At 58.3% G+C, this 45,738-nt stretch carries 37 protein-coding genes, 2 pseudogenes and 1 CRISPR repeat array; of the genes and pseudogenes, 24 read left to right on the top strand and 15 right to left on the bottom strand.

Annotated features, from left to right (window positions below; genetic code table 11):
* Positions 1 to 204 precede the first annotated feature (204 nt).
* Positions 205 to 639, top strand: a pseudogene (gene tnpA / locus NW842_RS06330) (IS200/IS605 family transposase).
* Positions 640 to 699: 60 nt separating this feature from the next.
* Here tnpA and NW842_RS06325 read toward each other — a convergent pair.
* The gene (locus NW842_RS06325) at positions 700 to 984 is read right to left on the bottom strand and encodes a YggT family protein (RefSeq protein ID WP_414355918.1); all 285 of its coding nucleotides are present in this window, start codon (positions 982 to 984) and stop codon (positions 700 to 702) included.
* 243 nt (positions 985 to 1,227) lie between these two features.
* Here NW842_RS06325 and NW842_RS06320 point away from each other — a divergent pair, with 243 nt between their 5' ends.
* The 6 genes from NW842_RS06320 (at position 1,228) to NW842_RS06295 (ending at position 12,142) form a co-directional block, all read left to right on the top strand.
* Complete coding sequence (locus NW842_RS06320; protein WP_414375292.1) at positions 1,228 to 2,370, top strand: response regulator; 1,143 nt, start codon at positions 1,228 to 1,230, stop codon at positions 2,368 to 2,370.
* A gap of 188 nt (positions 2,371 to 2,558) precedes the next feature.
* Positions 2,559 to 2,936: a response regulator gene (locus tag NW842_RS06315; protein WP_414375291.1), complete on the top strand. Its 378-nt coding sequence runs from the start codon at positions 2,559 to 2,561 to the stop codon at positions 2,934 to 2,936.
* Positions 2,933 to 3,298 carry a response regulator transcription factor gene (locus tag NW842_RS06310; protein WP_414375290.1) on the top strand — a complete coding sequence of 122 codons (366 nt, stop codon included), beginning with the start codon at positions 2,933 to 2,935 and terminating at the stop codon, positions 3,296 to 3,298. Before NW842_RS06315 ends, NW842_RS06310 begins: the two co-directional genes overlap by 4 nt.
* Before the next feature lie 136 nt (positions 3,299 to 3,434).
* Positions 3,435 to 3,929, top strand: coding sequence for a CheW domain-containing protein (locus NW842_RS06305; RefSeq protein ID WP_414355916.1), 495 nt, complete (start codon positions 3,435 to 3,437; stop codon positions 3,927 to 3,929).
* Between the two features lie 291 nt (positions 3,930 to 4,220).
* Positions 4,221 to 6,713: a methyl-accepting chemotaxis protein gene (locus tag NW842_RS06300; protein WP_414417693.1), complete on the top strand. Its 2,493-nt coding sequence runs from the start codon at positions 4,221 to 4,223 to the stop codon at positions 6,711 to 6,713.
* 188 nt (positions 6,714 to 6,901) lie between these two features.
* On the top strand, positions 6,902 to 12,142 hold the full coding sequence (locus NW842_RS06295; RefSeq protein WP_414417692.1) for a response regulator: 5,241 nt from the start codon (positions 6,902 to 6,904) through the stop codon (positions 12,140 to 12,142).
* Between the two features lie 72 nt (positions 12,143 to 12,214).
* On the opposite strand, the gene upp is transcribed toward NW842_RS06295, so the two are convergent.
* A complete protein-coding gene (upp, locus tag NW842_RS06290) occupies positions 12,215 to 12,850 on the bottom strand; it encodes a uracil phosphoribosyltransferase (RefSeq protein ID WP_414329961.1) in 636 nt (211 codons plus the stop codon).
* 114 nt (positions 12,851 to 12,964) lie between these two features.
* Here upp and NW842_RS06285 point away from each other — a divergent pair.
* Positions 12,965 to 13,618: pseudogene (locus tag NW842_RS06285) on the top strand (metallophosphoesterase family protein); the annotation flags it as partial.
* A 440-nt stretch (positions 13,619 to 14,058) separates the two neighbouring features.
* Positions 14,059 to 15,319: direct repeats of the CRISPR family, unit length 36 nt; unit sequence GTTTCCAATTTCTAGGGATCCCCCCGAAGGGGGAAC.
* Between the two features lie 271 nt (positions 15,320 to 15,590).
* On the opposite strand, the gene NW842_RS06280 reads toward NW842_RS06285, so the two are convergent.
* Entirely contained in the window at positions 15,591 to 16,496 is a 906-nt protein-coding gene (locus NW842_RS06280) for a cation diffusion facilitator family transporter (protein ID WP_414417691.1), read from the bottom strand.
* 135 nt (positions 16,497 to 16,631) lie between these two features.
* Here NW842_RS06280 and NW842_RS06275 point away from each other — a divergent pair, with 135 nt between their 5' ends.
* Together NW842_RS06275 and NW842_RS06270 are read left to right on the top strand one after the other, a co-directional pair.
* Complete coding sequence (locus tag NW842_RS06275; protein WP_414417690.1) at positions 16,632 to 18,038, top strand: UDP-glucose dehydrogenase family protein; 1,407 nt, start codon at positions 16,632 to 16,634, stop codon at positions 18,036 to 18,038.
* A 24-nt stretch (positions 18,039 to 18,062) separates the two neighbouring features.
* The gene (locus NW842_RS06270) at positions 18,063 to 19,010 is read left to right on the top strand and encodes a UDP-glucuronic acid decarboxylase family protein (protein WP_414417689.1); all 948 of its coding nucleotides are present in this window, start codon (positions 18,063 to 18,065) and stop codon (positions 19,008 to 19,010) included.
* 49 nt (positions 19,011 to 19,059) lie between these two features.
* Here NW842_RS06270 and NW842_RS06265 read toward each other — a convergent pair whose 3' ends face one another.
* Entirely contained in the window at positions 19,060 to 19,440 is a 381-nt protein-coding gene (locus tag NW842_RS06265) for an ArsR/SmtB family transcription factor (protein WP_414373502.1), read from the bottom strand.
* Positions 19,441 to 19,569: 129 nt separating this feature from the next.
* Between NW842_RS06265 and NW842_RS06260 the strand changes: the two genes are divergently transcribed.
* From NW842_RS06260 to NW842_RS06245, 4 genes are all read left to right on the top strand, one after another.
* Positions 19,570 to 20,286, top strand: coding sequence for an MBL fold metallo-hydrolase (locus NW842_RS06260; RefSeq protein ID WP_414373504.1), 717 nt, complete (start codon positions 19,570 to 19,572; stop codon positions 20,284 to 20,286).
* Positions 20,287 to 20,402: 116 nt separating this feature from the next.
* Positions 20,403 to 20,885, top strand: coding sequence for a DUF29 domain-containing protein (locus tag NW842_RS06255; protein WP_414417688.1), 483 nt, complete (start codon positions 20,403 to 20,405; stop codon positions 20,883 to 20,885).
* A gap of 56 nt (positions 20,886 to 20,941) precedes the next feature.
* Complete coding sequence (locus NW842_RS06250) at positions 20,942 to 21,523, top strand: rhodanese-like domain-containing protein (RefSeq protein WP_414344471.1); 582 nt, start codon at positions 20,942 to 20,944, stop codon at positions 21,521 to 21,523.
* A complete protein-coding gene (locus NW842_RS06245; protein ID WP_414417687.1) occupies positions 21,520 to 23,334 on the top strand; it encodes a SulP family inorganic anion transporter in 1,815 nt (604 codons plus the stop codon). Before NW842_RS06250 ends, NW842_RS06245 begins: the two co-directional genes overlap by 4 nt.
* Here the strand turns inward: NW842_RS06245 and NW842_RS06240 are convergent.
* Positions 23,312 to 24,571 carry a hypothetical protein gene (locus NW842_RS06240; protein ID WP_414417686.1) on the bottom strand — a complete coding sequence of 420 codons (1,260 nt, stop codon included), beginning with the start codon at positions 24,569 to 24,571 and terminating at the stop codon, positions 23,312 to 23,314. The genes NW842_RS06245 and NW842_RS06240 overlap by 23 nt on opposite strands.
* A gap of 236 nt (positions 24,572 to 24,807) precedes the next feature.
* Between NW842_RS06240 and trxA the strand changes: the two genes are divergently transcribed.
* Positions 24,808 to 25,128: a thioredoxin gene (gene trxA / locus NW842_RS06235; protein WP_011433516.1), complete on the top strand. Its 321-nt coding sequence runs from the start codon at positions 24,808 to 24,810 to the stop codon at positions 25,126 to 25,128.
* 34 nt (positions 25,129 to 25,162) lie between these two features.
* Positions 25,163 to 25,897: a lipoyl(octanoyl) transferase LipB gene (gene lipB / locus NW842_RS06230; RefSeq protein WP_414417685.1), complete on the top strand. Its 735-nt coding sequence runs from the start codon at positions 25,163 to 25,165 to the stop codon at positions 25,895 to 25,897.
* Here the strand turns inward: lipB and NW842_RS06225 are convergent.
* Both NW842_RS06225 and NW842_RS06220 read right to left on the bottom strand, forming a co-directional pair.
* On the bottom strand, positions 25,894 to 26,343 hold the full coding sequence (locus NW842_RS06225) for a tetratricopeptide repeat protein (RefSeq protein ID WP_414417684.1): 450 nt from the start codon (positions 26,341 to 26,343) through the stop codon (positions 25,894 to 25,896). The genes lipB and NW842_RS06225 overlap by 4 nt on opposite strands.
* Before the next feature lie 291 nt (positions 26,344 to 26,634).
* A complete protein-coding gene (locus tag NW842_RS06220) occupies positions 26,635 to 27,216 on the bottom strand; it encodes a Uma2 family endonuclease (protein WP_011430559.1) in 582 nt (193 codons plus the stop codon).
* A 133-nt stretch (positions 27,217 to 27,349) separates the two neighbouring features.
* On the opposite strand from NW842_RS06220, the gene purB reads away from it, so the two are divergent.
* From purB to NW842_RS06185, 7 genes are all read left to right on the top strand, one after another.
* Positions 27,350 to 28,645: an adenylosuccinate lyase gene (gene purB / locus NW842_RS06215; protein ID WP_414417683.1), complete on the top strand. Its 1,296-nt coding sequence runs from the start codon at positions 27,350 to 27,352 to the stop codon at positions 28,643 to 28,645.
* A 9-nt stretch (positions 28,646 to 28,654) separates the two neighbouring features.
* Entirely contained in the window at positions 28,655 to 29,635 is a 981-nt protein-coding gene (locus tag NW842_RS06210; RefSeq protein ID WP_414417682.1) for an aspartate carbamoyltransferase catalytic subunit, read from the top strand.
* A 510-nt stretch (positions 29,636 to 30,145) separates the two neighbouring features.
* A complete protein-coding gene (pstS, locus tag NW842_RS06205; RefSeq protein ID WP_414373524.1) occupies positions 30,146 to 31,207 on the top strand; it encodes a phosphate ABC transporter substrate-binding protein PstS in 1,062 nt (353 codons plus the stop codon).
* Between the two features lie 148 nt (positions 31,208 to 31,355).
* A complete protein-coding gene (gene pstC, locus NW842_RS06200; RefSeq protein ID WP_414373526.1) occupies positions 31,356 to 32,339 on the top strand; it encodes a phosphate ABC transporter permease subunit PstC in 984 nt (327 codons plus the stop codon).
* A gap of 38 nt (positions 32,340 to 32,377) precedes the next feature.
* A complete protein-coding gene (gene pstA / locus NW842_RS06195; RefSeq protein WP_414417681.1) occupies positions 32,378 to 33,271 on the top strand; it encodes a phosphate ABC transporter permease PstA in 894 nt (297 codons plus the stop codon).
* A gap of 70 nt (positions 33,272 to 33,341) precedes the next feature.
* Positions 33,342 to 34,139: a phosphate ABC transporter ATP-binding protein PstB gene (gene pstB / locus NW842_RS06190; RefSeq protein ID WP_099883872.1), complete on the top strand. Its 798-nt coding sequence runs from the start codon at positions 33,342 to 33,344 to the stop codon at positions 34,137 to 34,139.
* A gap of 112 nt (positions 34,140 to 34,251) precedes the next feature.
* Positions 34,252 to 35,619 carry an FAD-binding oxidoreductase gene (locus tag NW842_RS06185; protein ID WP_414417680.1) on the top strand — a complete coding sequence of 456 codons (1,368 nt, stop codon included), beginning with the start codon at positions 34,252 to 34,254 and terminating at the stop codon, positions 35,617 to 35,619.
* A gap of 158 nt (positions 35,620 to 35,777) precedes the next feature.
* On the opposite strand, the gene NW842_RS06180 is transcribed toward NW842_RS06185, so the two are convergent.
* From NW842_RS06180 to NW842_RS06170, 3 genes are all read right to left on the bottom strand, one after another.
* Positions 35,778 to 36,212, bottom strand: a complete 435-nt coding sequence (locus NW842_RS06180) for a DUF29 domain-containing protein (RefSeq protein ID WP_011433505.1) — start codon at positions 36,210 to 36,212, stop codon at positions 35,778 to 35,780.
* Between the two features lie 331 nt (positions 36,213 to 36,543).
* A complete protein-coding gene (locus NW842_RS06175) occupies positions 36,544 to 37,611 on the bottom strand; it encodes a permease (protein ID WP_414341727.1) in 1,068 nt (355 codons plus the stop codon).
* Positions 37,612 to 37,678: 67 nt separating this feature from the next.
* Positions 37,679 to 38,815, bottom strand: coding sequence for a citrate synthase (locus NW842_RS06170; RefSeq protein WP_414330694.1), 1,137 nt, complete (start codon positions 38,813 to 38,815; stop codon positions 37,679 to 37,681).
* A 335-nt stretch (positions 38,816 to 39,150) separates the two neighbouring features.
* Between NW842_RS06170 and NW842_RS06165 the strand changes: the two genes are divergently transcribed.
* A complete protein-coding gene (locus tag NW842_RS06165) occupies positions 39,151 to 39,642 on the top strand; it encodes a hypothetical protein (protein ID WP_414355894.1) in 492 nt (163 codons plus the stop codon).
* Between the two features lie 338 nt (positions 39,643 to 39,980).
* Here the strand turns inward: NW842_RS06165 and sppA are convergent, their stop codons facing one another.
* From sppA to NW842_RS06140, 5 genes are all read right to left on the bottom strand, one after another.
* Positions 39,981 to 40,793, bottom strand: coding sequence for a signal peptide peptidase SppA (gene sppA, locus NW842_RS06160; protein ID WP_414355892.1), 813 nt, complete (start codon positions 40,791 to 40,793; stop codon positions 39,981 to 39,983).
* A gap of 74 nt (positions 40,794 to 40,867) precedes the next feature.
* Entirely contained in the window at positions 40,868 to 41,572 is a 705-nt protein-coding gene (gene fabG / locus NW842_RS06155) for a 3-oxoacyl-ACP reductase FabG (protein ID WP_414373529.1), read from the bottom strand.
* A 105-nt stretch (positions 41,573 to 41,677) separates the two neighbouring features.
* Positions 41,678 to 42,574 (bottom strand): 16S rRNA (adenine(1518)-N(6)/adenine(1519)-N(6))-dimethyltransferase RsmA, encoded by an 897-nt coding sequence (rsmA, locus tag NW842_RS06150; protein ID WP_414373532.1) that lies wholly within the window; start codon positions 42,572 to 42,574, stop codon positions 41,678 to 41,680.
* Positions 42,571 to 44,310: a sensor histidine kinase gene (locus NW842_RS06145; RefSeq protein WP_414373533.1), complete on the bottom strand. Its 1,740-nt coding sequence runs from the start codon at positions 44,308 to 44,310 to the stop codon at positions 42,571 to 42,573. Before NW842_RS06145 ends, rsmA begins: the two co-directional genes overlap by 4 nt.
* Before the next feature lie 44 nt (positions 44,311 to 44,354).
* Complete coding sequence (locus tag NW842_RS06140) at positions 44,355 to 45,488, bottom strand: PIN/TRAM domain-containing protein (RefSeq protein ID WP_414373535.1); 1,134 nt, start codon at positions 45,486 to 45,488, stop codon at positions 44,355 to 44,357.
* Positions 45,489 to 45,738 lie beyond the last annotated feature (250 nt).

Genomic DNA, 45,738 nt, shown 5'->3' with positions numbered 1-45,738 from the left:
TGGCCAGGAACTTCTTGAGTTTTCTCTATCTCGTCAGTGCTCTCTTTTGGCTCAAATGAAAGATCAACACAACCTAGGACTCCGTCCCGCTGGCGCGAATAGTCTCCACCTCCGTTTTAGAGTCGGGCGCTCGCCTTGGCGGCGCGGAGCGCTTTGCCCCATCCCGACTTGCTCGATATTTTCAGAAGCCACCTCATCCCGGTCATGGACTGCTCCACAACCATCGCAGACCACCACCCGAGTGGCAAAGACCGCAACAGCGTTTCCAGCTTGCAAGCGCACTTGGTGTTTGTCACCCAATACAAACGCAGGATACTAAGGTTTGGACTTAATTGCGGCAGCATTTAAGAGCGTTGCCCAATCGATGGATTTTGGGATTTTAGAGTTTAACGGTGGAGCAGACCATGTTCATCTTTTGATTTTCTACCCACCTAAGTGGTCTTTTTCCAGATGGTTAACGCCCTCAAGGGAGTCTCCAGCCGCAGGTACGGGCAGGCTAAGTTTCCCAAGCCCTACGGCAAAACCGCCTTGTGGAGTCCTAGCTACTTTGCATCAGGTGTGGGTGGTGCTCCCCTGCAAGTCTTAGTTGCCTACATCCAAAACCAAGAAGAGCCGCCCTGTCGCGTCAGCGGGCCCTAGGCCTTAAGGGCGGGGTTTTAGACCCAGTTTTCTGATAAAAGACTGTTAACACAAACGCTCTCAGTGCAGAGCCATCGTCAGCAGCCCCTGCTGCCCCAGCAACACCTCCCGCAACAGGGTAACCAGGCCCACCCAAACCACAGGGGCCATGTCCACACCTCCCAGCGGCGGGATCAGGCGGCGGGTCGGGCGTAACAGAAACTCCGTCAGGCCGACCACCAGCGAGTAGGGCAACCGGGAAGTATCCAGTTGTGGATACCACGACAGAAAGATGCGCAGCACAAACAAGATGGTGTAAAGCGCCAGCAGCGGGCCAAGCACCCAGGCAGTGAATATCGGCAGCATAGATTTTGCAGCAACCAGGCTTTAGGGAATACTCTGGATCCATTCTGCTCTGGCTGGGAGCAACCTGTCGGGATCCCGAAGATGCTCTGGGGAATGCAGACGCTCGGCCCGAGTCAACCCACAACTTTTTTGGACTTTAACTGCGTTCCCGAATATTCCCGAAAATAGCCTTGCCGCAGGGCGGCAACCGTGAAGACTAGCGTCATAATAGTCGTATCTTGCTGGACTTCGGGCAGGGATCCCATGCAGGGAAAACTACAAGAGATCGATATCCGCAGCATCCTTCAGCTCATCGAGCTGGGCCAGCGCACCGGTGAGCTTTTCGTAGAGGCCAGCCCCTCTGCCTACTGGTTTGTCTTTTTCCTGAATGGACGAATCATCTACGCCTCTGAAGCAGAAGGGAACATCGCCCGCCTCAAAGACTACTTGCGCCGGTTCAAGGTGGAAGCTGCCCTTGAGGAAATTCAAATTCCCCACAAAGCTGCAGTCAACGCTCCCGAATACAACCGCCTCTGGTCTTTGCTGGAAAACCACAAGCTCAACCCCAACCAAGGCAAGCAAATCCTGCTGGGCATGGTGCGGGAAGTCCTCTTCGACCTGCTTAGCCTCCACCACGGCTCCTTCATTTTCGAGGCTGGATCCCCCCTGGCCCCCCAGTTGACCACCTTCCCCGTCACCCCCCTGCTCACCGAGATCGTAGCCCAAGTGCAGGAGTGGAAAAAACTGCACCCCTACATCCAAGCTCCCAACCAAGCTCCCACCATTCTCAACCCCATTCCTCTGCAGCAACACTTGCCAGCCCCCGTCTTCAAGGCCCTAAGCGAATGGTCGGATGGCAAAACCAGCATTCGCCAGATGAGCCGCTACTTGGGCCGAGATACCCTCACAGTGGCCAAGGCCATCTATCCCTACGTCCGCCAAGGGGTCATTCAACTGTCCGAGCCCGTCTTGATCGTGGAGCCCAAGCCCAGCCGTCCCCTCAAACCCAGCGATAAGCCCAGCCACATCCTTTGCATCGACGATTCTATGGCCATCCAAAAAACCGTAGAGTTCATCCTGCAAAACGAGGGCTACCAGGTCACCACCATCGGCAATCCTCTCAAAGCCTTGGGACAGGTGTTTCTCCTCAACCCAGATATGATCCTCTGTGATGTGGCCATGCCCAAATTGGATGGGTATGAGCTGTGCGCCATGTTGCGCAAGTCCAGCCAGTTTCGCGAAACCCCCATGATCATGCTGACCGGCAAGGATGGCTTCACCGATCGGATTAAGGCCCGCATGGCCGGAGCCAACGAGTTTTTGAGCAAACCCTTTGCGGAAAAGGAGTTGTTGACCATTGTTGAATCCTACGTAGGCCCTCCCCCCAAACGGGGCGGTGGCGAATAGGCGTTGGGGCAGCCAAAATGTTGGCACAGAGGACTGTGGGCGGGGTACTGGACAGAAGAGTGGCCTCACCGAAACAATAGGGGTAGCATGGCCGACTTGGAGCCATGGAGCCGGGTGAGGTTAGAAGGCGAAATCTCAGTCAAAGCAGCCCGACGGTTGCGCGGGAGTGCAAAAGGAGCAAGACGGCGATGAGCAAAGTGCTGGTGGTGGATGACAACCGTACCTACCTGGAGACCATTTCCAGCTTGCTTTCCGAGAACGGTTTGGAAGTCTCCACAGCAACAGACGGCGTAGAGGCGATGGAGCTCATTCGTCAGCAAAAGCCTGATGTGGTGGTGCTGGATATTGTCATGCCGCGCATGAACGGCTATGAGGTGTGCCGGGAAGTGAAGGGGGATGAGAGCACCAAGCACATTCGCATCGTCGTGTGTTCCACCAAAGACCAGACCTTTGATATCGAGTGGGCCAGGCGCAATCAGGCGGATGCCTATGTAACCAAGCCCTTCAAGCCCCAAGAGCTCCTGGCGACCATCAAACATCAATTGCGGGAGATGAATCGGAAATGAGTCGCGTTTTGGTGGTGGAAGACAGCCAATCCCAGCGGGAGATGATCAGCAAGCTGCTGCAGGAGAACGGCTTGGAGGTGACGGTGGTGGGGGATGGCGTGGAAGCCATCGAAGCCGTGAAGCAGAGCAAACCCGATCTGATCGTGCTGGATATTGTCATGCCGCGCATGAATGGGTATGAGGTGTGCCGCCTTCTGAAAGCCGATCCCCTCACCCAGAAAACCCCGATCGTCATGTGTTCCTCCAAGGGCGAAGAATTTGACCGCTACTGGGGGATCCGCCAGGGGGCGGATGCCTACATTGCCAAACCTTTCCAGCCCCAGGAGCTGGTGGGTACGATTAAACAATTGCTGAGAGGTTGAGAACCGCTTTTCTGCCTCGAGACTTCTGGGAAAGTTGGGGGGCTTTGTATTTTGGCAGGGGGCGTGGGCGGAGACGAACTCTCCACAAAGCTGTTACAGGCGGGGGCGCATCATGCTGGGGGATCTGGATTTATTGATGGGGGATGAAACCCAGGAACTGCGGGAGATGGAGGCTCCCGAAGGTGAGCTATTCCTAAAGTTCAAGATTGCCACCGGGGAGGAATTCGCGCTGCCAGCGGTATCGGTTGTGGAGGTGATGAGCATTGGCCCAGAGAAAATCACCCCCATGCCCAATGTCGCTCCGGTTTTGCTGGGCACGCTGAATTTGCGGGGCGAGATCGTCTGGGTTGCGGATCTGGGGCAGTTTTTGGGGATCAGCCCGCCCCTGAATATCGACCGAGCTGAGATCCCTGTGGTGGCCGTGATGGATCAACAGGATTTGCTCATGGGCTTGGCTGTGGATTTAATTGTAGGCATGGAGTGGCTGAAGACTGAATTGGTGCGGCCTGCCCTCACGGCTCCTGAGTCCATGGCTCCTTTTTTGCGAGGGGAATGGGTGGTGCCCGGAACGGGATCGCGCTTGCCATTGCTGGATCAGTCGGCCATCCTGCGATCCAATCGTTGGGGTTGACAAGCGGCCCCCTGGGAGCTCAGCGGGAGGAAAGTGTATAGTTCCTATCAAAGATCCAAGCTAACTCCATCCACAATGGGGAAAGTTGGACCAAATCTATCCCCTACCGATGCGTGTCGAGGCTGTTGAGGGTAAGCCCTGAGACGGCGGCAGAAAGGCCCACTCTTGCTTGACTGAATGTGGAAAAGGGGGGATAGCCTGCATCCATGGGGTTTTGAGGTGTTGGGGGCGTTCCGTTTGCATCTGTGTTGACGCGTGAACAGAGGTAGGCAAGCAGTGAAGGGAGGATCCATGGTTCCGAGCGCGAACAGTCAGAGAGACTACACCGATGCGATGGCCGCCTTTTGGCAGGGAGACTACGTCCGGGCGGTGCGGTTGTTCAACCAAGTGGCCGCTGCTGAACCGCAAGATACTGCTGTCAAGCTGCTGCTGGCTTTGGCACAAAAACAAGCTGGGCAGTTGTTGGAAGCTCGCCAAACCTACAACACCATTTTACAAACAGCCAGTGATCCCGATGAGCTGGAGTCGGCCCGGAAGGGTCTAGAAGAGCTGTTGCAAATGGCACCGGAGCTGGCGGATCTTCCCGATTCCCCAGAAGCGGACGAGTTTCGCTCTCCAGATGAGTTTGCCCGTGGGTCGGATGCCTTTTCGGAAGAGGCTTTCTCTGCTCCCGATCCCTTCTTGCAGTTCGAGGAGATGGGGGAAGAGGAGGCGGATCCCTTTGCTCAGAATCCCTTTCCACTGGAGGCAGACAGCCTTGGCAGCGATTTCATGGGGGAAGAGAGATTCAGGGATCCCTTGGAGACCGGGCTGCAAATGCCGGAGGCTGATCCGCTGGGTTTATCTCACCCGATGCCGACCCATTCTTGGGTAACACCACCGGCCACCTCGCGACGGGCAGGCTTGGAAGAGGGCGGGCCTCAAACCGATCCGGTGGTCGAAGATGACTTTGCCTTCCTCAACGAGTTCGATCGAGAGCATCTGGAAGCCCTAGAAGGCGACTCCGACTCCATTACGCAGTTGGCCGGCGATGCCGATTTTCCCGATGAGATGGGCTTCTCCCTGCCTGGTTTTGAGGAAGAGGAAGGGGGATCCCTGGAAGAAGGCCTGCCGACCGAATTGGCTGCCCCCATGAGTGAGCCGATCCCTGCCCCCGATGAAGATACTGCCAGTCCCGGCTCTGCCCTCTTCGAGCTTGACGAGCTAGACAGCCTGGATCGCGAACTTGCCGGCATGGATGGCGGCGAGCCGGTGGGGGCCTTCCACCCAAACGAGGGGGCGATTGGGGGGATGAGCCCAATGGCGGAGACCGGCAGCGGAGCGGCCCAAGTTCTGCTGCCCACGGCCTCCCTCCCTATTCCCAGTGCAGGCGAACAAGGGGCAAGAACCTCTGCCGGGATCGCCAACCGACCGATTGCGGATCGGCAATTGGCCATAGCGCTTATCCAAGGAGCGGTGAGCTTGGCTGCCGGGCTGGCGATTGGCCTTGGGATCCCGGCCAACGGGGGAGCTCGCTTGATTGCCGGGGTGATCGGAGGTGGGGTGATCGGCACAGGAGCAGGGGTTATCCTTGGAGCCGGCAGTGCCAAACAAGTTCGCTCCACCGCCCAAGAGCTGGCCAGTCATTTTGCCGCCTTGGCTCAGGGGAATTATTCAGTACGAGCCACAGTCAACACCCACGATGAGCTGGGGCGCTTGGCCGACAGCTTTAACCAGATGGCGGCTGCCATCGAAGCCAACTTCACCGAACTGAACCAGCGGGCTGCCGAGCAAGGGCAAGCTAAGGAAGACCTACAGCGCCAGGTGATTCGCCTGCTGGACGACGTGGAAGGAGCTGCCCGTGGAGACCTGACCGTGCGGGCAGAGGTGACTGCCGACGTGCTAGGGGCTGTGGCCGACTCCTTTAACCTGACCATTCGCAGTCTGCGAGACATTGTCAGCCAGGTGAAGCGGGCTGCTGCCGCCGTGAACGATGCCGCCTTGCAGAACGAGGACTTTGCCCGCAGCCTCTCTGCCGATGCTTTGCGCCAGGCGGAGGAGATCTCCAACTCCCTCAACTCCATTCAGGAGATGACGGACTCCATTCAACAGGTGGCCAGCAACGCCCGCGAAGCGGCCAACGTGACCGCCCAGGCCACAGAAGCAGCCTCTCGAGGCGGAGAAGCTGTGGATCGCACGGTGAGTGGCATCCTGGAGATCCGCGAAACCGTGGCAGAAACCACCCGCAAAGTGAAGCGATTGGCGGAATCCTCGCAGGAAATTTCCAAAATCGTGGCTTTGATCTCTCAAATTGCCTCTCGCACCAACCTGCTTGCCCTGAACGCCAGTATCGAGGCGGCCCGAGCCGGGGAATCGGGACGGGGTTTTGCCATTGTGGCCGACGAAGTGCGACAACTGGCCGACCGAGCCGCCAAAGCCTCGAAGGAGATCGAGCAGATTGTGTTGCAGATTCAATCGGAAACCAGCAACGTGATGACGGCCATGGAAGAGGGCACCCAACTGGTGATCGAGGGGACGCGGCGGGCCGAGCAGGCCAAGAACAGCCTGGACGAGATCATCGAGGTCAGTCGCCGGATCGACGAGCTGGTGCGGGCGATCTCTCAGGCCACTGTGCAACAGACGGAAACCTCTCGCTCTGTGGCGCAGGTGATGCAATCGGTGGAGTTGACCGCCAACGAGACTTCTAAAGAGGCGCAGAAGGTGGCAACTTCGCTACAACAGTTGGTGAGCATTGCCCGTGAGCTGCAAACTTCTGTCGGTCGGTTCCGGGTTGGGGATGAATGAGCAAATTTGCTGTTTTGAGGGCATTCTAGGGGCAAGGATCCCCATGAAGGAGAAGTCCCCGCTCTTCAATGGCAGTGGGATCCCCCTGTTGCAACTGTTGGCCGGACTTTTCGCCCAGGCGAGCCTCACCCTGTCCGGTCTGTTATTACTGAATGAAAACTTGTGGGCTGTAGGAAGGGCCTCCTGCCATGAATGAAGAAGCACAGAAGCGGATCCTCAGTTATTTCATCGAAGAAGCCCGCGACCACTTGGCAACGATTGAACAAGTGCTCCTCAGCCTGCGGGACAGCATGAGCGATCCCGAGCTGATCAACGAGCTGTTCCGAGCTGCTCACTCCATCAAGGGGGGAGCTGCCATGCTGGGTCTCACCAGTATCCAACGGACGGCCCACCGCATGGAAGATTTTTTTAATATCTTTCGCTCTCGCCCAGGCGGAGTGCCCGTCGATCAGCACCTGGAAACCCTGCTGCTGCGGGCCTTTGATGGGCTTTCGATGTTGTTGGAGGAGCTGCAGAGCCCCCGCGGCCTCACCCAGGAAGTCAGCAACACCACCCTGGCGGAATTGGAGCCGGTTTTTCAAGAGACCGAAAGGCACATTCAAAATCTTCTCGGCGAGGGCCCTGTCTCAGCTCCCGTCTCGCCGCCGGCGGTTCGCACCCTGCAGCAGGACATGGCGGAGGTGGTGCCGCAGCAGTTGCGCCAGATGCTGGAGCTGTTTAAACAACGGGATCAGGCAGATGTCCGAGAGCGTTTGGTGGCGGCGAACGCCGTTCTCAAGGAGATCGGGCAAGTCCATCATCTGGCGGGCTGGCAACAGTTGACGGAAACCTTCGAGCAAGCCCTGGGCAACCCCGATGCCGACCTGCGAACTTTGGCTTTGGTTGCCTTGCGGGATTTGAAGCAAGGGCAGCAGCTTATCTTGGCCGGCAAGCCTGAGCAGGTTGCCCCTTCTTCAGAATTGCAACAATTGGCTCGCCCTGCCGCCCCTCCTGCCCCGCCGGATCCCCTTGAGGTGGTGGTGCATCAGCAGATCCCGGCCTTGTTGCGCCAGATGTTGGAACTCTTCAAACGTCCCGACGACCCAGCCACTCGACCGGCCCTGCAAGCGTTGGCGCAATCTTTGCAGGATTTGGGGCAATCCTCGGCTCTGGAACTGGGGGGCTGGACAGATTTGACCCGCTTGATCGGCGAGATTTTGGCGGATCCCGGCCAGGATTTGCGACAACTGGCCCTGCCGGTGCTGCGAGATCTGAAGCAAGCGCACCAAGCTCTGGCCGGCGGAGCGGCAAACACCATCCGACCCTCGGCTGAGTTGCTGGCTTTCCGCCCTGTTCCGGCAGCCCCTGAAGAGCCAGAAGTCCCTGAGCCCTTCGACCTTGGCCTTGCTTGGGGGTCTGAGGCAGAGCCGTCATTCCCAGAACCTGGGGGTGCCCCAGAGGATTGGGCTGCGGCTGCTGGGATCCCTGCGGAGGAAAGCGCTGCCCCCGATCTGAGCTGGGAAGCTGAGCCGGTGCCAGAGGCGGTAACCCTCGCCGAGACCTCTTTTGATGGAGATGAGCTCGGAGCCGACCGGTTGCCGGAGCAGGAGAGCGCAGAGACAAGCTGGGATCTGGTGGCAGAGCAGACCTCATCCCTTGGGGAAGCGGGCACCAGCGGAGCGGAGCTCTATGCCACCCCCTTGGATCTGGAGGAAGAAGCCACCTCGGCCTTTGACGAGCTGTTCGCCAACGCAGAAGCGCTGTCTGATATTGAAGAGTTCCCAACAGAGCTGATCCCTCCTTCTCCTGAGCCCCTCTCCCAGACCTTTGAGGATCTGAGCCCAAGGTTGGACGAGGAGAGAGCCGAGGCAGATCTAGCGGAGCTGTTTGCCGAAGTGGTGAGTGAAGAGACAGAGGGGTTTGTCTCTGCTGAGCTCGCCTGGGATGCTGGACAGGAGCCGACTGACCGGAGCGCTGCTGCGGACATGAGCGAGGGATCCGGCTTTGTCCCAGACGCAGCCGCAAGTGCTGGGGTAGAGGCGCTATTCGAGATTGAGGAACTTCCCGTAGAGAGCGCCTCCCGGCAAGAAGGGTCTCAGCTTCCTGACGTTGAGGCCGTTCCCGCTGGTGAGCCGGAGGCCGATCTTTGGGCGGCTGAGCCGTCTCCACCCCTTCAAGAGACCCTTGAGGATGGGGAAATCGCAGCAGATCTTTGGGCTGAATTTCCCGCAGACATCCAGCCGGAGGATTTTTCCATCCCAGCAGATTATCTGGCAGAGTCGGGATCCGACGAGGTGGGATCCTCAGAGTCCGCTGACTCTGCTGCCTTCGATACTGCCGAAGACAGCCTGGAGAGCTTTTTTTCCACCCCTGCGGCAGAAGCCGATCCGGCTTGGTCGATGCCCGAAGTCGGTGAACCTTCCGTATTTTCTTTGGACATTGCCGAGGCTGAGCAACTGGGGGATCTCGCTGTTGGCGAACCCTTCCCCACGTTGGACGAGCTTGCCTCTCTACCCGACATGGCCAACGAGCCGACGGAATCGGAAATTCCAGACTTCAGGGCTGAGCTGAGCCTTGGGGATCTCTTTGCCGGTGAGACCCTCGAAGAGGACTCCATCCCGCTAACCCAATCAGAAGCCGGGGACACAGCAGAAGCCCAAGAGTGGGCGCTTCTGGAGAATCTGTTCCCGGTGCAGGAGGAGTCTTTCGCGGAGCTGCAACCCACGGCTGAGGAGACAGCCACCCCTTCCCCGGAGATCTCCTTCGACCGCCTCGATGCTCTGTTTAGCCAGGAATCCGACGCAGAAGGACTGAGCCTGGCAGCCGGCGGATCCCTCTCGGCCATGGATGCCGATGGCGGTCGCGCTAGCGGAGCGGAGCTCTACGACCAGGTGGATCTGGATGAGTTGAGCCGGTTCTTGGCAGAAGGGGAAGCGCTCCAGGAAGAGACCCCCTTGGATTTTGCCACCTTCCTGGGCGACACAGAGGCTTTGCAAGCGAGCAGCCTGGCCGAAGCGCCCGTGTCCGAGCCAGAGCCGCTTGATGCTGCAGTGGAGGAGGACAGTGCCCCCCAACCTGCAGAGGACGACCTGGAAAGCCAGTTGGCCAGCCTGTTTGCAGAGGATGAATCCTTGGCTGTTCCTGTTGGCCAGGCTGAGACCCCAGAGGAAGAAGCGCTGGAAGCTGCTCCGGCTCCCCGTTTGGACGATTTGGCAGCTCTTTTCGATGCTGCTGAACCGGCGGCGGCTTTTGAGGAGACATTTGCTCCCACCCTAGAGCCTGCTGCTGCAGTGCCGGGCGAGGCTGGAAGCGATTTTGAAGCCCAACTGGAGTCTCTCCTGGGGGATCTCGATCGCGTCAGCGGTGCGGAGCCCTTTGTAGCTCCCAAAGCGCCTGCCGCTGCTCCTACACCTTCACCATCTGTTGCTGCTCCCGCTCCGGCGGTGACTGGGCCAACCTCACGGCGAGCTGCTGCCCTCAGCAACCCCGTGATGCGGGTGGAAGTACGTCACCTCGACTCCATCAACAACCTGGTGGGAGAGTTGGTGGTCATCCGCAACAGCATGGAGCAAAACCAAACCCGTCTGCGCCAGTTTCTGGATGGCCTACTGGGCCGTGTGCAACAGCTAGGGGATCTGGGCCAGCGCATGCGGGATCAGTATGACCGCTCTCTGTTGGAATCGGCTTTGTTCTCCAGCCGCAGCGGCTCAGCCTATGGCGGCACGGTGACGGTGGGCTTCGGTCGAAATGGCGAGGGATCCAGCCGAGGAAGGCGGAGTCATTCCTCCGGCCAAGAGTTCGACAAGCTGGAGATGGATCAGTTTACGGCCTTCCACGCTCTGGCCCAGGAGATCATTGAGCTCATCGTGCGGGTGCGCGAGTCCTCCTCCGACATCGAGTTTGCCGTGGATGAGGCCGAGCAGATCACCCGCCAATTCCGGCAGGTAACCACCCAACTGCAAGAGGGCCTGAACCGGGCGCGCATGGTGCCCTTCTCGCAAGTTGCCGATCGGTTGCCCCGCGCCATTCGGGATCTCTCCATCAAAACGGGCAAGCAGGCCAGCCTGGTGGTGGAAGGCCGTGACACGCTCATCGACAAGGCCATCCTGGAGGAGCTCTATGACCCGATGACCCACCTGGTGAACAACGCCCTGGTACACGGGATCGAGACCCCTGAGGAGCGGCGGCGGGCGGGCAAGCCCCCTGAGGGCAAGATCACCGTCAAGGCCTTCTATCAGGGCAACCAAACCATCATCATCGTCTCGGACGATGGCGCCGGGATCCCGGTGGAGAAGGTCAAGGCCAAGGCCCAAAGGCTGGGGCTGCTGTCGGAGCAAGCCGACGAAGACGAAGTGTTCAACGTTCTCTTCCACCCCGGCTTCAGCGTTCGCGAGGCCAGCGAAGTGGACGATCTGGCCGGGCGGGGGGTTGGCTTGGATGTGGTGCGCCGCAACATCACCGATCTGCGCGGCAGTATCCAAGTGGATTCTGTGCGGGGCAAAGGAACCACCTTTACCATCCGCCTCCCCCTCACCCTGAGCATCTCCAAGGCCATGGTGTGTGTCAGCGACAAAGCCCTGATCGCCTTCCCCCTGGATGGCGTGGAGGAGATGCTGGATGTTCCTGCCGACGAAGTTCAGCCGGATGAGCAGGGGCGGCCCTCGATTCTCTGGCGGGATCAGCGCCTTCCCTTCCAGCCCCTCTCGAATCTGCTGGCCTACAGCCGCAGCCACAGCCGCAGCCGTTCTGAGGTGTACAGCATCACCCAGGATGAGGGCATTATTCCCATTGTCATCCTGCAAAGTGCCGGTCAGTATGTTGCCCTGCAGGTGGACAGCTTTGTGGAAGAGCAGGAAATCGTGATCAAGCAACTGCGCGGGCCTGTGCCCAAGCCACTGGGCATTTCTGGGGCAACGGTGTTGGGGAACGGGCGGGTCCTGCCGATTGCCGACATCATCGAGCTGGTGGACATAGCCCACGGTCGCCGTCGGGATCTCAACCGCTTCTGGCTGGATCACCGGGATGAGGAGCCGACCCCGGAAGAGGTGCGCCAGACCACCGTGTTGATCGTGGACGACTCGATCACCGTTCGGGAGCTGCTCTCAATGTCTTTCCAGAAGGTGGGCTACCGGGTGGAACAGGCGCGGGATGGCCAGGATGCCTGGGAAAAGCTGCGCGGCGGCCTGCCCTGCGACCTCATCTTCTGCGACATCGAGATGCCGCGGATGGACGGCCTAGAACTGCTCACCCGCCTGCGGGAAGACAGCAACTTCAAGCATCTCCCGGTTGCCATGCTCACCTCGCGGGGGGCAGAACGGCACCGGCAAACAGCACGGGAGCTGGGAGCAACTGCCTACTTCACCAAGCCCTATCTGGAAGAGGAGCTGCTCAGCGCTGCTGCCCGCATGTTGAGGGGGGAACAGTTGTTGGCGCCCAACCCAACTTCCTAATTGCGACAGCGGTGCGGTTCCCGTTCAGTGTGGCGCAGCAACATAGGGTGCTGTAGGCATGGCACTCTCCCATCAGCGGGTGCCGAACAGGCGATCCCCTGCATCTCCTAGGCCGGGGAGGATGTAGCCGTGCTCGTCTAGGCCATCGTCTACAGCAGCGGTATAGATTGGCACATCTGGGTTCTGTTCGTGGAAATACCGGATCCCTTCTGGGGCGGCCACCAGGCAGATGAAGCGGATCGACTGGGGTCGGGTTTGGCGTAGGCGCGCTACAGCCGCTGCTGCCGAATGGCCGGTGGCCAACATTGGATCCACCACCAGCACCTCACGATCTTCGATATCGGTGGGCACCTTGAAGTAGTACTCGATGGGGATCAGGGTATGGGGATCCCGATATAGGCCGATATGCCCCACCCGTGCTGATGGGATCAGCTCCAGCATGCCGTCGAGGAGCCCTTGGCCGGCCCGCAGGATGGAGACAAGCACCAACTTTTTCTCTGCCGCCAACATCGGCGCCAACATTGGGGCCATCGGGGTTTGAATGGGCTGTAGCTTGAGGGGCAGATCGCGGGTTACCTCGTAGGCCATCAAGAGGCTGATCTCCCGCATCAGCGCTCGGAAGTCGGCGGTTGTAGTTTCAACACGGCGCATGAGGCTGAGCTTGTGCTGCACCAGAGGGTGATCGATGGTAATCACCTGGGCCACCATGCTGTGCTCCTGAGATAATCGGGATCCCGTGATGGATGCCAGAATAGCAGAAGCGCTTGTCCCCCCGGTGGGCCGAAGGCTCTATCTGCTTGCTGTTGTCAAGGGGAGTAATCCGTGCAGATCCGCTTTGCTGTGGTGAGCGATCCCCACGTCACCCTCCCTTCCACCCTTTGGGATCACCCCAGCCGATTTCACCTGGTAGAGGTGAGCATCCCGGCTCTGGAACAGGTTTTGCAGCATCTGGTGCAGTTGCCTCTGGATTTTCTGCTGTTGCCGGGGGATCTGACCCAGCATGGGGAGCCGGAAAACCATGCATGGCTGGCAGAGCGGCTGGCTCGACTGCCCTTTCCGGCTTTTGTGGTGCCCGGCAACCACGATGTGCCCCAGCCCAAGGCCAGCGGGCGCTCTATTGGTTTGGCGGATTTTCCCCGCTACTACCGAGCTTTTGGCTACGAGGATGGGCAGTCTTTGGATTACAGCCGGGTTCTGCGGCCAGGGATCCGTTTGATCGGCCTCAATTCCAACCATTTTGATGCTCAGGGTCAATTGGTGGGGTGTCTAACCCCAGAACAACTGACCTGGCTGGAGAAAGAATTGGCGGCAGCCGAGGAAGAGCTGGTGCTGCTGATGGTGCACCATAATGTGGTCGAGCATCTGCGCGGCCAGTCTCTCCATCCCTGGGGGCGTCGCTACATGCTGGAGAATGCCTCTCAGTTGCGGCGGCTGCTGCAAGCTTATGGGGTGCAACTGGTGTTCACCGGACATCTGCACATCCAGCACATCGCCCGACGAGGGGGGGTTTACGACATTACCACCGGCTCTTTGGTCAGCTTTCCCCACCCCTACCGCCTTGTCGAGATCCGGTCGGATCGAGAGACCGGAATCCAAGTCCATATCCAGAGCTACCGGGTGGGATCCCTGCCCGATTGGCCCGATTTGCAAGCGTTCTCCCGGGAGTGGATGGCCCAGCGCAGCGAACCAGCGGTGGTTAAGTTTTTAACCTCCGCACCGCTGAATTTGCCTTTGGAACAGGCACAAGCCTTGGCCCCACAATTGCGCTACTTTTGGGCAGCGGTGGCTGCCGGGGATCCAGACCTCACTTTCCCAGACTTTCCCCAGCCAGCAGGCCGATTTCTGGAGCGTTTCAGCCGTTGTTTTCGCTGCCCGCCTGATAACCAGGCCCAGTTTCGTTTGATTTCGATTTTCTCTTTTCCAGCTTCTAAGGATCCCCCCGAAGGGGGAACAATCACAGAGAGAATTTTGAAGCCGTTAGGACTTATTGGAAAGGTTTCCAATTTCTAGGGATCCCCCCGAAGGGGGAACGCCCGGTAGATGTTCAGCTCCGTTTGGAGCGAGACGAAGAAATGTTTCCAATTTCTAGGGATCCCCCCGAAGGGGGAACGTCCTGGGTTAACCCACCAGGACCAGGAATTGTGAAGTCTGTTTCCAATTTCTAGGGATCCCCCCGAAGGGGGAACACGATTCACTGGACACAAAAGCGAAAAGCAACATTATCGAAGTTTCCAATTTCTAGGGATCCCCCCGAAGGGGGAACCTGGATTGTAGTCGGAGCCAACTTGTGAGCCAGTCTAGTGTTTCCAATTTCTAGGGATCCCCCCGAAGGGGGAACAATTCGCTATTTCTTTAGCCACCAAACAGGAATACAAGTTTCCAATTTCTAGGGATCCCCCCGAAGGGGGAACTAGAAGATTCGGACCCCCTGGGACGTAATCTGCATGCGCCTTGGCGTTTCCAATTTCTAGGGATCCCCCCGAAGGGGGAACAACCTCCCAACAGCACCCAGGTATTTCACCTGGGTGTTCTTGTTTCCAATTTCTAGGGATCCCCCCGAAGGGGGAACAGTACCTGCAAGTTATCGAGCGACTGGAACAATTAGAGTTTCCAATTTCTAGGGATCCCCCCGAAGGGGGAACAATCATATTTATAGGGATGGCTGCGCTCAGGCAACCAGCTGTTTCCAATTTCTAGGGATCCCCCCGAAGGGGGAACATCTCTAGTCCATAATATATAAGGAGTGCCTGATGAAGGCACGTTTCCAATTTCTAGGGATCCCCCCGAAGGGGGAACTTGTTGTAGGAATGACGGAGGGTAACGACGTTTACATGAAGTTTCCAATTTCTAGGGATCCCCCCGAAGGGGGAACAACCCAGCAGTATCGCTGGGTAGGGAGGCTACCTTTGCGTAGGTTTCCAATTTCTAGGGATCCCCCCGAAGGGGGAACGGAGGTTTGGTATGTTTACCAAAGAGGAGTTCTTGAAAAGTTTCCAATTTCTAGGGATCCCCCCGAAGGGGGAACACCCAGGTATTACTCTGGTTAATGCCTTTACATTTATACTGTTTCCAATTTCTAGGGATCCCCCCGAAGGGGGAACTACAAAGGCTGCCAATCAGGCAGCCTTTTTATTTTTGAACGTTTCCAATTTCTAGGGATCCCCCCGAAGGGGGAACTCCACCCCTATTAAAGCCAAGCAGGGCAAGGGATGCAAGACCCGTTTGCGAGGGATCCGGAAAAAAGGGGGCAAAAAGAGTTTCGGCGAGGGGGTTTTGGGGCCGGAAAGCCTTGTGGCACAAGGCGTCGAGGGATCCGACGAAAGAATGGGCTTTTCCGAGATTTTGAGGGACGCTCGCAGAGGCGTTGATACCGTTTTGGTGTTCTTTTGGAAACATCAGGATCCCTGAGGTTTGGCTAGGCTATCTGTTGGCAGGTGGCGAGCTCCTGCTAGGGTTGCTCGATATGGGAGCGAGGCTCCAGGTGGATGAGGATCCGCGCTGGCCCGTAGCGCTCCTGCAAGAGGCGTTCAACTTCCTCGGTAAGGTGGTGGGCGGACTCAATGTCCTGTGGCTCCACCACCAGGTGCATCTCGATAAAGACCATTTCCCCGGGGATGCCGCGGGAAGTGATGTCATGACAGTCAAGCACGCCTGGCACGCTCAGGATCAGATCCCGCAGGGCCTCGGCAGGGATCGCCACCCGATCTGTGAGGTAGGGAAGATTCTCCTGGAGCACTTCCCAGCCGCTTCGGAGCACCAGCAGCGCCACCGGCAAAGCCAGGGCTTGATCCAGCCAAGGGATCCCCCAATAATGCATGCCGGCCAACCCCAGCAACACCGTCAGCGTCACCCCAACGTCGCTGAGGGTATGGCGAGCATCGGCCAACAGCAGCGAGCTGGATAGCGCTTTGCCCCAGCGGTGCTCGTAGAGGGTAACAAAGACGTTAATGCCCAACACCCCCACCATCACCCCCAAGGTCAGCTCATCGATCTGCAGGTGGGGCTGGGGCTCCCAAAACCGCTCCACGGCTGTGCGCAGGATCTCCAGGCTGGCCATCCCCAAAAAGGCGGCGATCCCCAGCGCTCCAATGGCTTCAAACTTGCGATGGCCGTAGGGATGGTCGTCATCGGGCTCTGGCGAAGAAAAGCGCATGGCCACCAAGCCCAAAATGTTGCTGGCGCTGTCGGTGGAGCTGTGCAGGGCATCGGCAATTAGGCTTAGGGATCCCGTCGTCAGCCCCAGGATTAACTTGATCAGAAACACCAGGACATTTAGCCCTAGCGTGACGTACAGCACCCTCTGCACTTGGCGCTGACGGCGGCTGGCTATGGCAGCAGAATCCAGAAAGCTCACTGCAGCTCGGGCGGGGATCCACAGATATCCTGCTTTATTCTGTCACCGACCTCAATAGGGGTAAGGGAGGGTACCCTAAAAGCAAGCTGCTAAGGCTTAGTCAAGTGGCCGCCGATTGGGGAGCGAACTCTGAGTATGCACGTTGCTGTGGTAGGCGCTGGCTATGTGGGCCTGGTAACAGGAGCCTGCCTGGCTCACCTAGGAAATAGCGTTATCTGTGTGGACAACAACCCCGCCAAGATTGAAGGGCTGCAGCGGGGTCGCCTGCCCATCTACGAGCCCGGCCTGGAAGAGCTGGTGCGGGAGGGAACTGCGGCGGGTCGGCTGCACTTTAGCACCGATCTGGGCTCTGGGATCCAGGCCAGCGAGGTGGTGTTTATTGCCGTGGGCACCCCGGCCCTGCCCAGCGGGGATCCCGATCTGCGCTACGTGGAAGCAGTGGCGCGGGAAATTGGCCAGCATCTGGACGAGCACTATCGGGTCATTGTCAACAAATCCACTGTGCCCATTGGCTCTGGGGACTGGGTGCGCATGCTCATTTTGGACGGGGCCGCCGAAGCCGCCAAGCAGCGGCTGAGCAGCCGAGAAGTGGGGAGAGATCCAGAGGCCAGATCCCTGACCTTGGAGCTCTCGCCTTGGACGCCGCAGTTTGACGTGGTGAGCAACCCCGAGTTCCTACGGGAGGGCAGTGCCATCCAAGATACCTTCTACCCGGATCGCATTGTGATTGGCTCCAACAGCCCCCGCGCCGTTGAAATCATGCGGCAGCTGTATGAACCCATCCTCAACCGCCAGCAGGGCCTGCAAGGGGATCCCGTGCCTTTGCTGGTCACCGACCTGGCTTCTGCCGAAATGATCAAGTATGCCGCCAACGCCTTCCTGGCCACCAAGATTAGCTTTATCAACGAAATGGCCAACATCTGCGAGCGCACCGGTGCCGACATCACCCAGGTGGCAGAAGGGATCGGCCTAGATAGGCGCATTGGCCGCGCCTTTCTCAACGCCGGCATAGGGTGGGGCGGAAGCTGCTTCCCCAAAGATCTGGCGGCTCTTATCCAAACCGCTGCTGACTACGGCTATGAGGCCAAGCTGTTGCAGGCCACGGTGGAGGTTAACCGAGAACAGCGGCAACGTTTGGTGGAAAAGCTGCAGCAGGCCCTCAAGGTGCTCAAGGGTAAAACCGTTGGTCTTTTGGGCCTCACGTTTAAACCCCACACCGACGACCTGCGGGATGCCCCTTCCCTGACCTTAATCGAGCAGCTCCACCGCCTTGGGGCAAAGGTGAAGGCGTATGATCCCGTTGTGTCCGCTTCAGGGATGCGGGAGGGGTTGGCCCATGTGGTGGTGGAAACGGATGTGTTTCGCCTGGCCCAAGATTGCGATGCCCTGGTGTTGGTGACGGAGTGGCCGGAGTTTTTGTCGCTGGATTACCGACGGATTGCAGAGCTGATGCGGCGGCCCTTGCTCATCGATGGCCGTAACTGTCTGGATCGGGAGGCGGTGCGGCAGGCGGGCATAACCCTCATTGGAGTGGGCTGGTAGGTGCTGGGGAAATCAGGGGAAATCATGAAGATCCTGGTTACGGGTGGCCTGGGATTTATCGGATCCCACTTGGTGACCCGCCTTCTGCAAGAAGGCCACTGGGTCATTTGCCTGGACAATGGCTCCACAGGCCGGCAGCTCAATGTCCAAGCTCATCTAGACAACCCAGCCTTTCAGTTCATTTGGCACGACGTGGCGGATCCCTTGCCGCCCGCTTTGGAAGAGGCCGGGATCCAGCAGATCTACCACCTGGCCTGCCCCGCTTCCCCCCCCCACTACCAAGCGGATCCCATCCGCACCATCCGCACCAGCGTCTGGGGCACCTATCACCTGCTGCAACTGGCCCAGAAAACAGGGGCTAGGTTCCTGCTGGCCTCGACTTCAGAAGTGTACGGGGATCCCCAAGTGCATCCCCAACCGGAAGACTACTGGGGCCACGTCAACCCCATCGGCCCGCGGGCCTGCTACGACGAATCCAAGCGCTTGGCGGAAACCCTCACCTTCGACTGGCAGCGGCAATACCAGACGGAGATCCGGGTGGCCCGCATCTTCAACACCTACGGCCCCGCCATGCGGGAGGACGATGGCCGCGTGGTGAGCAACTTTATCGTCCAGGCCCTGCGCGGGGATCCCCTGACGGTCTATGGGGATGGATCCCAGACCCGCAGCTTTTGCTACATCTCCGACCTGGTGGAAGGCTTGATCCGGCTGATGAACAGCCCCTACCCCGGACCCTTTAACTTGGGCAACCCAGAGGAGTTCACCATCCTGGAGCTGGCCCAGCAGGTGCTCGCCCTCACCGGCAGCCCTTCTCCCATCGTTTACCGGCCTCTGCCGACGGACGATCCCAGACAACGGCAGCCGGATATTGGCAAAGCCCGCGCCCTCTTGGGTTGGGAGCCTCGGATCCCGCTGCAAGTTGGGCTGCAACAGACCATCCCTTACTTTCGTCAGCGGCTGGGGCTGGACTAATCATCAGGTGCTCCCGACAACCCCAACCCGTTTGAGAACCATTTTCGCCTCAGCTCGATTGACCTGGGTGAATGGCTGCCAGCGGCTCCAGTTGGCGGGCTTGCTGTTGTAGCCGACTCACCAACTGCCGACATACCACTTCGCACAGCTCAAAGCACATGGGATCCGCAATTTGGTAATAAACACTCACCCCCTTGGGCTGACGGCTGACGATCCCTGCCTGCGCCAAGATTTTCAGGTGCTTGGAAACATTGGCCTGGCCCATGCCGGTGGCTTCCAGAATCTGGGTTACATTCTTCGGCCCAGAGCGCAGCTCACACAGGATCTGCAGCCGGCTGGGTTCCGCCAAAACCTTGAAGTACTCCGCCACGCTGTTGAGAACCTGCGGCGTCAGGATTGTGCGACACTCATTCACATCCGCTCTGCTCACCGACTTTTCCCCAATCAACAAACCTGCTTGCGCCGTCCATGCAACTTGATTTTAACACTAGATAGTTATATAGTGTTCCTAGAAAGTCCAAGTTCACGTCGGGCTTTCGATACCAGACAGGAGGGCACTATGCTATTTCGCCAACTGTTCGACGCAGAAACAAGCACCTACACCTATTTAATCGCGGATCCGGCAACTCGCGAGGCCGCCCTGGTGGATCCAGTGCTGGAGCAGGTGGAGCGGGATTTGAAGCTGATTCGGGAATTGGGTCTAACCTTGAAGTACTGCCTGGAAACCCACGTTCACGCGGATCACATTACGGGAACCGGGAAGCTGCGGGAACTGACCGGTTGCCAAGGGGTGGTGCCAGTACAGGCCAAGGCTCAATGTGCAGATCGTTTCATCGGTCATGGGGAAACGCTGCAAGTGGGATCCGTCGTCATTGAAGCCATCGCTACCCTGGGCCACACCGACAGCCACATGACCTACCGCGTGAATGGGGATCGCGTCCTTACCGGAGATGCCCTGCTGATCCGCGGCTGTGGGCGCACGGATTTCCAAAGCGGGGATCCCGGCCTGATGTACGACCATGTTACCCAGCACTTGTTTACGCTGCCCGACGAGACTTTGGTCTACCCCGGCCACGACTATCGCGGGCACACCGTCTCCACCATTGGCGAGGAGAAGCGCTGGAACCCGCGCTTTGTGGATCTGGAAACGGGCAACCTGCGTTCCCGTGAGAGCTTCATTGCCCTGATGAACAGCCTCAACCTGCCCCAGCCCAAGAAGATCCAGGAAGCGGTGCCGGCCAACGAGCAGTGCGGCCAAGTGGCAGCAGCGGTTTAATTCCTTCTGGGCAGCGAGGTGCAGGGTAAGCCCCCGCCGGCTGGGGAGCCCATGTGAAACTCCGATGGTGAGGGCCCGCTGCTCTGGGTAACCTTCTCTCAATTGGCTTGCCAGAAATGGAGAGTTTGAGCGTGGATCGAGAAAGTCTCTATGAGAGCGATTTCTACGCTTGGATCCAGCAACAAGCTCAATTTCTGCGGGATCGGGCCTGGGAGAAGCTGGATCTGCCCAATTTAGTCGAGGAGATTGAATCGTTGGGCAGGCAACAGCGGCAGGAACTGCGAAACCGACTTGCAGTTTTGGTTGGGCATCTCCTCAAGTGGGAGTACCAGCCAGAGGGGAGATCCGCAAGCCGGCTCCTCACCCTCCAGCTGCAGCGGCAGGAAGTTCTGGAGCTTCTTGAAGAAAGCCCAAGTCTCAAGCCCTATTTGCCAGAGGCCATCTCCAAGTCTTACTTGGGAGCGCTGAAGCTGGCCCTGGAGGAGACCAAGCTGCCCAGAAAGATTTTCCCCAAAACCTGCCCTTATTCCTCAGAGCAAATCCTGGATAGCCGGTTTTACCCCGGTGAGCCCAGTCATTTGCTTGAGGAGGGGGATTAATCCCAAAAATCGCTGCATTTTGCATTTTAGACAACGCCAAAAGCAAGGAGACAACCATGACCGTAACCCAACAAAACCCTATCCCTTCCGCTTCGCAAGAACGGGATCCCCGTCTCAAGGAGATCGATGCCCTGACCTTAAAACAGTGGCTGGATCAGGGGCGAGTCCAGCTCATTGATGTGCGGGAGCCGGGAGAATATGCCGATGAGCGGATCCCGGGGGCCATCAACATGCCCCTATCTACCTTTGACCCGGCCAAAGTGCCCGCCTCTACGCCAGAAAAGCCGGTGGTGTTGCAGTGCCGCATGGGCAGCCGCTCCATCCGCGCCGGTTGCCAGTTGCTAGACCGCGGCTGGCCGGAGGTGATTAGCCTCAAGGGCGGGATCGAGGCTTGGAAAGCGGCTAAGCTGCCTGTTACCCGCACCCAAAATGCGCCCATCTCCATCATGCGGCAGGTGCAGATTGCGGCGGGATCCCTGGTGCTCACCGGAACCCTTCTGGGGGCCTTTGTCAACCCCTGGTGGCTGCTGCTGAGTGGCTTCGTGGGCGCCGGGCTGGTGTTTGCGGGTGTAACCAACACCTGTGGCATGGCTCTGCTCTTGGCTCGCATGCCCTGGAACCGAGGTCAGGCGCTATGAGTGGGATCCCTTCTGCTTCCTCTTCGGGGCAAGGGATCCTGGCGCGGTACCTGCCCTTTGCTAAGGAGTCTCTTTGGGTATTCCACTATCAGCGATCAGATTTGCCGGGAGATCTGATCGCCGGCCTTGTGGTGGCCATTCTGTTGGTGCCCCAGAGCATGGCCTATGCCCTGTTGGCCGGGTTGCCCCCCCAAGTGGGCCTGTACGCCAGTATTTTGCCGGTGATCGTCTATGGACTACTGGGATCCAGCCGTGCCCTGGCGGTGGGGCCGGTGGCCATCATCTCCCTGTTGGTGGCGGCGGGGTTGGAGCCGCTGGCCGGTCGCGTCAGCGGGACGGAGTCCTTGCCGGGCAGCCCAGAGTACGGGCAGTTGGCTTTAGGCCTGGCCTTGGAAGTGGGTTTGATTCAAGGGGCGATGGGGTTGTTGCGGCTGGGGTTTTTGGCCAATTTCTTAAGCCACACGGTGGTGACTGCCTTTGGCAGCGCGGCGGCCTTGATCATCGGCTTCAGCCAGCTCCGCCACCTCCTGGGGGTCAAGATCGCCAATACGGAGTCCTTCTTGCTGTTGGTGCAGCGGCTGTGGCAGAGCCTGGATAAGGTAAACTGGGTAACCTTTGGCTTGGGGCTGCTGGCCGTATCCCTGCTGGTGTACGCTCAGCGAAAGTTGCCCCACCAACTGCGGCGTTGGGGTGTGCCTCCAGGTTGGGCCTTGATTTTGACCAAGGGGGCACCGCTAGCGGCTGTGCTCGTGACCAGCCTGTTGGTCTGGGGCCTAAACCTCTCGGAGAGGGCAGGGGTATCCGTTGTTGGCTCCATTCCTTCCGGGTTGCCCCCCTTGGGCTTTCCCTCGTTGAGCTGGGGACAGTGGACAGCGCTTCTGCCCACCGCCTTGGCCATTAGCTTGGTGGGCTTCACGGAGAGCTATGCCGTGGGGCAGTCCTTGGCCAGCCAGCGGCGGCAGAAGGTGGATCCCAACCAAGATCTGGTGGCTTTGGGGGCAGCCAACTTGGCAGCAGCCTGCAGTGGCGGCTATCCGGTAACGGGAGGCATCAGCCGGTCGGTGGTGAACTTTCAAGCAGGCGCCAACAGTGGCCTGGCCTCCCTAATCACCGGCCTGTTGGTGGCTTTGACGGTCATCTGGCTGATGCCCCTGTTCACCTTCTTGCCCCAGACCACCCTGGCGGCCATTGTTCTGGTGGCGGTGCTGGCCCTGGTGGATTTTCACCCCCTGCTGCAAAGCTGGCGCTACGACCGTGGCGATGCCCTGGTTTGGTTGGTAACCTTTGCCAGTGTGCTGGGGATCGGAGTGGAGCAGGGGATCGGAATAGGGGTGTTAGTCTCCATCCTGCTCTTTCTTTGGCGGGCTAGCCGTCCTCACATTGCCATCGTGGGTCAGGTGCCCGGTACGGAGCACTACCGCAACGTGCAGCGCCATGAGGTGATTACCGATCCCCGTATCTTGGCAGTGCGGGTGGACGAGAGCCTGTTTTTTGCCAACGCAGCCTACTTGCAGGAGTATCTGCTGCGAGAGGTGGCGGCGCGACCCACAGTGGAGCAGGTGCTGCTCGTTGCCAGCGCCATCAACTTCATCGACGGCAGCGCTTTGGAAGTGCTGACCCAGCTGGTGGAACGTTTGCAGCAGGCAGGGGTGGGCTTTGCCATGGCCGAGGTGAAGGGGCCGGTAATGGATCGCCTCCAAAAGGCTGGGTTTGTGGAGAAAGTGGGCGCTGAGCGCTTCTTCCTCTCCACTCACCAGGCGATGCAAGCCCTCGGATCCCAGCAGAGCCTCAGTCAGGTGTCATCTTCCTGATCAGCACAAGGGGGGTTTGTTCAGCGGCATTGCCGGCGGGGTTTTTGCGCAGCGCCTGCTTCACCAGGGATCCCTGCACCCCGGAGGTGGCGGCCAGGAGCTTCACCTCTCCCAGGTCGTTGGCATCCACGATGGCCACTTCGTAGCCCGTCTGCCGATGCAGATCCCCCACCAACTTGGCCGGATCCCGCGGCCCCAGCACGATGAACTGGTCATAGGGAGGCAGGGTGCCAGTAACGTCGTCGATGAGATCGGCCTGCTCCCCCGCCAGGGCATAAAACACCCCAGAGATCCCCAGCAGCTTGGCCAGGGATCCCACCACAAAAGCCCACACCACCCGCCAGGCCCCGGAGCAGTCGATCAAAGTCTGCATCCCGTAGCAGCTTGAAAGACTGGTCTTGGAGGGGAAGAAGTAGCACAGGGTGCGGGCCAGCCAGCCGGGTTGGACTTGGAGAGGATGGCGAAAGTTGCCCTGCACAATGGCCACGGCACTCTCGGAAATAGCCACCACATCCCCAGGCTGGACGTGAGGGCTCACGTACCGCTGCAGCACCTCGGCCAAGTCATCGCTGGGGGTCAGCAGATGGGTGGGAACGGCGGCCCAAAGGAGGGATCCCTGCTTCTGCCAGTTCAGCTCCGGCAAGGGATCCACCTCTTGCAACGGCAGGATGAGGTGGCTGGTCTTGAGGGTGCGCCGCTGCCGCCCGTACTGAATGTAGTCCAACTCCAGCCAGGCAGAGCGCAGATCCGCTAGCCCTTTCCCCTTCAGCTCGATCTCGACTTCTAGGCCAGTCTGACTCTGGGGGGTGAGGATATAAGCCTGCCAGTAGTTGTCTTGCCGGGGGGGAAGATCCGGATGGCGAGAGCGCAGGCGTAGGCGGGTGTCAATGCCTTCTAGGGATCCGGCGCTGAGCAAATGCAGTCGCGGCTCCACCTGGGCCAAGGTGACTTCCAAAAGGGGGTTGAGGTTGCGAGCCACAAACTCCGCTTGAATGACCCAGTGCTCGGGGGTGTGGCGGCCTATGCCCCAGCCCTTGGGCTCCACCACCAGGTGATCGGCGGGGCGGGTCTTGAGCCAGTAGAGCAAGCTGCCCAAACTCAGCAGCAACCCGGCCACTACCTGAGCCCAGCCCCAGGGATCCCACAGCCAACGCCAAGCCCCCCATAGGCTGAGTCCTACCCCGGCCAGCACTGTGGCCAACACGCCACGATTCACCATGCTGCTACTTGTTGCCATCGGGATCCCACTCCTCAAAAAAAGACAAGTGCTTAAGCCCTGCTAAAGTCTGCCCCTTTGTCCACCACAACACCCTAGACTACAGGTACGCTCTAGCTCTTCTCCTGAACCCTAGCCATCCTACCGGGAAACCGAAGCAGGCTGCGGCGAGATCTCCACACCAATTTTTAATCTCAAACAGTTAGCTTACAAATAGATTTCATCTCAGGCTTTTCAGAACACTCTGGGAGTTTCCTATGGCGCACAAACAGCAATTCAAAAGTTTTGCCGACATGATTCAGGGATCCAAAACCCCGATCCTGGTGGATTTTTATGCTTCCTGGTGCGGCCCTTGTCAGGTTATGGCGCAAGTGTTGGAGCAGGTAAAACCTCAGGTGGGGGATGCGGTTACTTTTGTGAAGGTTGACACCGAAAAGTACCCAACCATCGCTGCTCGCTGGGGCATTCAAGCGGTGCCAACGCTGATCCTCTTCAAAGATGGGAAGCCGATTGACCGCATTGAGGGGCTGTTGCAGCCGCGGGCCCTGTTGGAGCGGTTGCGGGCGCAGGTTAACTAAACCTGTAAGCTAGGTGAACTTTTCTGGATCCCCCGTGCAACTGCCGCTTCTGCAGGTTCACCTGCCGGGTGAAGTGCCCTACCGCACTGCCTGGGCTTGGCAGCAGGCAAGACTGGCCCATATGATCCGGGATCCCCAGTTGCCGGACGGATTACTGCTGCTCACCCATCCTGCGGTTTACACCTTGGGGGCAGGAGCCGATCCCAAGTTTCTCAAGAGCCTTTCTCAGCCGATAGGATCCCCAGCTGCCCGCCCAGAATTCCTCTCTGGACAAGGGCCAGAAATCCTGCGGGTAGAGCGCGGCGGCGAAGTCACTTACCACGGGCCAGGCCAGTGGGTTGGTTATGCGATCCTCAACCTCAGGCACCACCGTCTGGATCTCCACTGGTACCTGCGCCAACTGGAGCAGGTGCTTATTGAAACTGTGGCCCACTTTGGCCTGCGGGGGGAGCGGATCCCTGGCCTCACAGGGGTTTGGGTGCAGGGCCGCAAAGTGGCGGCCATCGGCATCAAGGTCTCCCGCTGGGTGACCTACCACGGCTTTGCCCTCAACGTCTGCCCGGATCTAGCTGCCTTCGAGGCCATCGTGCCCTGTGGGATCCCTGATCGCCCGGTGGGATCCCTGGTTCAGTTTTGTCCCCGAGTAACGATGGCGGCAGTGGCCCCGGTGGTGGTGAAGTCCTTTTGTCAGGTCTTTGGGCTGCAAGCTCAGGAAGTTTCCTTATCAGAGTGGTTGGGAGAACGCAAGTCTCTAAAGACTCAAGGCTAATCCACCCCCAACTGGCGCAGCAGTTGCTGCAGGGTGGCCTGGTCGGCAAAGTTGCCACTCTTGGAGAAGAGAGCCAACGCCTGGCGAAAGTCAGCCATCGCCGCTTCTCGATCCCCCAACTGAAGATAGGCCACCCCGCGGCTAAAGTAGGCTTCTGGGATCCCTGCATTCAACTGAATGGCCCGCTCCGCATCGGCCAGAGCTTCTTCCGGCTGGCGCAACTGGTTGTAGACGTAGCTGCGGTTCACATAGGCCGGCGCATAGGTGGGATCCAACTGCACCGCCCGATCCAGATCCGACAGGGCAGCCACGGGATCCCCCCGCAGCAACTTGAGGGATCCCTGCCAGTTGAACTCGGAAGCGGTGTTTGGGGCCGAGGTCTTCTCAGGAGGAGGTGGGAAGGCAGGCAAAGAGATGGCAGGGGCAGGAGCGAGGAATGCTGCCAAGAAACCTATCAGAGCTATCCTTCCCCATCGACACTTGATTGTGCTCCGCACCGCTAATGACGTCCTCTTCGGATCCCGAACTAGTTCAATATAGACCGTCGGCGAGAGGGGCAACCCCCTGCACTTAACTTGCAAGGGGTGCGGGGAGCTACAAGTTCCGCGCTCTGGCGGGAAAGTCAGGGTCGAGATACCGACTCCTCTGCCAAGTCGTTCTGTGACGCGGGGCAGGAATGCCCAATGGCAAGGTTGGGAGGCCCAAGCTCTATTGGCTAGAGTGAGGGCGGGGGGATGTTACAAGGAAAGCTTCTGGAATAGATGAGCCACCGGCAGGGCAAATCCTGGAATAACCTCTTCACCTTCTAGAAGATCAACCGATTTCAGGAGGCGGTCAGGCTCTTGAGAGCTGCGATACACCAGGACGTAGTGCTCGCTGGGGTGAACCAGCCAAACCAGGCGGCTGCCATTTTCAAAGTACTCCACCAGCTTGTCATGAATTTCTTCAACCGTATTGCGGGGGGAAAGCACTTCAACAGCCAGATCTGGAGCGCCTTCCAAAAATCCTGTGGGCAGTTCAGCCATGCCCTGCAAGCGTTCTTTAGCAAAAAAAGAGATGTCAGGGGAGCGCCAATTTCCACTCTTCATCTTAAAAGCAGTGCTGGAATCTAAAACGATCCCCAGCTTGTTGGACAAAACGTAGGGGGTCAAAGCTGCCAATAGGAGGCTGCAGACATAACCATGGAGTGCCCCCGCGCTTCCCATATCAATTGGCTTCCCATCAACAATCTCGTAGCGATGTCCCTCCCTGGACAACGCCATGAATTCTTCGGCTGTCCAAGCTCTTTTTCCCTGAGTTGGCACAGCTCCGACGGTCATCTGCAAACTCCTTGCTGCTCCTTCGACACCGCAAGCCAAGCCCGCAGGGATCCCCCAGCGGCTTTTCCTCGAGGGGGGACGCCAAAGGCTAAAATAGCCTAGCTCATCCTACTGTACCGACGGAAAAGGCACCTTGATCGAGCGCTACACTCTGCCCGAAATGGGCCAGATTTGGTCCACTGCCCACAAGCTCCAGACCTGGCTGCAGGTGGAGCTGGCTGTCTGTGAAGCGCAAGCGGAGCTGGGGCGGATCCCGCAAGAAGCCCTGCAGGAGATCAGAGCCAAAGCCGCCTTTGACCCGGCGCGGGTTTTGGAAATTGAGGCGGAAGTGAAGCACGATGTTATTGCCTTCTTAACCAACCTCAACGAGCACGTGGGCGAGGCAGGGCGCTACATCCACCTGGGCCTGACCAGCTCGGACGTGTTGGATACCGCTCTGGCCCTGCAGCTTGTGGCCTCGGTGGAGATCTTGCAAGCTCGCCTGGCCGACCTCATCGCTGCTATCCGCGACCAAGCTCGGCAGCACCGCTACACCCTCATGATCGGCCGCACCCACGGTGTTCACGCCGAGCCGATTACCTTTGGCTTTAAGCTGGCAGGGTGGCTGGCCGAGTGCCTGCGCCACCAAGAGCGCCTAGCTCGCCTGCGGGAAGTGGTGGCGGTGGGCAAGATCTCTGGCGCCGTGGGCACCTACGCCAACGTGCCTCCCCAGGTGGAGCAGTTGGCCTGCGCTCGCCTGGGCCTGAAGCCCGATACAGCCTCGACACAGGTCATTTCCCGGGATCGCCATGCGGAATATGTGCAGACTTTGGCTTTGATTGGCTCTTCGCTGGAGCGCTTTGCTACTGAAATCCGCCACCTGCAGCGAACAGAGGTACTGGAGGCTGAGGAGTACTTTGCCCCCGGCCAAAAGGGATCCTCTGCCATGCCCCACAAGCGCAACCCCATCAAGGCGGAACAACTGACGGGGCTGGCCCGTCTCCTGCGCGGGTATGCCGTCTCGGCCCTAGAAAACATTCCCCTTTGGCATGAGCGGGACATCTCCCACAGCTCCGTAGAGCGGGTCATCCTGCCGGATGCCTCCATCCTCTGCCACTATCTGTTGGTCAACATGGCGGAGCTGGTGGGCCAGCTGCAGGTTCACGCTCGCAACATGGAGCGCAATCTCAACCTCTACGGCGGCGTCATCTTCAGCCAGCAGGTGCTGCTGGCTTTGGTGGAGAAGGGCCTTAGCCGCGAGGAAGCCTACCGCCTGGTGCAGGAAAATGCTCACCGCGCCTGGAACCAGCCCGGCGGGGATTTCCGCGCCAATCTGCTGGCGGATCCCCGGGTGATGGCTCACCTGAGCGAGGCAGAACTGCAGGACTGCTTTGATCCCCAGCGCCACCTAACTCACCTAGACGAGATCTTTGCCCGCCTGGGCATTTGAGGATCCCCTATGGCTTGGCAGCGGCAACATGTCCTGGGCTTGGCGGATTTTACTCCCGAAGAATACCAGATGGTTTTGCAGACCAGCGCCAGTTTCCAGGAGGTGTTGACGCGGCGGTTGCCCAAGGTGCCCACCTTGCAGGGGAAGGTGGTGGTGACGCTGTTCTTCGAGCCTTCCACCCGCACCCGTACCAGTTTTGAGCTGGCGGCCAAGCGCCTTTCGGCAGATGTGCTCAACTTTTCCCCAGGCACTTCTTCCTTGGGCAAGGGGGAGACGCTTTTGGATACGGCCCGCACCTTTCTGGCCATGGGATCCGATCTCTTAATCGTTCGCCATGCCCAGGCAGGAGTGCCCCAACAATTAGCTGCCGAGATCGACCGCCGCGGATCCCCTGTGGGCGTTCTCAATGCCGGGGATGGCCTGCACGAACATCCCACTCAAGGCCTGCTGGACTTGTTTACCCTCTGCAGCCATCTGGATCCCCGGCGTCCCCGTCTGGAGTTGCTGCAAGGGATCAAAATCGCCATTGTCGGCGATATTCTCCACTCGCGAGTGGCCCGCTCCGATATCTATGCCCTGGTGGCCGCCGGAGCTGAGGTTCACTTAGCCGGCCCTCCCACCCTGTTGCCCAAAGATTTTGCCCAGTTTGTACCCGGCCACACGCTCCCTATCCATTGGCAGCTAGAGCCTGCCCTAGAAGGGGCGCGTTTTGTCATCACCTTGCGCCTGCAACAGGAGCGCATGGGCGAGTTCCTTCTCCCCAGCCTGCAGGAATACCACCACCTTTTCGGCCTCACGCGGCAGCGGCTGCGCCTGTGCCACCCAGAGGTGAGGGTTTTACACCCCGGCCCGGTCAATCGCGGTGTGGAACTCAGCTCCGAGGTGATGGAGGATCCCAGCTTGAACCTGATTGAGCAGCAGGTCACCCACGGCGTGGCGGTGCGTATGGCTCTGCTGTACCTCATGGGGGGCGGGCGGATCCCAGCTTAGAGCCCAGATCTTTCTCTGCTCGGGGAACATGTAGAGCTGCCCCACGTCTAGAAGGTTGGAGTCTATCTTCTAACCAATTCTCTCTGCCAAAAGCCGAAAGAATCTCTGGGCGGGGCTTTTCCCGCCCTGCTGAAATCATGTCCAAGCTTGCCGAGAGGTGAGCAACATCTTTGTCTCAAATTTTACACATCTTGGATCTGGATCGAGTTTTTTTGCAGCCGTCTAAGCTTAGCTCTTATTCAAGTTGTGTCCGTTTGATTGGTTGTCAAATGAGATAGAAGTTCAGCAGTATAAGCCTTTTCGCGGATCCTGGGCTCCAGGATCCTGATTTTGCTGAAATCCAAACTGGCCAAGACCACCAGATGGAAAATCGAGGTTTGGAAACGAGTCAGTATACTCAAAAAATATCGATTTTTTCTCTTGACTTAACCCAAAGTTAACCTTTAGATATCCCTCTGTTAACTTTGAGGTTATAGGGTTGAAGATGTTGATTCGCCACAGATATTACCTATGCGAACCCTGCTTTCTGCTTTCTCCCTCACCGCTCTAACAGTAGGATTTCTAACAGCGACCTCGGCTCAAGCCCAAACCGTGCAAATCTCCGGGGCGGGCGCGACCTTTGCGGCTCCTTTGCTGCAACGTTGGTTTGACGCCTACAACCGCACCGTAGACCCCGCTGTGCAAGTCAGCTATCAGTCTGTCGGTAGTGGTGCTGGCCTAGAGCAGGTGATCAATGGCACTGTGGACTTCGGCGCTTCCGAGGCGCCTTTCTCCGGTGCTCGCCTGGAAAGCTTCCGAGCTAAATACGGCTATGAGCCCCTACAGTTGCCTCTGGCGGGAGGGTCCATCGAGTTTGCCTATAACCTGCCCGGCATTGAAGGCGGAGAGCTCATCCTGAAGCGGAAAACCTACTGCGGCATCGTGACCGGCGAGATCACTCGCTGGGACGACATTCGCATCAAGGCCGAGAACCCAGGTATAGCAAACAAGCTGCCACCCCTGGACATCACCTGGGTACACCGCTCTGATGGTTCTGGGACTACCTTTGTGTTCACCAACCACATCAGAACTGTTTGCCCTAATTGGACAGCCGGTGCTGGTACTTCTGTCGAGTGGCCTGTTGGCATTGGAGCCCAAGGGAATGAGGGCGTAGCCGCCACCATCAAGCAGGAGCCAGGGGCAATTGGCTACGTGAACCAGTCCTATGCCAAGCTGGAAAAGATGACCACTGCTCGCTTGGAAAACAAAGCGGGCAACATTGTTGGGTTCTCGACTGAGGCAGCTACCTCGGCGCTTGATGCTCCCATTCCTGATGACTTTGCGCTGTTGGTGCCCGACCCTGAAGGGCCAAATGACTACCCAATCGTGGGCTTGTTCTGGGTGATGCTGTACCGCGAGTATCCCGATCAGCAGAAGCTGACCAAGCTGGTGGAGGCTCTGAAGTGGACCCAGGGGCCAGAGGGTCAAGCCATCACCAAGGAGCTGGACTACATCCCTATGCCTGAGGCGGCTATCCAGCGGATCTTTGCAGAGCTGGATGCCATCACCGTTAACCCCAAGGCGGTGCGATGACTGGGTTGCAGCCTGAACTCCACTAGAGTGGAGCTGGTGGCCGGCTGAGGAGGCAGATGAGGCTTTCTCGGTCGGCTGCTGGGCTTACCTTGCACGGTGGGATTTTTAGGAAAGATTTTGAACCGAAGATGATCATGGGAGAGAGGCTATGACTTCAGCGGCTACGGGTTATGGTTCACCACCAAACCCGGATATCGATGTTGACATTGAGAAAAAGGCGAGCCTGTCTCGGGCTGTTGATGTGGGCTTTGTCCGCCTGACGCTGGCCTTGGCAGGGTTTGCCGGCATTATCCTCATCTGGGTGATTCTTCAAACCACCGAAGCGGCTCTGCCGGCGATTCAGCAGTTTGGCTTGGGCTTCCTGGTTACTGCCCGCTGGAACCCGGTGGAAAACATCTACGGGGTGCTACCACAGATTTATGGCAGTTTGGTAACCTCTCTGGTGGCTTTGATTTTTGCCATCCCTCTGGGCATTGGCACTGCCATCTTCCTGACGGAAGGTTTTGCCCCCAAGTGGGTAACGGAGCCGATTGGCTTTGCCGTTGAGCTGATCGTGGCCACTCCCAGTGTGGTGCTGGGGCTGTGGGGGATCTTTGTGCTGATTCCAGCAGTGCGGCCCATCTTTCGAGCCATTAACCAGACGCTGGGTTGGATCCCTTTCTTGGGTGGCCCGGCTCCGCGGGGGCCCAGCTTGTTGATAGTGGCTGTGGTGCTGGGGATCATGATCTCTCCCATCATCATCTCCATTACCCGCAGTACCCTTGAATCTCTGCCACGCAGCCTAAAAGAGGGCGCTTTGGCTCTGGGGGCAACCCGCTGGGAGACCCTCTTAACGGTGATGATCCCTGCCGGCCTGTCGGGCATTGTCAGCTCGATCATGCTGGCGCTGGGGCGGGCCCTGGGAGAGACCATGGTAGCGGCCATGCTTTCCGGCAACGCCAACCGCATCAATATCTCCCTAATGCAGCCGGGATCCACCATTACCGGCTTGATTGCCTCTCAGTTTGGCGAGGCAGGACGCTTGCAGGTTTCGGCTCTCATGTATGCCGGCGTGGTGCTGATGGTGCTGACGTTATTGGTCAACATTGTTGCCGAGATCATCATCCGCAAGTTTCGAAACTTGGAGCAGTAACTTGGGAAGCAGAAAGAAGATAAAGGAGCACTGTTATCATGTCCGACTCAGCACAGCTTGCCCCTGAGAAGGTTGACATCGACATTACTCGTGCCGCCATTGCCCCTGTCCGCAATTACACAGGCATTGTCCTAACCCTGCTGAGTGGCCTCTTTGTGGCGGTGATCATAGCTTCCCTATCTTGGGTGCTGTGGGATGTGGGCAAGGAAGGCATCCAGCGGATAAATTGGGATGTCCTCACCCAGACCCGCTACCCTGCCCCTGGCCTGGCGGAAGGGGGCTTTGGTCACGCAATTGTCGGCAATTTAATGGTGCTGGCTACGGGGGCGGCTTTGAGCTTTCCCTTCGGCATCTTGGCGGCAGTGTACTTGTCTGAATTCGGTCGCGGCACCCGCTTGGCTTATCTGGTTAAGTTTTCCTGCAATGTGCTCACGGGGGTACCGGCCATTCTCTGCGGCCTGTTTGCCTATGCTGTGGTGGTGAGGGGATCCGGCTTTTCGGCTTTCTCGGGAGGGGTGGCTTTTGGCGTGCTGATGCTGCCGATTGTCATCCGCTCCACCGAGGAGGCGTTGCTGCTGGTTTCGCCCGACATGCGCTTGGCTTCCCTTGGCCTGGGCTCAAATCGCTTTCAGACCACAATGCGCGTTGTTTTGCCGGCAGCGGCACCGGCCATCGTAACCGGGCTAATCCTGGCTTTGGCCCGAGCGGCAGGCGAGGCTGCACCTCTGCTCTTTACCGCCTTCAACAACAATTTCTGGTCTACTGATCTCTTTGGCCCGGTGGCTACCTTGCCGGTGATGGTCTACTTTTTCTCCATCATTCCCTACAGGGTGCAGCAGGAGCTGGCTTGGGCGGGCGCTTTGGTTTTGTTAGCCATTGTTTTGGCGGCCAGCTTGATCGCTCGCTTTTTGGTGTACAAGACCAGGAAATAGCCTGAGGATTCTCAACAAAGTCTTGAATCGAACTCTTCGTCGAACTCTAGCTCTTTTTGTGAGTGCTGCCATGCAAACTCAATCTCTTAACCAGACCTCTTACGTTTTCAGGACCGAGAACCTGAATGTCTACTATGGCTCCAATCTGGCGGTAAAAAATGTTACTCTGGACATCCCAGCCCGACAGATTACTGCGTTTATCGGCCCTTCCGGCTGTGGCAAAAGCACGATTCTGCGCTGTTTTAACCGCACCAACGATTTGATCCCCGGTGCTCGTGTAGAGGGCAAGCTCACCTACCACGGCAAGGATCTCTACGCCAAAGAGGTCGATCCGGTGGCGGTGCGGCGGCGTATCGGCATGGTCTTCCAAAAACCCAATCCCTTCCCCAAAAGCATTTACGACAACGTGGCCTACGGCCCGCGGGTGCTGGGGATGAAGGTAGACTTGGACGAGGTGGTGGAAACCTCGCTGAAACGGGCTGCCCTCTGGGATGAAGTCAAAGACAAGTTGAAAGAAAATGGTCAGTCGCTGTCGGGAGGGCAGCAGCAGCGCTTGTGTATTGCCCGCGCTCTGGCGGTACAGCCGGATGTGATTTTGATGGATGAGCCCTGTTCGGCACTGGATCCCATTTCCACCCGCCGTATCGAAGAGCTGATGAAGGAGCTGGAGGAGGAATATACCATCATCATCGTCACCCACAACATGCAGCAGGCCAGCCGCGTCTCGGATATGACGGCTTTCTTCAGCGTGGAGCTGGTGGGATCCAACCGTGTGGGCGAGCTGATTGAATTTGACAGAACTGAAGTCATCTTCAACAGCCCCACCAAGCAAGCCACAAGAGATTATGTGGAGGGCCGCTTCGGCTAATCGACCTGGCCGGACAGGGATCCTTCCCATACTGTTCTCGGCAAACCCTTTTGCAGGCAATTTCTGCCGATGATGGAGTCTGAAGAACCGTTGCACCCAAATACGGATACCTATGATCGCTGCCGCTCCTGACAAGCTGCAGGCTTTGCGTTCTGACTTAGAGGGTATTGAGATCATCACTGATCCGGCTCAGGTGGCCAAGTTGTCGTTGGATTTTTACCACTACAGCCCCGTGCTGAGCCGACAACTGAGCGACAAGCGGGGAGATTTGGTGGTGCGCCCCGCCGATGAGGCCGAGGTGATGCGGGTGGCAGCGGCCTGTGCCAGGCTGCGGATCCCGGTTACGGTGCGCGGTGCCGGTACCGGTAATTACGGCCAATGTATCCCGCTGGCCGGGGGTGTGATCCTGGACATGGGCAAGCTCAACCAGTTGCTTTGGGCAAAGCCGGGCTTGGCGCGGGTGCAGGCGGGGGCCAAGTTGATGGCCATCGACAAACACACCCGGGAGATGGGCTGGGAGATCCGCATGGCTCCTTCCACCTATCGCACGGCCACCATCGGGGGGTTCATTGCCGGCGGCAGCGGCGGCATTGGCTCTGTGACCTACGGCCAACTGCGGGATCGGGGCAACATCTTGGGGCTGCGGGTGGTCACCCTGGAGGAAGAGCCCCAGGTGCTGGAGCTGCGGGGAGATGAGGTATTCAAAGTAAGCCATGCCTGGGGCCTCAATGGGATCATCACCGAGGTGGAGATCCCGCTGGCGCCTGCTTATCCTTGGGCGGAGCTGGTGGTGGCCTTTTCCCCTGAAGTGGGCTTTATGCCCTGTGCCCATTTTGGCCAAGCCCTGGGAGATGCCGATGGGATCCTCAAGAAATTGGTCAGCCTGCACGCTTGGCCGATCCCCAGCTACTTTGCGCCGCTGCGGGGCTATCTGCCAGAGGGATCCGCTGTGGCCCTGTTGATGGTGGCCGAATGCAGCCTGGAGCCGCTGTTGGAGCTTGTCCGGGAACATGGGGGCCAAGTGGTTTACAACAAAACGGCCCAGGAGGCCAGCAAGGGGATCTCGCTGGGGGAATTTTCTTGGAACCACACCACTTTGCACTGCCGCAGCGTGGATCCCAGCCTGACTTATTTACAATCGGCTTTTCCCGCCGATCGGGAGCTGAAGCTGGTGCAGCACATGTACGAGTATTTTGGCGACGAAGTGCTGATGCACCTGGAGTGGATTCGCATCAACGGGCAAGCTACCCCTGTCGGCCTGCAAATTGTCCGCTTTACCACCGAAGAGCGTCTAAACGAGATCATGCGCTACCACGAAGAGCAGGGAGTATTTATTGCCAACCCCCACACTTTCATCATCGAAGACGGCGGGCGCAAAGTGATGGATCCGCGCCAGATTCGTTTCAAAGAAGAAGTGGATCCCTATGGGTTGCTTAATCCGGGCAAGATGCGCACCTGGCAGGAGCGCGCCTCTGCTTGAGGAATAGCAACAGTAGCACAGCAATTGGCCTTGGTCTATCTGTATTGCCCATGTTTAATCCCTGATGGATTGTCTGGGCAGGACAACACCAGTCCAAAGCTCTACAGTCAGTACTGTGGGAATGCTGTCCACCGTTAAATGCTTTGTGGTGTGGACTGTCAAACTTCCGGCAGCCAGTCCTCTGCAAGCACCAACTCTGGAGAGTAGGGACAGACATCTGGAAATGTCGAGATTTCTATCCCCGTTTGCCTGGCTGCTTGGCGGCGCGCCCGTTGATAACTCTCTTCAAGTTGCTCTACCAGATAACCTTTTAGGCTAGGGCTATCTTCTATGGCCAATCCGATTTGGGTTCGCGCATCTGTAATGGAATCTAGCCAGCTATCTGAACGGCGCTGAGGTTGATATTGCCACTTGAGTAGATGCAGCAGAAGGCGAGTTAATTGACTGGTAATCCCTCGTCGTTCGCTCTTACCCAAATTCTCAACCTCTTCAATTAAGTGTGTTAGGTCAATTTCATGCCAGCGCCTTTCCCGCAATAGCCGGGTTGTTCGGTCAATCCACAAGTTAAAGTCTGTCGAGTATAGATTGCTCATAGCTTTGTCCTGCTGAAAAATAGGGTCGCGATAATTATGAAATCCAGACTACGTCCTTCTTGAGTTTACTACAATAAAACCTGTAACACCTGAGTTCTCAACCGTCTGGGAGCAGAGTCCTCTAGTGACAAACCTTATCCAGGCAACTCTTTCTATAGTCATTTCGATTTAAAGCAGGACACTGCACCCACACCTAGGGTGCACCGAGCCAGAAGGCTGTTCTCAATAGCCCAGGCGTCTTACCCTAAACTGAAGCAACTATATTTGACGAATATTTGACGGAGAGTGGATGGAGAGGGTGTCCCTGTGGAGAAAGGTTCAAACAAACGCTTTAACTGCCATAGTAGTTGATGGCTAAAGCTCCCACCAGAGTAAGCTGAAAGACCAAGATCACGAAGTAGAAAATGGCGCGGGGCTTGAACAGAGTGAGCATCAAGCCTATGGCTTTCAAGTCTACTATCGGCCCAAACACCATAAAAGCCAACAGGGATCCCGGCGTGAAGGTGGCGGCAAAGGAGAGGGCGAAAAAGGCATCCACCGTCGAGCAGATGGAGATGATCCCGGCCAGGGCCATCATGATCAGGATTGAGAGCAATGCATCTTGGCCATAATCCAGCACAAACGAACGCGGGATCACCGTTTGAATCAGGGCCGCCATCGCCGAGCCCAAGATGAGCACGGATCCCAATTCGCGGATCTCCCTGGCCCAGGTCTGCAGCAGGAGAACTCCTTTTTGTCCCCTGGAGGGAGAAGGCGCAGCGGCCAGAGCAGAGCGATACACATCTTCAGCCGTTTGTAAAGTGGCCAGGGATCCGCCAGAGGCCCCTTGAGCAGGGCTCTGGGATCCAATCCAGAAGGTGCCCCCCTGCAACAACGGCGAGCGGGAGATGTTCTTCGGATCAGCTTCTTGGGAGCAATTGCGCTGCAGCTCCCGCCAGACTGACGGCTGCAACAGAGGCTGGAAATCCTTTTGCAGGCTGAAGATCAAGCCGACGACAACCGCAATGCCGAAGGAAAAGAGAACTCGGTAGATCACCAGCTCCGGCATGGAGCGAAAGGCAATCCAAGTGGAAAAGATCACCACCGGGTTAAACACCGGCGCCGCCAACAGAAAGGCCACCGCCACGTGGGGTGGGATCCCTTTGATCACCAGTTGACGGGCCACCGGCAGGTTGCCGCACTCGCACACCGGGAAAAAGAATCCCAAAGCGCCACCGGCCACCGCGCTGCCGATTTTGCCTTTGGGCAGGAAACGGGCCAACTGGGATCCCTCGACAAACACCGCCAGCAGCCCCGATAGAAACACCCCTAGCAGCAAAAATGGCATTGCCTGCACCACAAGGCTCAGAAACAGGGTGAACCCGTCTCGCCAAAGGGGAGAGTCTAAAAGGCTCAACACACCGCCTCACGCACAATTTGGGCCTTACTGAGTTTGGATCCCGGCCCAGCGCCCTGTCAAACGGCTCTCAACCCCGCTCTTCTATAGGGATGTAGCGTTGCTGGCGTTCACCTGTGTACACCTGGGTGGGTCGGAAAAGCCGATTATCGGACAACTGCTCCCGCCAATGGGCCAGCCAACCCGCCGCTCGGGCAATGGCAAACACCGGTGTAAACAAATCTTCTGGGATCCCCAGCTTGGCGTAGACCAACCCTGAGTAGAAGTCCACATTCGGGTAGATCCCCTTCGGCCCTAGCAACTCCTCGCACACCCGTTCCACTTCCAGGGCAATGTCGTAGTACTTGTCGTGGCCGTAGCGCTCAAACAGCTCCTCAGCCAGCCGCTGCAGGATGGTGGCCCGTGGATCCTTCACCTTGTAGACTCGGTGCCCCATGCCCATGATGCGCTGTTTTTTGGCCAGTTTCTCCTCGATAAACGAGCGCACATTTTCCACCGAGCCAATTTGCCGCAGCAGCATCATCACCTGTTGGTTGGCCCCCCCGTGCAACAGCCCCGAAAGGGTACCCACCGCCGTGGCCAGGCTGCTGTAAGGGTTAGCCAGCGTGGAAGCGCTCACCAGAAGGGCAAACGTGGAGGCATTGACCGTGTGCTCGGCGTGCAGGATCAGGCAGATGTCAAAAATGCGGGCCAACCAGGGATCCGGCTTCTTGCCCGAGAGCATGTACAGAAAGTTGGAAGCGTGATCCAGACTATCGTCCGGGGGAATGGGATCATTGCCCTGTCGCATCTGGTGGAACATGGCCACCATGGTCGGCAGCTTGGAGAGCAAGCGGGTGACGGTGCCGAATACATAGTCGGGATCCATCTCCCGCAGCGGGTAAAACAGCCCCAAGCCCGCCACACAGGTTTGCAGAGCATCCATCGGGTGGCCCGACTCCGGAAACGACTTGATCATGTCGCGGATGCGGTATTTCACCCGTCGATGACTGCGGATTGCCTGATCAAAGTTGTCCAGCTCCGATTGGGTCGGCAGCTTTCCAAAGATCAGCAAGTAGGCTGTCTCCAGAAAGGTACTGTGGGCGGTCAATTCCTCGATGGGGATGCCCCGATATTCCAGGATCCCCGCCTGGCCATCCACAAAACTAATGTTGGAGCGTGTGGCCGGAACGCCTTCCAAGCCTGGTCTGTATTCGCCATCCGCCATGGTCGGATCCTTAGAGCAAGTATTTCCTAGATAATGATGAATCAATAATGATGAATCAAGGGTTGCCAAAGGTGCCTGGAACCCAACCCCTTGCTCCCCTCGGGCAGTACTGACCCCGCTTCGCTACAGTAAAGCAAATTTTGGATCCCTGTAGCCAAATGCTGCCCCTGTCATCCTTCACAGAGAGCTAGGCTGGGATCCGCCTTCTATCTTGCAACAGCTCCCGCTGCCCGACGCAAAAATTGTTGCTATGGTGAGAACTGCGCCCGGCTTGAGGGATCTTGGCGCCTGCCGGAGCCGTGAAAGTTCGCTCCCCCGCTTGGAGATCGGCATCGATGTCGGATACTGCTCAAACTCACCTTGGCTCCAGCCCAGTGCAAGGACTGGAGTACGTGGTGCTGGGAGTGGCCACTTGCTTCCAGCAGGATCAGGAAGGTCGCCTGGTAGAGGTTTTGGTGGCCGAGCCGGTGCCTGCTGCCGATTTGGACTGCCTAGCCCAAGAACGCCGCAGCACTTCCTATGTTCTCCTCTACGCCACAACCTACGCCGAGATCGTGAACAACGGGATCCCCACCTTGCCCACCGATGTTTTCCCGCCGGGGGTGCTGTTGGGGGAAAACTTCGTGGAACGGGTGCAAGCAGCGGCCCGCACCTATCGCAACAAGCCCCAGTTTCGCCACATCCCCTTACACCAAACCTGCACTCCAGAGCGGGGGGTGTTCAGGCTCAATCACAGCGTTGAGCCGCGACGGATCCTCAATGCAGTTGTAGAGGTAAAGGATGCCGACAACATCAAACAGCACCCCCACACCCATCAACGGCTCTGACTCGCTGGGCTGTACGGTTGACATACTCCCCTGCCCAAAGGCAGGAGATTCTGGTTCCTGGTTCTGCGACAGCACTTACCGTATCGGGTTGCCCCTCTACGGCAGCGGTGCTCGTCTCCCCAGGCGTTTCCCCAAGCGCTACGCGCGTGCTGGCATCCAGGGCGGTTCCCTTTTGCCCAAAGGTACCGTTGCAAAGAACAACTACAAAGCCTATTGAGGCTGTATCCAGTCGTGAGACTGTTGGGTTTTTAAAGCGGTTGACTACCCTGCCGCTGCGGGTAGCACAGCACAAAGCCGCCCTAGTCGCGTCAGCGGGCCGTAGGCCCTAGGGCGGGGCTTTAGACCCAGTTTTTTTGGTAAAGCCACAGGGGCAAGCCCGAGGTGCTCACTTCAAACTGCAGACGGGCCAAGGCTTCTGCTGCCGGCAAAAACCGAGACCAACCTCTGCGCCGGGGGAGCAGGTCGTAGAACTTCGCATCCGTCGGCAAACCGGCCAGCTCTGCCGCCCAAAGGCGGGCATCTTCCTCTGTGCCCAAGCGATCCACCACACCCAAGTGAAGGGCCTGCTCTCCGCTGAAAATGCGACCATCGGCAAAAGTTTTGACCACATTCAAACTTAACTTGCGGGCAGCGGCAACCGTCTGCACAAACTGGCCGTAGGTAATGTCGATCAATTCTTGCAGGATGTTTCGCTCTTCCGGGGTTAGCTCGCGATCAAACGAGAGAATATCTTTGTAGGGGCCAGACTTAATCACCTTAAATGAAATCCCCACCTTATCCAGGAGGCGTTCGATATTATTGCCTCGAATGATCACGCCAATGCTACCGGTGATCGTTCCTGGGTTGGCGACAATTTTTTCGGCTCCCATGGCAATATAAACCCCCCCAGAGGCGGCAATGTTGCCAAAGCTGGCGACAATACGGGTGCCCTTTTTCTCCCGCAAACGCAAGAGGGCATTGTAGATTTCTTGGGAGTCGGCCACCGTCCCGCCTGGACTGTCGATGCGCAGCACCACAGCAGGGATCTGGTTTTCTTCCACCTCTTTCAGGGCCTTGAGAACCCGCTCGCGAGTTTTGCCATCAATGGCCCCTGCCACCTCAATGCGACCGATTTGCCGGCGCAAACCACCCAAGAATAATCGCTTCAGCATGGAAAAGAACTGGATAGGGATAAGTGCATATTCTGTATCATGAATGGCGGCTCATGGCTTGGTCAACCAGTTGCCTAGACGTTGCCATACACCGGGATCACCGCCCCTCGCAGATCCCGCGCTGCTTCTGAGACCAAAAAGGCGATCACCTGCCCGATGGACTCTGGCTTGACCCACAGCTTGGCTCGCTCGGATCCCATGGCAGCTCGGTTGGCCGGCGTGTCGATGATGCTGGGCAGGATGACGTTGGCCGTGATGTCGGTGCCTTGGGTTTCGGCGGCAATGGTGCGGGTCAGGGCCACCACCCCCGCTTTGGAAGCGCAGTAGGCGGCCAATTGCGGGCCCGGCTCCACCGCTCCTCGGGATCCCACCGTTACAATCCTCCCATAGCCCTGTTGCCACATTCTGCGCAGGCTGTGCTTGCAGGTCAGGAATGTGGTGGTGAGGTTGAGGTCGAAGTCGCGATACCAGTCCGCCAAGCTGTACTCGTGGGTGGGGCCCATGGCAAAGCCCCCCACCAGGTGGATCAGCCCATCCACGCGGGGTAGGTCGGCAATGACGCGGGCAACCGCCGCCTCATCTGTTAAATCCACTTGCACAAAGCGAACCCGATCCAGAGCATTGGCCGGCAGGCGCTCCCGCAAAATGGCAAGATCTTTCTCTTGGCGATAGGTCAAGGTCAGCTCTGCGCCGCTGGCCAGCACCACGGGAACCACCCCCAAACCCAGCCCGCCTGTGCCGCCGGTCAAGAGGATTTGCTTGCCTTGGTTGCTTTGCATGGATGCACCTGCATTGGCGAAGGGGATCCAAAACAAATTGGGAGGGGAGTGCAAAAAAACTCAGAGGATTTTGAGATCCATCCAACTGAGCTTCCCTCTCTTACCCTACCCTGGTTCCTGCTCCTCTTGAGGAACAACAGCCCTTTTGGGCGCTTTCTCCAGCAACAGATCGCTCAAGGCCAGCCAGTGGGGCAGATCCAGCTCTTCGGCGCGGGCATCGGGGTTGAGGCGGAGCTGAGCCAAAGCTGCTGCGACCACCTCTCGCTCCACCAAGCTTCCCAGGGCATTGACGAGCTTCTTGCGACGGGTGGAGAACCCCTGCCGGAGGAGTTGGTGAAACCAGCGGGGATCCCGGGCGGGGGTGGGGGCGGGGCGGGGGGTGAGGCGAATCACGGCAGATTCCACCTTGGGGGCTGGCTTGAAAGCGGTTGGGGGCACCCTGCAGATCAGCTCGCAATCGGCCAAGTAGCGCGTCCGCAGGCTGAGGGCACCATAGGCTTTGCTGCCGGGGCTTGCCTGAAGGCGCTCTGCCAGCTCTTTTTGCACCAGAAGGACAATGCGCTCGAATTGCCGAACTGGCTGGGCTGGGGATCCGAGCACCTTTTCCAAAATGGGGCCGGTCAGGTTGTAGGGGATATTGGCCACCAGCAGGCGGGGTTGAGGAGGCAGCGGCAGGCGGAGAAAATCTCCCTCCAGCAGGTGAAAACGGGGTTGGCCGGCGAACCGTTTTTGCAGCAGTCGGCACAGATCCCGGTCGATCTCCACCGCCACCACCTGGACACCCTGGGCCAGCAATCGCCGCGTCAGTTGGCCGGTGCCGGGGCCGATCTCCAGCACCCAAGTGGGATCCGCGTCTCCCTCTAGATCATTCAACTGGGCAGCCCGCACAATCGCCTCGTGAACAGCGGGATCCTTGAGCCAATGCTGACCAAACCGTTTACGAGGATAGGGCAACCGAGCGGTACCCAGAGGGGTTGCAGGAGCAATTGCCGGGTGGGTCATCGCTTGGCTGAGTTGGGAACAGAAATCAAGTTGGGATCCGCATCCTCAGGTTTCTCTGGCTTGACAGGGATTGCCTCTGGGTTCGGATCCCCGCTCAGGAGCGGCTTGCGGTAGAGGGGCACCGTAAAGGTGACGGTGGATCCCAGCCCTTCGCCCAAGCTGTAGAAATTGATCTCCCCTCCCATCGCCTCCACCAGGCGTTGGCTGATGGCCAGGCCCAAGCCGGTTCCTCCATATTGGCGGGTGGTGGAACCATCCACCTGCGTGAAAGCCTGAAACAGCTTCTGCTGCTTTTCCAGCGATACCCCGATCCCTGTGTCGATGACGCGGATGCGGGCCAAACCCGGGTTGCCGGGCAGGATATCCGCTCGCACGGTTACCGAGCCCTTGGGGGTAAACTTGATGGCATTCCCCACCAAATTGAGCATCACCTGCAACAGACGCTGATAATCTCCCAAGAGCAAAATCTGATCTGCAGTGTTGGGCAAGTGAAAGCTCAGTTGTAAGCCCTTCTGGCTGGCCTGCAAGCTGGTCTTGGCCTCCACATCCTTAAACAAGGCTCGCAGGTCGCAGGGCTGGAACTCCAACTGCATTTTGCCCGCCTCGATCTTGGCAATATCCAGCACATCGTTGATCAGGGCCAACAGGTGCAGGGCAGAGCGATAGGCCTCCTGCAAGAAGTCCAGCTCCTCTTCGCGGTTTTCGGCCATCCCGTCCAGCACCAGCTTGATAAAGCCGATGATCCCGTTGAGAGGGGTGCGCAGCTCGTGGGAGGTGTTAGCCAAGAATTGGCTTTTGAGCTGGTTGGCCGATTCTGCTTGGGCACGGGCCTGCTCCAGCTCCTTATTTTTCTGGCGCAGCGTCTGGTTGGCTAACTGCAAGCGGGTTGCCAGTTGGCGACTTTGATCCAGCAAAATGGCGTGGGCAATGGCTGCGCCCAGGTAGGTGGCAATGCTCTGGAGCACCTGAATATGGCTTGGCTGCCAAACAGGAACCCTGTTCAGATCCAATACTTCCAGCCAGAGCAAGCTGTTGGCATAGCCCTGGTAAGACATGGCAATGGCCAGATGTCGCCCTGCCTCCACCGGCTCTTCCTGTCTGAGGGCCTGTAGCAAATGGGGGTAATCTGCCAGCCGCAGGGTCTGGTTGAGGAGGGAGGGATCCCCAGGGTGGCAGCGATACTCGGCATTGACCGTGAGGGAGTCCTGCCCCACCTCGTAGAGGGCCATTAGGCAGCGGTCTACCCCAAACAGTTGCCCCAACTGCTCCACGGTCTGCTGGCACAGTTGCCGGATATCGAGGGAATGCCGGATGTTGCGCACCAACTGCGTCGTGATCCCCTGTACCGGGTCGGCCAGGACAGGATGGGGCTGGCTGTTGGGGCTGCTGGCTCCTCCGGCCAGCGCAAAAGGCGTGGCCCCCAGCAACTTGCCCACCACCGAAATCGCCGCCACCTCCCCTTCCGTGTCCCGTACAGGGTTGAGCGAAAGATGGAGATGCAACTTGTAGCGGGGCGAGAGCACCTGGCATTCGTAGGAGAGGGGATCCCCGCTTGCAAACACCTGGTTGAGCTTAGCCTCATACTCCCCGGCGTTGGTCACCTCCCAAACTTGCTGTCCGCTCACGATGTGCTGAGGGTGGATGCCGTACTTCTCGGCATCTTCCCAGTAAAAACTCCAGAAGCGCCTCTGGCGATCCTGCGTGTAGAACATCGGAGTGGGTCGGAGCACACCCATGGGGGAGGAGACCACCATTGCGTTAGGGGAACACAGGCCAAAACTCAGGTTTTTCCAGAGGAAGCCGGGCTGGCGGGATCAGAGGCCGGGCGGGTTAGTGGGGCAGGATCCTTGTTGAGGCGGGCGAAGATCATGCGGCCTGCTGAGGTTTGAATGGCGCTGGTCACAACTACAGAGCGGGTTTTGCCCACAGAGCGCTGCCCTTCTTCCACCACCACCATGGTGCCGTCTTCCAAGTAGCCCACCCCTTGACCTGGCTCTTTTCCTTCGCGGGTGATCTTGATATCAAAGCTATCGCCGGCAACGTAGAGAGGCCGCAGCGCCTCGGCCAACTCATTCACATTCAGCACCTTGACCCCCTGCAGAGCCGCCACCTTCTTCAGGTTGTAATCGGTGGTGAGCAGCGTTCCCCCCACGGTTTGGGTGAGGCGCACCAGCTTTTCGTCCACAGTGCTCAGATCCGGATAGTTGGCTTCGTGAATGACGAAACGATCGGGGTAGGCTTCTCGTAGAGCCTGCAGCGTATCCAAACCTTTGCGGCCCCGCTCTCGTTTTTGGGCATCGGCCTTGTCGGCGATGGTTTGCAATTCCGTCAGCACAAAGCGAGGAACCACCAGGGTTCCTTCCAAGAAGCCCGTCTCGATCAACTGGGCCACTCGGCCATCGATGATGGAGCTGGTGTCCAAAACCTTGGCGCTGGCAGCCACCACATTGCCCTCCGCCCAGAGGGCTGCTTGTAAAGCATAGTTGGGGTTAAACAGCCGCAGCAGCGAGGGGCCGTGGGTATCGGCCAGGCTGACCCCCAGGTAAGCAAAGGCCAAGCTGAAAAAGACCGAAGCCAGCGGCTCGAGGAACCTATTGAGTTGGGGGGGCAGGGGCAGCAAGTAGACAGGAGCCATGGCCAGATTGGCAATCACCAAGCCGATCACCAACCCCACCGAGCGGCTGATCAACACGTCCGGCGGCAAGGAGCGCACATTGGCCTCAAAGCGACGGTAGCTCCAGCGCACCAGGGATCCCAGAGCCAGCCCTGCCAGCAGGCCAAAGCCGCTGGTGACGACACGGGCTCCTTCCACATTGGCCCCCTGAATGGCGGCAGGAGGGAGCAGATCCAGGCCATAAAACCCGAGGCCAGCTCCCGCCAACATGAAGATCATGACCAGTAAAGCGTCTAGCATAAGGAAAAAGACGGCCCTGCTGAGTGGGTGATGCTGCTGGGAATAGGCAAATCTGCTTCCTATTCTAGTCGTCTGGCGTTGGAGGGATCCGGACAACCCAACCAGCCCTCCCCCAGAAGGATTCAGACTATGCTGAAATCATAGCGATCCCTTGCCAGCTTGAGGGATCTGTGGAGCATGCCTCTAACCCCCAAAACCCTGAACTTTGCTGAATTTACTGAGCTTTAGGCGGTTTGGCAAAAGTCATTGA

It is taken from the genome of Synechococcus sp. R55.4, from assembly GCF_047461935.1.
GTDB lineage: Bacteria > Cyanobacteriota > Cyanobacteriia > Thermostichales > Thermostichaceae > Thermostichus.
The sequence above is the reverse complement of the archived record's forward strand: the minus strand, read 5'-3'. Positions and strand labels throughout refer to the sequence as shown.

Coding starts and splice junctions, on each gene's coding strand:
- NW842_RS06325 (WP_414355918.1), bottom strand. CDS start 984: ATGCTGCCGATATTCACTGCCTGGGTGCTTGGCCCGCTGCTGGCGCTT.
- NW842_RS06320 (WP_414375292.1), top strand. CDS start 1,228: ATGCAGGGAAAACTACAAGAGATCGATATCCGCAGCATCCTTCAGCTC.
- NW842_RS06315 (WP_414375291.1), top strand. CDS start 2,559: ATGAGCAAAGTGCTGGTGGTGGATGACAACCGTACCTACCTGGAGACC.
- NW842_RS06310 (WP_414375290.1), top strand. CDS start 2,933: ATGAGTCGCGTTTTGGTGGTGGAAGACAGCCAATCCCAGCGGGAGATG.
- NW842_RS06305 (WP_414355916.1), top strand. CDS start 3,435: ATGGGGGATGAAACCCAGGAACTGCGGGAGATGGAGGCTCCCGAAGGT.
- NW842_RS06300 (WP_414417693.1), top strand. CDS start 4,221: ATGGTTCCGAGCGCGAACAGTCAGAGAGACTACACCGATGCGATGGCC.
- NW842_RS06295 (WP_414417692.1), top strand. CDS start 6,902: ATGAATGAAGAAGCACAGAAGCGGATCCTCAGTTATTTCATCGAAGAA.
- upp (WP_414329961.1), bottom strand. CDS start 12,850: ATGGTGGCCCAGGTGATTACCATCGATCACCCTCTGGTGCAGCACAAG.
- NW842_RS06275 (WP_414417690.1), top strand. CDS start 16,632: ATGCACGTTGCTGTGGTAGGCGCTGGCTATGTGGGCCTGGTAACAGGA.
- NW842_RS06270 (WP_414417689.1), top strand. CDS start 18,063: ATGAAGATCCTGGTTACGGGTGGCCTGGGATTTATCGGATCCCACTTG.
- NW842_RS06260 (WP_414373504.1), top strand. CDS start 19,570: ATGCTATTTCGCCAACTGTTCGACGCAGAAACAAGCACCTACACCTAT.
- NW842_RS06255 (WP_414417688.1), top strand. CDS start 20,403: ATGGAGAGTTTGAGCGTGGATCGAGAAAGTCTCTATGAGAGCGATTTC.
- NW842_RS06250 (WP_414344471.1), top strand. CDS start 20,942: ATGACCGTAACCCAACAAAACCCTATCCCTTCCGCTTCGCAAGAACGG.
- NW842_RS06245 (WP_414417687.1), top strand. CDS start 21,520: ATGAGTGGGATCCCTTCTGCTTCCTCTTCGGGGCAAGGGATCCTGGCG.
- NW842_RS06240 (WP_414417686.1), bottom strand. CDS start 24,571: ATGGCAACAAGTAGCAGCATGGTGAATCGTGGCGTGTTGGCCACAGTG.
- trxA (WP_011433516.1), top strand. CDS start 24,808: ATGGCGCACAAACAGCAATTCAAAAGTTTTGCCGACATGATTCAGGGA.
- NW842_RS06220 (WP_011430559.1), bottom strand. CDS start 27,216: ATGACCGTCGGAGCTGTGCCAACTCAGGGAAAAAGAGCTTGGACAGCC.
- NW842_RS06210 (WP_414417682.1), top strand. CDS start 28,655: ATGGCTTGGCAGCGGCAACATGTCCTGGGCTTGGCGGATTTTACTCCC.
- pstS (WP_414373524.1), top strand. CDS start 30,146: ATGCGAACCCTGCTTTCTGCTTTCTCCCTCACCGCTCTAACAGTAGGA.
- pstC (WP_414373526.1), top strand. CDS start 31,356: ATGACTTCAGCGGCTACGGGTTATGGTTCACCACCAAACCCGGATATC.
- pstA (WP_414417681.1), top strand. CDS start 32,378: ATGTCCGACTCAGCACAGCTTGCCCCTGAGAAGGTTGACATCGACATT.
- pstB (WP_099883872.1), top strand. CDS start 33,342: ATGCAAACTCAATCTCTTAACCAGACCTCTTACGTTTTCAGGACCGAG.
- NW842_RS06185 (WP_414417680.1), top strand. CDS start 34,252: ATGATCGCTGCCGCTCCTGACAAGCTGCAGGCTTTGCGTTCTGACTTA.
- NW842_RS06180 (WP_011433505.1), bottom strand. CDS start 36,212: ATGAGCAATCTATACTCGACAGACTTTAACTTGTGGATTGACCGAACA.
- NW842_RS06170 (WP_414330694.1), bottom strand. CDS start 38,815: ATGGCGGATGGCGAATACAGACCAGGCTTGGAAGGCGTTCCGGCCACA.
- NW842_RS06165 (WP_414355894.1), top strand. CDS start 39,151: ATGTCGGATACTGCTCAAACTCACCTTGGCTCCAGCCCAGTGCAAGGA.
- sppA (WP_414355892.1), bottom strand. CDS start 40,793: ATGCTGAAGCGATTATTCTTGGGTGGTTTGCGCCGGCAAATCGGTCGC.
- fabG (WP_414373529.1), bottom strand. CDS start 41,572: ATGCAAAGCAACCAAGGCAAGCAAATCCTCTTGACCGGCGGCACAGGC.
- rsmA (WP_414373532.1), bottom strand. CDS start 42,574: ATGACCCACCCGGCAATTGCTCCTGCAACCCCTCTGGGTACCGCTCGG.
- NW842_RS06145 (WP_414373533.1), bottom strand. CDS start 44,310: ATGGGTGTGCTCCGACCCACTCCGATGTTCTACACGCAGGATCGCCAG.
- NW842_RS06140 (WP_414373535.1), bottom strand. CDS start 45,488: ATGCTAGACGCTTTACTGGTCATGATCTTCATGTTGGCGGGAGCTGGC.